General features: G+C 37.7%; 61 protein-coding genes and 1 riboswitch (1 of these 62 running past the window's edge). Of the genes, 17 read left to right on the forward strand and 44 right to left on the reverse strand.

Going from position 1 to position 57,671, the window contains the following annotated elements:
• From ACHUFV_RS03990 to ACHUFV_RS04015, 6 genes are all read right to left on the reverse strand, one after another.
• On the reverse strand, positions 1 to 553 hold a 553-nt coding region (locus ACHUFV_RS03990), incomplete at its 3' end, for a hypothetical protein (protein ID WP_394232310.1).
• Positions 554 to 682: 129 nt separating this feature from the next.
• Positions 683 to 1,153 (reverse strand): hypothetical protein, encoded by a 471-nt coding sequence (locus tag ACHUFV_RS03995; RefSeq protein ID WP_394232311.1) that lies wholly within the window; start codon positions 1,151 to 1,153, stop codon positions 683 to 685.
• Entirely contained in the window at positions 1,143 to 1,526 is a 384-nt protein-coding gene (locus ACHUFV_RS04000) for a hypothetical protein (RefSeq protein WP_394232312.1), read from the reverse strand. The genes ACHUFV_RS03995 and ACHUFV_RS04000 overlap by 11 nt, the downstream gene beginning before the upstream one ends.
• A 257-nt stretch (positions 1,527 to 1,783) precedes the next feature.
• Entirely contained in the window at positions 1,784 to 2,038 is a 255-nt protein-coding gene (locus ACHUFV_RS04005; RefSeq protein ID WP_394232313.1) for a sigma-G-dependent sporulation-specific acid-soluble spore protein CsgA, read from the reverse strand.
• A 44-nt stretch (positions 2,039 to 2,082) separates the two neighbouring features.
• Positions 2,083 to 2,853, reverse strand: coding sequence for a TraR/DksA C4-type zinc finger protein (locus ACHUFV_RS04010; protein ID WP_394232314.1), 771 nt, complete (start codon positions 2,851 to 2,853; stop codon positions 2,083 to 2,085).
• Between the two features lie 137 nt (positions 2,854 to 2,990).
• Positions 2,991 to 3,143 (reverse strand): hypothetical protein, encoded by a 153-nt coding sequence (locus ACHUFV_RS04015; RefSeq protein WP_394232315.1) that lies wholly within the window; start codon positions 3,141 to 3,143, stop codon positions 2,991 to 2,993.
• Positions 3,144 to 3,353: 210 nt separating this feature from the next.
• Here ACHUFV_RS04015 and ACHUFV_RS04020 point away from each other — a divergent pair, with 210 nt between their 5' ends.
• Positions 3,354 to 3,971 carry a YitT family protein gene (locus ACHUFV_RS04020; RefSeq protein WP_394232316.1) on the forward strand — a complete coding sequence of 206 codons (618 nt, stop codon included), beginning with the start codon at positions 3,354 to 3,356 and terminating at the stop codon, positions 3,969 to 3,971.
• 8 nt (positions 3,972 to 3,979) lie between these two features.
• Here the strand turns inward: ACHUFV_RS04020 and cysC are convergent, their stop codons facing one another.
• Together cysC and sat are read right to left on the reverse strand one after the other, a co-directional pair.
• Positions 3,980 to 4,579 carry an adenylyl-sulfate kinase gene (gene cysC / locus ACHUFV_RS04025; protein ID WP_394232317.1) on the reverse strand — a complete coding sequence of 200 codons (600 nt, stop codon included), beginning with the start codon at positions 4,577 to 4,579 and terminating at the stop codon, positions 3,980 to 3,982.
• A gap of 12 nt (positions 4,580 to 4,591) precedes the next feature.
• Positions 4,592 to 5,740 carry a sulfate adenylyltransferase gene (sat, locus tag ACHUFV_RS04030; protein WP_394232318.1) on the reverse strand — a complete coding sequence of 383 codons (1,149 nt, stop codon included), beginning with the start codon at positions 5,738 to 5,740 and terminating at the stop codon, positions 4,592 to 4,594.
• 237 nt (positions 5,741 to 5,977) lie between these two features.
• Between sat and ACHUFV_RS04035 the strand changes: the two genes are divergently transcribed.
• The 4 genes from ACHUFV_RS04035 to ACHUFV_RS04050 all read left to right on the forward strand — a co-directional run bounded on the left by ACHUFV_RS04035 (position 5,978) and on the right by ACHUFV_RS04050 (position 10,039).
• Positions 5,978 to 7,210, forward strand: a complete 1,233-nt coding sequence (locus ACHUFV_RS04035; RefSeq protein WP_394233372.1) for an MFS transporter — start codon at positions 5,978 to 5,980, stop codon at positions 7,208 to 7,210.
• A 15-nt stretch (positions 7,211 to 7,225) separates the two neighbouring features.
• Positions 7,226 to 7,513, forward strand: a complete 288-nt coding sequence (locus ACHUFV_RS04040) for a hypothetical protein (protein ID WP_394232319.1) — start codon at positions 7,226 to 7,228, stop codon at positions 7,511 to 7,513.
• 162 nt (positions 7,514 to 7,675) lie between these two features.
• Complete coding sequence (locus ACHUFV_RS04045; RefSeq protein WP_394232320.1) at positions 7,676 to 8,440, forward strand: sulfite exporter TauE/SafE family protein; 765 nt, start codon at positions 7,676 to 7,678, stop codon at positions 8,438 to 8,440.
• 132 nt (positions 8,441 to 8,572) lie between these two features.
• A complete protein-coding gene (locus tag ACHUFV_RS04050; protein ID WP_394232321.1) occupies positions 8,573 to 10,039 on the forward strand; it encodes a spore germination protein in 1,467 nt (488 codons plus the stop codon).
• Between the two features lie 53 nt (positions 10,040 to 10,092).
• On the opposite strand, the gene ACHUFV_RS04055 is transcribed toward ACHUFV_RS04050, so the two are convergent.
• On the reverse strand, positions 10,093 to 10,368 hold the full coding sequence (locus ACHUFV_RS04055) for a YqhV family protein (RefSeq protein WP_394232322.1): 276 nt from the start codon (positions 10,366 to 10,368) through the stop codon (positions 10,093 to 10,095).
• A 308-nt stretch (positions 10,369 to 10,676) separates the two neighbouring features.
• On the opposite strand from ACHUFV_RS04055, the gene ACHUFV_RS04060 reads away from it, so the two are divergent.
• Positions 10,677 to 12,347: a ribonuclease J gene (locus tag ACHUFV_RS04060; protein ID WP_394232323.1), complete on the forward strand. Its 1,671-nt coding sequence runs from the start codon at positions 10,677 to 10,679 to the stop codon at positions 12,345 to 12,347.
• A 46-nt stretch (positions 12,348 to 12,393) separates the two neighbouring features.
• Here ACHUFV_RS04060 and ACHUFV_RS04065 read toward each other — a convergent pair whose 3' ends face one another.
• The 4 genes from ACHUFV_RS04065 to ACHUFV_RS04080 all read right to left on the reverse strand — a co-directional run bounded on the left by ACHUFV_RS04065 (position 12,394) and on the right by ACHUFV_RS04080 (position 15,038).
• Positions 12,394 to 12,858, reverse strand: a complete 465-nt coding sequence (locus ACHUFV_RS04065) for a YndM family protein (RefSeq protein ID WP_394232324.1) — start codon at positions 12,856 to 12,858, stop codon at positions 12,394 to 12,396.
• A 148-nt stretch (positions 12,859 to 13,006) separates the two neighbouring features.
• Positions 13,007 to 13,720, reverse strand: coding sequence for a phosphoadenylyl-sulfate reductase (locus ACHUFV_RS04070; RefSeq protein ID WP_394232325.1), 714 nt, complete (start codon positions 13,718 to 13,720; stop codon positions 13,007 to 13,009).
• 35 nt (positions 13,721 to 13,755) lie between these two features.
• Positions 13,756 to 14,286, reverse strand: coding sequence for a histidine phosphatase family protein (locus tag ACHUFV_RS04075; protein WP_394232326.1), 531 nt, complete (start codon positions 14,284 to 14,286; stop codon positions 13,756 to 13,758).
• The gene (locus ACHUFV_RS04080) at positions 14,268 to 15,038 is read right to left on the reverse strand and encodes a phosphosulfolactate synthase (RefSeq protein WP_394232327.1); all 771 of its coding nucleotides are present in this window, start codon (positions 15,036 to 15,038) and stop codon (positions 14,268 to 14,270) included. The genes ACHUFV_RS04075 and ACHUFV_RS04080 overlap by 19 nt, the downstream gene beginning before the upstream one ends.
• 412 nt (positions 15,039 to 15,450) lie before the next feature.
• Here ACHUFV_RS04080 and ACHUFV_RS04085 point away from each other — a divergent pair, with 412 nt between their 5' ends.
• The gene (locus tag ACHUFV_RS04085; RefSeq protein ID WP_150439335.1) at positions 15,451 to 15,570 is read left to right on the forward strand and encodes a DUF4023 domain-containing protein; all 120 of its coding nucleotides are present in this window, start codon (positions 15,451 to 15,453) and stop codon (positions 15,568 to 15,570) included.
• Positions 15,571 to 15,635: 65 nt separating this feature from the next.
• On the opposite strand, the gene ACHUFV_RS04090 is transcribed toward ACHUFV_RS04085, so the two are convergent.
• The 6 genes from ACHUFV_RS04090 to zupT form a co-directional block, all read right to left on the reverse strand.
• Positions 15,636 to 15,833, reverse strand: a complete 198-nt coding sequence (locus ACHUFV_RS04090; RefSeq protein ID WP_394232328.1) for a hypothetical protein — start codon at positions 15,831 to 15,833, stop codon at positions 15,636 to 15,638.
• Entirely contained in the window at positions 15,814 to 16,326 is a 513-nt protein-coding gene (locus ACHUFV_RS04095; RefSeq protein ID WP_394232329.1) for a DUF3231 family protein, read from the reverse strand. Before ACHUFV_RS04095 ends, ACHUFV_RS04090 begins: the two co-directional genes overlap by 20 nt.
• Before the next feature lie 195 nt (positions 16,327 to 16,521).
• A complete protein-coding gene (locus ACHUFV_RS04100; protein ID WP_394232330.1) occupies positions 16,522 to 17,526 on the reverse strand; it encodes a polymer-forming cytoskeletal protein in 1,005 nt (334 codons plus the stop codon).
• 190 nt (positions 17,527 to 17,716) lie between these two features.
• Entirely contained in the window at positions 17,717 to 18,340 is a 624-nt protein-coding gene (locus ACHUFV_RS04105; RefSeq protein WP_394232331.1) for a polymer-forming cytoskeletal protein, read from the reverse strand.
• Positions 18,341 to 18,444: 104 nt separating this feature from the next.
• Entirely contained in the window at positions 18,445 to 18,594 is a 150-nt protein-coding gene (locus tag ACHUFV_RS04110) for a hypothetical protein (protein ID WP_394232332.1), read from the reverse strand.
• Between the two features lie 50 nt (positions 18,595 to 18,644).
• A complete protein-coding gene (gene zupT, locus ACHUFV_RS04115) occupies positions 18,645 to 19,454 on the reverse strand; it encodes a zinc transporter ZupT (RefSeq protein WP_394232333.1) in 810 nt (269 codons plus the stop codon).
• A 426-nt stretch (positions 19,455 to 19,880) separates the two neighbouring features.
• Between zupT and ACHUFV_RS04120 the strand changes: the two genes are divergently transcribed.
• Entirely contained in the window at positions 19,881 to 20,774 is an 894-nt protein-coding gene (locus tag ACHUFV_RS04120; RefSeq protein ID WP_394232334.1) for a LysR family transcriptional regulator, read from the forward strand.
• Between the two features lie 225 nt (positions 20,775 to 20,999).
• Entirely contained in the window at positions 21,000 to 21,272 is a 273-nt protein-coding gene (locus tag ACHUFV_RS04125) for a hypothetical protein (RefSeq protein ID WP_394232335.1), read from the forward strand.
• Positions 21,273 to 21,342: 70 nt separating this feature from the next.
• Here the strand turns inward: ACHUFV_RS04125 and ACHUFV_RS04130 are convergent, their stop codons facing one another.
• The 3 genes from ACHUFV_RS04130 to ACHUFV_RS04140 form a co-directional block, all read right to left on the reverse strand.
• Complete coding sequence (locus tag ACHUFV_RS04130) at positions 21,343 to 22,377, reverse strand: amidohydrolase family protein (RefSeq protein WP_394232336.1); 1,035 nt, start codon at positions 22,375 to 22,377, stop codon at positions 21,343 to 21,345.
• A gap of 55 nt (positions 22,378 to 22,432) precedes the next feature.
• Positions 22,433 to 23,347, reverse strand: a complete 915-nt coding sequence (locus ACHUFV_RS04135) for a VOC family protein (RefSeq protein WP_394232337.1) — start codon at positions 23,345 to 23,347, stop codon at positions 22,433 to 22,435.
• A gap of 195 nt (positions 23,348 to 23,542) precedes the next feature.
• Positions 23,543 to 24,493, reverse strand: coding sequence for an NAD-dependent epimerase/dehydratase family protein (locus tag ACHUFV_RS04140; RefSeq protein ID WP_394232338.1), 951 nt, complete (start codon positions 24,491 to 24,493; stop codon positions 23,543 to 23,545).
• 248 nt (positions 24,494 to 24,741) lie between these two features.
• Between ACHUFV_RS04140 and ACHUFV_RS04145 the strand changes: the two genes are divergently transcribed.
• Genes ACHUFV_RS04145 through ACHUFV_RS04155 form a run of 3 tightly spaced genes read left to right on the forward strand, consistent with a single transcriptional unit; the run spans position 24,742 to position 28,057 of the window.
• Complete coding sequence (locus ACHUFV_RS04145; protein ID WP_394232339.1) at positions 24,742 to 25,653, forward strand: putative selenate ABC transporter substrate-binding protein; 912 nt, start codon at positions 24,742 to 24,744, stop codon at positions 25,651 to 25,653.
• Between the two features lie 12 nt (positions 25,654 to 25,665).
• Positions 25,666 to 26,436, forward strand: coding sequence for a phosphonate ABC transporter ATP-binding protein (locus ACHUFV_RS04150; RefSeq protein ID WP_394232340.1), 771 nt, complete (start codon positions 25,666 to 25,668; stop codon positions 26,434 to 26,436).
• Complete coding sequence (locus tag ACHUFV_RS04155; protein WP_394232341.1) at positions 26,423 to 28,057, forward strand: PhnE/PtxC family ABC transporter permease; 1,635 nt, start codon at positions 26,423 to 26,425, stop codon at positions 28,055 to 28,057. Before ACHUFV_RS04150 ends, ACHUFV_RS04155 begins: the two co-directional genes overlap by 14 nt.
• Positions 28,058 to 28,318: 261 nt before the next feature.
• Here the strand turns inward: ACHUFV_RS04155 and helD are convergent, their stop codons facing one another.
• Both helD and ACHUFV_RS04165 read right to left on the reverse strand, forming a co-directional pair.
• Complete coding sequence (gene helD, locus ACHUFV_RS04160) at positions 28,319 to 30,679, reverse strand: RNA polymerase recycling motor HelD (RefSeq protein ID WP_394232342.1); 2,361 nt, start codon at positions 30,677 to 30,679, stop codon at positions 28,319 to 28,321.
• 118 nt (positions 30,680 to 30,797) lie between these two features.
• Positions 30,798 to 31,031, reverse strand: a complete 234-nt coding sequence (locus tag ACHUFV_RS04165; RefSeq protein WP_394232343.1) for a hypothetical protein — start codon at positions 31,029 to 31,031, stop codon at positions 30,798 to 30,800.
• Between the two features lie 208 nt (positions 31,032 to 31,239).
• On the opposite strand from ACHUFV_RS04165, the gene ACHUFV_RS04170 reads away from it, so the two are divergent.
• Positions 31,240 to 32,280 (forward strand): M42 family metallopeptidase, encoded by a 1,041-nt coding sequence (locus tag ACHUFV_RS04170; RefSeq protein WP_394233374.1) that lies wholly within the window; start codon positions 31,240 to 31,242, stop codon positions 32,278 to 32,280.
• A gap of 54 nt (positions 32,281 to 32,334) precedes the next feature.
• Here ACHUFV_RS04170 and selB read toward each other — a convergent pair whose 3' ends face one another.
• The 6 genes from selB to ACHUFV_RS04200 form a co-directional block, all read right to left on the reverse strand.
• Complete coding sequence (selB, locus tag ACHUFV_RS04175; RefSeq protein WP_394232344.1) at positions 32,335 to 34,215, reverse strand: selenocysteine-specific translation elongation factor; 1,881 nt, start codon at positions 34,213 to 34,215, stop codon at positions 32,335 to 32,337.
• A gap of 37 nt (positions 34,216 to 34,252) precedes the next feature.
• A complete protein-coding gene (locus tag ACHUFV_RS04180) occupies positions 34,253 to 37,393 on the reverse strand; it encodes an AAA family ATPase (RefSeq protein ID WP_394232345.1) in 3,141 nt (1,046 codons plus the stop codon).
• Entirely contained in the window at positions 37,390 to 38,535 is a 1,146-nt protein-coding gene (locus ACHUFV_RS04185) for an exonuclease SbcCD subunit D (RefSeq protein WP_394232346.1), read from the reverse strand. Before ACHUFV_RS04185 ends, ACHUFV_RS04180 begins: the two co-directional genes overlap by 4 nt.
• Positions 38,536 to 38,719: 184 nt before the next feature.
• On the reverse strand, positions 38,720 to 38,920 hold the full coding sequence (locus tag ACHUFV_RS04190) for a cold-shock protein (RefSeq protein WP_150439352.1): 201 nt from the start codon (positions 38,918 to 38,920) through the stop codon (positions 38,720 to 38,722).
• Positions 38,921 to 39,384: 464 nt separating this feature from the next.
• Positions 39,385 to 39,771 carry a hypothetical protein gene (locus ACHUFV_RS04195; RefSeq protein WP_394232347.1) on the reverse strand — a complete coding sequence of 129 codons (387 nt, stop codon included), beginning with the start codon at positions 39,769 to 39,771 and terminating at the stop codon, positions 39,385 to 39,387.
• 19 nt (positions 39,772 to 39,790) lie between these two features.
• Positions 39,791 to 40,981 (reverse strand): ParM/StbA family protein, encoded by a 1,191-nt coding sequence (locus ACHUFV_RS04200; RefSeq protein WP_394232348.1) that lies wholly within the window; start codon positions 40,979 to 40,981, stop codon positions 39,791 to 39,793.
• 183 nt (positions 40,982 to 41,164) lie between these two features.
• Between ACHUFV_RS04200 and ACHUFV_RS04205 the strand changes: the two genes are divergently transcribed.
• The 3 genes from ACHUFV_RS04205 to ACHUFV_RS04215 all read left to right on the forward strand — a co-directional run bounded on the left by ACHUFV_RS04205 (position 41,165) and on the right by ACHUFV_RS04215 (position 44,523).
• Entirely contained in the window at positions 41,165 to 41,968 is an 804-nt protein-coding gene (locus ACHUFV_RS04205) for a CsxC family protein (protein WP_394232349.1), read from the forward strand.
• 304 nt (positions 41,969 to 42,272) lie between these two features.
• On the forward strand, positions 42,273 to 43,073 hold the full coding sequence (locus ACHUFV_RS04210) for a CsxC family protein (RefSeq protein WP_394232350.1): 801 nt from the start codon (positions 42,273 to 42,275) through the stop codon (positions 43,071 to 43,073).
• A gap of 133 nt (positions 43,074 to 43,206) precedes the next feature.
• On the forward strand, positions 43,207 to 44,523 hold the full coding sequence (locus ACHUFV_RS04215) for a hypothetical protein (RefSeq protein WP_394232351.1): 1,317 nt from the start codon (positions 43,207 to 43,209) through the stop codon (positions 44,521 to 44,523).
• A 144-nt stretch (positions 44,524 to 44,667) separates the two neighbouring features.
• Here the strand turns inward: ACHUFV_RS04215 and ACHUFV_RS04220 are convergent, their stop codons facing one another.
• Both ACHUFV_RS04220 and megL read right to left on the reverse strand, forming a co-directional pair.
• The gene (locus ACHUFV_RS04220; protein WP_394232352.1) at positions 44,668 to 45,498 is read right to left on the reverse strand and encodes a CsxC family protein; all 831 of its coding nucleotides are present in this window, start codon (positions 45,496 to 45,498) and stop codon (positions 44,668 to 44,670) included.
• Positions 45,499 to 45,712: 214 nt separating this feature from the next.
• Positions 45,713 to 46,897, reverse strand: coding sequence for a methionine gamma-lyase (gene megL, locus ACHUFV_RS04225; protein ID WP_394232353.1), 1,185 nt, complete (start codon positions 46,895 to 46,897; stop codon positions 45,713 to 45,715).
• A 226-nt stretch (positions 46,898 to 47,123) separates the two neighbouring features.
• Between megL and ACHUFV_RS04230 the strand changes: the two genes are divergently transcribed.
• Complete coding sequence (locus ACHUFV_RS04230; RefSeq protein WP_394232354.1) at positions 47,124 to 47,495, forward strand: cytochrome-c oxidase; 372 nt, start codon at positions 47,124 to 47,126, stop codon at positions 47,493 to 47,495.
• Positions 47,496 to 47,562: 67 nt separating this feature from the next.
• On the opposite strand, the gene ACHUFV_RS04235 is transcribed toward ACHUFV_RS04230, so the two are convergent.
• The 12 genes from ACHUFV_RS04235 to ACHUFV_RS04290 all read right to left on the reverse strand — a co-directional run.
• The gene (locus tag ACHUFV_RS04235) at positions 47,563 to 47,889 is read right to left on the reverse strand and encodes an AzlD domain-containing protein (RefSeq protein ID WP_394232355.1); all 327 of its coding nucleotides are present in this window, start codon (positions 47,887 to 47,889) and stop codon (positions 47,563 to 47,565) included.
• Entirely contained in the window at positions 47,880 to 48,551 is a 672-nt protein-coding gene (locus ACHUFV_RS04240; protein WP_394233376.1) for an AzlC family ABC transporter permease, read from the reverse strand. The genes ACHUFV_RS04235 and ACHUFV_RS04240 overlap by 10 nt, the downstream gene beginning before the upstream one ends.
• Positions 48,552 to 48,807: 256 nt before the next feature.
• Positions 48,808 to 50,700: a XylR N-terminal domain-containing protein gene (locus ACHUFV_RS04245; RefSeq protein WP_394232356.1), complete on the reverse strand. Its 1,893-nt coding sequence runs from the start codon at positions 50,698 to 50,700 to the stop codon at positions 48,808 to 48,810.
• A 15-nt stretch (positions 50,701 to 50,715) separates the two neighbouring features.
• Positions 50,716 to 50,982 carry a 2Fe-2S iron-sulfur cluster-binding protein gene (locus tag ACHUFV_RS04250; RefSeq protein ID WP_394232357.1) on the reverse strand — a complete coding sequence of 89 codons (267 nt, stop codon included), beginning with the start codon at positions 50,980 to 50,982 and terminating at the stop codon, positions 50,716 to 50,718.
• Positions 50,983 to 51,276: 294 nt separating this feature from the next.
• Positions 51,277 to 51,936, reverse strand: coding sequence for a thiamine phosphate synthase (gene thiE / locus ACHUFV_RS04255; RefSeq protein WP_394232358.1), 660 nt, complete (start codon positions 51,934 to 51,936; stop codon positions 51,277 to 51,279).
• Positions 51,933 to 52,739, reverse strand: coding sequence for a bifunctional hydroxymethylpyrimidine kinase/phosphomethylpyrimidine kinase (gene thiD / locus ACHUFV_RS04260; RefSeq protein ID WP_394232359.1), 807 nt, complete (start codon positions 52,737 to 52,739; stop codon positions 51,933 to 51,935). The genes thiE and thiD overlap by 4 nt, the downstream gene beginning before the upstream one ends.
• 13 nt (positions 52,740 to 52,752) lie before the next feature.
• Positions 52,753 to 53,559 (reverse strand): hydroxyethylthiazole kinase, encoded by an 807-nt coding sequence (gene thiM, locus ACHUFV_RS04265; RefSeq protein WP_394232360.1) that lies wholly within the window; start codon positions 53,557 to 53,559, stop codon positions 52,753 to 52,755.
• Between the two features lie 83 nt (positions 53,560 to 53,642).
• A riboswitch (TPP riboswitch) is annotated at positions 53,643 to 53,753 on the reverse strand.
• A gap of 116 nt (positions 53,754 to 53,869) precedes the next feature.
• Complete coding sequence (locus tag ACHUFV_RS04270; protein ID WP_394232361.1) at positions 53,870 to 54,493, reverse strand: branched-chain amino acid aminotransferase; 624 nt, start codon at positions 54,491 to 54,493, stop codon at positions 53,870 to 53,872.
• A 214-nt stretch (positions 54,494 to 54,707) separates the two neighbouring features.
• The gene (locus ACHUFV_RS04275; RefSeq protein ID WP_338452224.1) at positions 54,708 to 54,899 is read right to left on the reverse strand and encodes a 4-oxalocrotonate tautomerase; all 192 of its coding nucleotides are present in this window, start codon (positions 54,897 to 54,899) and stop codon (positions 54,708 to 54,710) included.
• A 41-nt stretch (positions 54,900 to 54,940) separates the two neighbouring features.
• Entirely contained in the window at positions 54,941 to 55,723 is a 783-nt protein-coding gene (locus ACHUFV_RS04280; RefSeq protein WP_394232362.1) for a 2-keto-4-pentenoate hydratase, read from the reverse strand.
• A gap of 39 nt (positions 55,724 to 55,762) precedes the next feature.
• Positions 55,763 to 56,542, reverse strand: coding sequence for a 2-keto-4-pentenoate hydratase (locus ACHUFV_RS04285; protein WP_394232363.1), 780 nt, complete (start codon positions 56,540 to 56,542; stop codon positions 55,763 to 55,765).
• A gap of 120 nt (positions 56,543 to 56,662) precedes the next feature.
• Positions 56,663 to 57,671, reverse strand: the 3' portion of a protein-coding gene (locus tag ACHUFV_RS04290) for an aldehyde dehydrogenase (RefSeq protein ID WP_394232364.1). 479 nt of this gene lie beyond the right edge of the window; the window shows 1,009 of its 1,488 coding nt (coding positions 480-1,488); its start codon lies beyond the right edge, outside the window; it ends in the stop codon at positions 56,663 to 56,665.

Genomic DNA, 57,671 nt, shown 5'->3' on the forward strand with positions numbered 1-57,671 from the left:
CTGGTTCCACCTCAGCTACAGGTTCGGCTTCTACTTCTAGCTCCGCTGGTTCCTCTGGTTCCACCTCAGCTACAGGTTCGGCTTCTACTTCTAGCTCCGCTGGTTCCTCTGGTTCCACCTCAGCTACAGGTACTGCCCCCACTTCTGGTGCTTTATCAACTGTTAATTGTACATCAACTTTTGGTTGGACATCAACGTTTTGTTCACTATCTACTTTTAGTTGCACATCGACTTTTGGTTCACCTTCAACTTTTAGATCTATATTTATGTTAAGAAGAATATCTATTTTGGTTCCTGCGTCAACAATCGGTTCTGTGTCAACAATTGGTTTTGTTTTAACCATTGGTTCCGTATCAACAATTGGTTCTGTTTCAGCTTTAGGGCGCGCATCTACTTGGGGTCCTTTGTCAACTTTGAGGTGTACATCTATTTGAGAATCTGTATCAACGATTAGTTCTGTGTGTGCATGTTGTGGATAAAAATATTCGTAATCTTTTGAGCAAACATCTTTGTTGTTTTTTACAAAATAAAGGTTTGTACAAAATTCACACATTTTCTGCCTCCATCTTCATTTAAATATTATGAGATAGCATATTCGGACCTGTCCAAAAAGGATGTGTGTTGGCCTAGCAAATAAGCGGATATTTTGTACATAAAAAAAGCGAACTGCTACTACAGTCCGCTACTGATAAATAATTGCTATTATTTCATCCACCGTTTTTCCGCTTTCTATTTCATATAATCCCGGACGTAATTCATTCGAAAGACCGCGCTTTTCAATTTCTTGAGCGAACTCCCAGCCATTTGGTATAATTTTCGCCTGCTCTAAAGCATTTCCTACATCAATGCTTGTCATACCTGTTGAAACAGACAGCATTGTTCGATAGATAACCTTTGCTTCTGTTGCATCCTGCGCCTCTTTCGCTTGTTCCGGTTTAGACGTCTGTTGATTCCATTCCTCTTCCGTATGAATAACATAGCCTTCAGCAGCAAGCCTGCTTTTCATTTCATCTACTGATAATGCCGCTGTCTTTTCCGCTGAATCAAGCTTCTCACTATTCGCCTCACTCGGACCAAGATAATAGGCAGCAGCACAGACAACTACAGCAACAAGAAGACCCCCTGCGAAGCTGCGCAATGAATTAGATGTCATTGGCTACTTTCCCTCCCTCATCTTTCGACTTTATATATGGGGTAAGTAATTGAATAACCTCGTCAGTATTCATTTGCTTTTTCGTTGCAATACTATCAAAAGAATATCCTCGTCTGTGCATTTCAAGGATTTCCCGTAACAGTTGACGATAGGAAGACGTACCAACATGTATTCCTGCTTCCTGCACGGTAATTTCAGCATCAAGCTCCAGTTGACGAATTTGCTGCTGTAATTTATTAATTTCATCCATAAATGTAAAGGACGTTTCTTCTATTTGTTTTTCGAATGCTTTTGAAGTATCCTTGGATTTGCGAAACGACATAATTAATAAAACAATTGATACGACAAACAAAATGGCTATTGCCCATTCCATTTTTGTAATCCTCCCTAAATGCATTTCTATATCTACCATTACATATTATACATTGGTTTGTACCATATTTCGATAAAAAGCGACAAAATGCCACGATAGTCTTAGTTTTATACTATTCCAGATTTTGTATTTATATTAACATCAGGACTATCGACCGTTATATTTGGCTAGTACCTTCTAAAAAGAAAAGCCAAAAAGGTAAAACCTGCTTCGGTTTTCCTTTTTGGCCGTAGAACCATCTCCTGATACTTTCATCTTCAAACAAATAATAACTCATACACTTCATTTAAATGTCGAGCCCTAACATAATCCTTTTCTTGTTTAGAATAATCAATGGCTTCCGTTAAAATATGATTTAAGTAAACATTTTCTTCTTGAGTTAATGCCCTAACAAAATTACCCTCGGAAGCGTAATCATGTGAAGAAATTTTATGATACAGATTTTTACCAACATCATCATTTTCTGTATGGCCGGATAGAATTTCCCTTAAATATTCAAGTGATTGATCCATTCACTACACTCCTTTAGATAGTGGGAACATCCTCGATTGCTCCATTATTCCTCTTTAGAATTTTGATCTTCAACATATGGATCATGCTCAAATGCAGGCAGGTCGCCAAAGGTTGTCATGATTCCTTCCTCATCCAGAGCTTCCTCATATTTTTGATGTTTTTCTGTTGGATAGATGGTAATATTTTTCCCTTCAATATCGGTACCAACAAAATTTTCGTAATCCTCTACATAGCCAACGTTATCATCATAATCCATAAACGTATCGTGGTAGCTTTCTGACGGATATTCAAAATCTGAAGGAGTTTCAGAAGTCCCCCATTGAGCAACCTCCTGCCATGAATCTTCTGCATCAAAGGCTACTGTTTCATCTTGTTCATCCATAGCAAACTTGCCAAATGGCGGCATTAATACACCTTCTTCAATTGGACGATTGGTCGAAATGGTTTGATCGAGACTGTGCTCCTTACAATATAATGTACTAGGTAATGCCTCCAGCCTTTCAAATGGAATTTCCTTTTGACAGGTTAGACATTTTCCATATGTCCCATTTTCAATCGCCCTTAGTGCAGCCTCAATGCTCTCAAGTTCATAATCCTGATGCTGATGAAGTGCCACATCCTTTTCCCGCTCATACAAGTCAGTTCCTTCGTCTGCTGGATGATTATCATAGCTAGATAATTCTCCCATTGATTCATGATAATGACCTTTATTTAAACCAAACATATCATTACTTTCTTGTCTTTCATCAATATCCTGCTTCATATCTAATAACGTTGAACGAAATTTAGCCATTTGCTGTTGATTTAGCGGCATGATATCAACCCTTTTATATTATTTCATGTCTTTATTATTCGATTTTCCTACTGTTATTATTCGAATTGCAAAAAGAAGAAAAGGCTAGTCGGTTAATAATAACTAGCCCTTGACATTGATAGATAGCGTTCAGGTAATTAACTTGGATCATTTTCGTCTAATGATAAACTAAATACCTTTGTATATTCTCCATTGCTGATTTCCTGCTGATCAGCATCTTTTTCTAAAATATCTTCTGTATTAATTCCTTCTGCAAGTGTTGGTTCATTTGTCTTTTGTTGTTTTTTCATAAGCTCCAGACTCCTTTCATACCTATACTCTCCTTGTGTTCATCTTTCATTCATCATTAAGCTATCTATTAGCCAAGGCGAGCATGTAGTACTAAAAAGTTTTAAGGATGGGATAAGAACTTGTCCTTATTTATCCCTTTCCTTCATATGAATAAGTATAAGAAGGAGGGCTTTAAGGTGGTAAATTTGAGGGATTATTTCACATAATATATGAGAAGATTCTTGTTAATTTATACGTACTTGCTAGTTGGTGCTATTATTCAAGGCATGTCCATGTCCTTATTTTTATTTCCACACTCTATCCCTTCTGGTGGAGGAGCTGGGATTGCCATTCTGCTCAATCATTGGTTTGGCATATCCCTCGGCTTTTCTTTATGGCTGGCTAATATTTTCTTTTTAATTTTTGCATTAAATTATTTTGGCTTTACATGGACAGTTAGAACCATCATTGCAGTTGCTACAACATCTACAGTTGTCAGCATCCTTAGTGCCGACCTCTCCCTTCCGCATATCAATATACTGTTTGATATTTTCACAGGCAGTATTTTCTTTGGCATCGGTGTGGGCGTTCTGATTAGAGTGGGTGCTTCCAGCGGCGGCATGGCTATCCCTGCTGTCATGATTGCTTCGTATAAAAAATGGAGTCCTGGAAAAGTCATGATGGCTATCAACTTTTGCATTTTCGTCCTAACTTCACTTGTAATTGATTACAAAATTGTTATTTATGCAATCATATGCCAATTTATTTCAACTAACATGATTGATATAATTTATAACCTGCAAATTCAAAAAGTAAAAATATTATCGCCGTATTGGCGAAAAAAATAGCAGATCCATTATAAGATCTGCTTTTCTTTTAAATACTTAACTATTTTTTGAACAGATTCTTCAATTGTCATTCGGCTTGTATCAATTTGAATTTCAGGATTGTGCGGCTTTTCGTAAGGAGATGATATCCCTGTGAAATGAGGAATAGCCCCACTTCTTGCCCTTTTATATAAACCTTTTGGGTCACGGTTTTCACAAACCTGAATGGGACAATTGACAAAAATTTCAATAAATTCATCCACCTCGAACATATTCCGCACAAGCATACGGTCTTCTCTAAAAGGAGAAATAAAAGCGGATGACACGATCATGCCACTATCTACAAATAGCTTCGCCACTTCCCCAATTCGGCGGATATTTTCCTTTCTGTCTTCATCACCGAAACGCAAATCATTATTTAATCCATGACGGATGTTATCCCCGTCAAGAACATAACTTCGAAAGTTTTGCTGAAACAACTCATAATCGACCGCATTTGCCAAGGTTGATTTCCCTGACCCGGAAAGACCTGTAAACCAAAGCACGCAACTTTTATGACCATTGACTTTATGACGATCCTTCTTTGTCACTATCATATGATGCCAGGTGATATTATTACTTATTTTCATAACCTACATCCTTTATGCTTTTGTATATACTTCCTTCATACCTTCAATCAAAATGTCCACTACTTCTTTACGGCTGAATTCTTTTGGTGGATGCTGTCCGTTTTTCAACATCCCTCTTACTGCCGTACCAGATAGGATGATTCGATCCTGCTGTGTATGTGGACACGTTTTTTCTGATGCCATATTTTCGCACTTTTTGCAAAAAAAACTGTGCTCAAAAAATAACGGTTTAATCCCAAGCTCTTCCTCATTAAATTGACTAAAGATTTTTTGGGCATCATAGGTGCCATAATAATTTCCAACACCAGCATGATCCCGTCCGACAATAAAATGAGTACAGCCAAAGTTTTTTCGGACAAGAGCATGAAAAATGGCTTCTCTTGGACCGGCATACCGCATAGCAGCAGGAAAAACCGACATGAAGACGCGATCCTTTGGATAATAATTGTCAAGCAGTGCTTGATAGCTCTTCATTCTAATTTCACTTGGAATATCATCTGATTTCGTTTCACCTACAAGCGGATTTAAAAATAAACCGTCAACTATCTCCAATGCTGTCTTTTGAATGTACTCATGTGCGCGATGAATCGGGTTGCGGGTTTGAAACCCAACAATGGTATTCCATCCTAATTCTTTAAAATTCTCTCTCGTTTTAAGCGGATCTAAATAATATTCCTTAAATTGATCCTTTTCAGGTTTTCTCACAAGTGTTATAGGACCTGCCACATATGTTTTCGGGCGTTCAAACAGTTTTTTTACACCCGGATGGTTTAAATCAGTTGTTTTGTAAACCATTTCCGCTTCGGTCGTTTTATCGGGAATGTACGTTTCTATAACCTCCATCACACCAAATAAAGTCTCTTTCTGCACAAGTTTAATGGTATCACCAGGCTTTATTTTCATCGCACTCTTTGTATCAACCGCTAAAGTAATAGGAATTGACCAAGGCAAACCGTTAGACAATCTCATCCTATGAACGACTGATTCATAATCTTTTTGTTCCATAAAACCTTCAAGGGGGCTATAGGCTCCATTCGCAATTAATTCTAAATCACTTAGCTCCATATTACTCAGTTCAATACTTATAGTCGTATTATCGATTCTTGCTTCTGGGTCAATTCGATTCACCAATTTCCCGCCATGCGGCCTATTAATATTCACAGCCTTTTCCTCCCCTAAACCAATAATTTGAAAAAGCCAAATAGATATTGCGCTAATCTTCTCTTATTGTCTAAAGATAGATTATTCAAAAATTGGGTGATTGTGTAGATTATGGGCTATTTCCTATATAAATAGGCTCAGAAACCTGTATAAACGCTAGCATCCTATCTAATAATAGAAAGGCTGATTCTTATTGTTGGGGGTGTACTTTCATTGCCGAAGCAAAAACATAAAGGTATGACCATAGCTGCAATTGGATCCATTCCGCTTATTCTGGTCTTAGGTAATTCCATGTTAATTCCGATACTTCCAAAAATGAAATCGGAATTGGACTTATCTCAATTTCAGACTAGCTTAATTATTACCGTCTTTTCAATATCCGCGGCTATAATGATTCCAATTCTAGGATATTTTTCTGACCGATTTACACGAAAAGCAGTGATTATCCCCGCTCTTATTTTGTACGGATGCGGAGGAATTTTAGCAGGCGCTTCCGCTGCGTGGTTTTCTAACGCTTATACTTGGATACTTGCCGGGAGAATCATGCAGGGTATCGGTGCTGCCGGTACAACGTCCATGGCAATGGCTTTAACAGGTGATTTATTTAAGGGCGGAGAACAAAGTAAGGTTCTTGGATTAGTTGAAGCCTCAAATGGATTTGGAAAGGTCGTCAGTCCAATCATAGGTTCATTATTAGCTTTATTGTTTTGGTACGCGGCATTTTTCGCCTTTCCAATTTTCTGCCTTATTTCTATCTTGTTAACGATATTTTTTATTAAAGAAAAGAAAAAGAAAAAAGAGCCTCCTTCGTTTGGGGAATATGTCAAGAGTCTCGTTTCAGTGTTTAAAACAGAAGGACGCTGGCTTTTTGTTGCTTATCTTGCTGGAGCAACCTGTTTATTTACTTTATTCGGAATACTATTCTATATCTCCGACATCCTTGAAAAGGACTATAAAATCGATGGTGTATTAAAAGGAAGTATATTAGCTATTCCTTTGTTGTTTATGACAACAACCTCCTATTTTACTGGCAGCAAAATAGGGAAAAATATGAAGCTGATGAAGAAATTAATTGTTTTAGGATTGCTCCTTATGACTGTATCTTTTGGAGTACTTGTTTTCTTTACTAAGTTAGTTCCTTTTTTTGCGATACTTGTCATCAGCAGTGTTGGAACAGGACTTGCTTTACCATGTATCAACAGTTTTATCACAGGCTCTGTCTCGATGGAACAAAGAGGCTTTGTCACTTCTTTATATGGATCCGTTCGCTTTTTAGGCGTAGCTGTTGGACCCCCTATTTATGGAGCATTAATGGAGTGGTCGCGCTCGGGAATGTTTTTATCTACAGCTGGTTTAACACTCCTTGTCGGTTTATTATGTTTGGCGTTTATTCATGTAGGGAAGAAGGAATCATCAAAAGATACGGAAAAAGAAAAAGATACACTGTTTGAAAAATTACAGTTTACGTAAGGAGATGGAAAAAAGTTGCAAATTTATTTTTCACCCGAGGTCATTACACCAGAATTTCAAGTACTTAACGTACTAGACTCAGCTGATAAAGCAGTCGGAAATGTTGCTTTTTTATTTGATGAAAAAAAGTTGTATGTTTATGGCATTTTAGAAGAAGAAGCCGTTGGAGCTGACTTTAAAGATTTAGTTACACCCTATATTAAAGGATTGGCCAAAGCCAAGCCTGACCTTGATATCCTCTCCTGCCTATATGTTGGATGTAAACAAATCAAATTGAACGAGGAAAAGGAAAAAGAAAAATAGCTCTTTTCACAACGTGCAGCATGAAAGTCCGGCCCCTAACAGGCTGGGCATTTTTTTTTGTTTATTTCTGTACCCAAGGTGTAACAAGGCAAATCCCCAGAACATAAATTGAGTATATATTTTTTAATAAAGCTAATAAGGTATGTTTGGAGAGTGCACCTCATGAGTTTAGCAATTATGTTAATGGGCCTGCTGGTAGGTTTCCTGGTTGGTCTAACCGGTGTAGGAGGAGCTGCCCTGTTAACACCAATTTTAATATTATTAGGAATTAATCCTACCATAGCGGTAGGAACAGATTTGGTCTATAATTCCGTAACTAAATTGTTTGGCTCTGTTCAGCATTGGAGGCAAAAAACGATCAATCTAAGGATAGTGAAATACCTCGCCATTGGAAGCATTCCCAGCGCTTCCTTAGCAGTTGGACTTCTTCACCTTTTTGATTCTTTTTTCCATAACCAGGAGGATGTCATCAAACATGCACTTGGATATGTACTCATATTAGTTGCTATTACCACACTAATAAAAACATTTATGAAGGATATATATGAATTTAATTCGATCCAAAAGAAATCTTTACTGGAGAAGCGAGCCTTAACCATTACCATTGGGGTTGTATTAGGATTTATCGTTGGCTTAACCTCCATTGGGTCTGGATCTTTATTTGCATTAGTGATGATTTTTTTGTATAAGCTGACCCCTGCCGAACTGGTCGGGACAGATATTGCCCATGCATTTCTGTTAGTAACCGTAGCTGGGATTTTACATGCAGGGATTGGGAATGTCGATTACGTATTAGCATTAAATCTTTTAATCGGTTCAATTCCTGGTGTCATAATGGGCAGCACTCTGTCATCCAAACTACCAGCTAAACCACTGCGTGCGATATTAGCCATAATCATTCTCTTTAGCGGAATTAAGCTTATTTAGCGTCTTAAACCTTGTGAAAATAATAACTTTTTCAAATAAAAGAAGATAGTATTATTTTTCTTTCTAATGTCTATCATGGGAATAGCCTAGTAGTATTAGGAAAAAAAGAAGAGGTTGTTTTTGAGGTGAATTATGGAAGATAAAGATATGAAGAAAAAACTTGTCTCAACCAATATTAAAGACAACGTAGACTATTTGAGGCAAGAGCTTGGGGTTGGAAAAAGTTTCGATATTATTCATCTGGATGTCGAATATGCAGAAGTAAAAATGGCGCTTTTTCTTGTTGATGGCCTAATCAAAGACGATCTTCTTCATTTATTAATGAAGTTTTTGGCTAAAGTCAAAAAAGAGGAGCTGGAAAAGGATCGATTAAAAAAGCTCCTTAAAACATATATCCCTTATGTTGAAATTGATACGTCAGATGATTTAAATAAGGTTGTCGATACTGTTCTAATGGGTCCAACTGCTTTTGTAGTTGACGGTATCGATGAAGTTATAGTAATTGATGCAAGGACTTATCCGGTCAGAGGACCGGAAGAGCCTGATACAGAGCGGGTTGTCAGAGGTTCTAGAGACGGCTTTGTCGAAACGATTGTCTTTAATACTGCCTTAACAAGAAGAAGAGTTAGGGACCGAACATTACGAATGGAATTTATGCAGGTTGGCCGCCGTTCTAAAACAGATATTGTGATCTGTTATATTGAAGACATTGCAGATCCGAAAATGATTAAAAACCTAAAAGATACAATAGGTAATATAGACACAGACGGACTTCCTATGGCTGACAAAACAATTGAAGAATATATTTCAGGCAGCTATTGGAACCCCTTCCCAGTTGTCCGTTATACTGAACGTCCCGATACGGCTGCAGTTCATTTATTTGAAGGACATGTCATTATTTTTACGGATGGGTCGCCATCCGCTATGATTACACCTGTTACCTATTGGCATCATGTACAGCATGCGGAAGAATATCGAAACAATCCAATAGCCGGTGCCTATCTGCGTTTTGTCCGCTATTTAGCAATTTTTGGTTCTATTTTTTTAATGCCCCTCTGGTATTTACTTAATGTTGAACCAGGGCTTGTACCAGGAGAAATCGACTTTATCGGACCTAATGACCCTGGTCAAATCCCATTACTTCTGCAATTTTTATTAATTGAAGTCGGAATGGACATGCTGCGAATGGCCGCCATACATACCCCCACTTCACTGGCAACTGCACTTGGACTCGTTGCAGCATTAATGATCGGCCAGATTGCTGTCGAGGTAGGGCTGTTCACAAATGAAGTAATACTGTATTTTTCCGTAGCAGCAATTGGAACCTTTGCCACACCTAGTTATGAACTTAGTTTAGCAAATAGACTGGTACGCATTGGTCTTTTACTTTCAACGGCATTATTCCATACATATGGATATGTAATCGGAATCGTTGTATTTATTTTCATGCTTACCCGCATGAAATCCTTTGGCGTTCCATACCTATGGCCCTTCATCCCATTTAACCTTCGTGCGTTTCGGGATGTCTTATTGAGATCACCTATGCCATTAAAAAATCGGCGTCCGCGTATTCTAAAGCCAAAGGACCCCGATCGATAACAAAAAGCGCTCATAAGCGCTTTTTTGTTTATTAACGATTCCTTCTCTTTCAATTAACTGCTTCTAACCCCATAAAGGATGCAGGCTACTCCCGCAAATATCCAAATCAGCTTCATAAATGAAATTTTGTCCGCAATACCAACTAAGCCAATGGTTGTTGTTATGATTAGAATAAGCGGGCCTATTAAGGCAAGTGAACTGTTTATCATCAGGGCCTTTTCAATATCATTAAATTTAATAAACAAAAAAGCAACGAAAATTTCAATGCTGCCAGAAAGCAGTCGTAATAAAGCCATCCCAATGATTGCCTTTTCCAGAAATTGAAACATAGTTTTCCCCCTAAACACTTTGCTTGCTCTACTATATGCAGCGAAATGGATAAGAAGGACAGGTTCTCTACATTTTTGTAAAAAAGGTAGAGACTCAAACCTAATTTCTTATATTCTGCACTATAAGAATTCTCACCTGCATGTACAGAAAGGAGTCTATCGGCATAACCAACAATTTTTCGGCAGTGCGATTACTTTACCCGGTAAAAATTGACCTTATCAGCTTCCAGCTTTTACTTTTCATACATTTTTTTAAACTTAGAATGGGAATACTAAGAATACTGATTTTAATGGAGGGGCGATCTAAAATGAATAATAATACACTATCCTTTTTTGCCTTAGGCGGCATTAATGAAATTGGAAAAAACATGTATGTTGTTCAGTATGGAAATGATATTATTATCATCGACTGTGGTGGTAAATTCCCTGACGAAAGTTTATTAGGGATTGATTTAATCATTCCTGATATCACTTACTTAGAGGAAAACAAAGAAAATATTCGTGCCTTAATTGTGACACATGGACATGAAGACCATATTGGAGGAATTCCCTACTTTTTAAAGAAGTTAAACGTTCCAATTTATGGCTCTCGTTTTACCCTGGGGTTAATTGAATTGAAATTAGATGAACATAAGCTTTTGCGTGATACAAAGCTAATCCCAATTGATTCTGAGTCAAAGCTTGAATTTGGACAAATCAGTACCAGTTTTTTCAGAATCAGCCATAGTATCCCGGATTGCTTAGGCGTGGTTTTTCATACACCAGAGGGAAATATTGTTCATACAGGAGATTTCAAATTTGATTTAACCCCTGTGAATAATCAATACTCAGATATCCATCGAATGGCTGAAATTGGTAACCAAGGAGTCCTGGCACTTATTTCTGAAAGCACAAATGCAGAACGTCCTGGCTTAACCCCTTCTGAAATGCTTGTCGGCGGGCAAATTGAAGAGGCATTTATGAAGGCCGAACAAAAAATTATCATTTCCACATTTGCCTCCAACATCAATCGGGTTCAACAAATTGTAGAAGCTTCCATCAAAACGAACCGAAAGCTTGCATTGCTTGGACGTAGTATGGTGAATGTGGTATCTGTTGCAATGGAACGCGGGTATATCAATATTCCAGATGGGATGATAATTGAACCACACGAAGTGGATCAGCTTCCTCCGGAGAAGGTCGTAATTTTATGCACGGGCAGCCAGGGTGAACCCTTAGCAGCACTTTCACGATTATCTACTTCAAGTTATCGCGATGTTTCTATCTTACCAAACGATACCGTGATTCTAGCTGCATCACCAATTCCAGGGAATGAAAAAGGTGTTTCACGAATCGTTGATAACTTATTTATACTAGGAGCGAACGTGATCTACGGTGGCTCTGCTAAAACAGGTATGCATGTATCAGGACATGGCTATCAGGAAGATTTAAAATTAATGATAACATTAATGAAACCCGAGTATTTTATCCCCATTCATGGTGAATACAGAATGCTCCATCATCATCGGTTATTAGCAGAATCAGTCGGAGTAGAAAAGAACCATACATTTATCATAAATAATGGTGATGTTGTTGATATACAAAATGGATTGGCACGGCAGACTAGAAAAGTAGCGTCAGGAGATACTTATATCGACGGCTGGGGTGTTGGCGATGTCGGTGACATTATCTTAAGGGACCGCAAGCAGCTTTCTGAAGACGGCATGTTAGTGATCGTGATTACAATCAGTAGAAATGAAGGAAAAATGATTTCCGGACCTGACACCATTTCTCGCGGATTTGTTTTCGTTAAGGATTCTGAATACCTCATTAAAGAAGTAAATCATCTTTCGAAAAAAGCGATTGAAGAATTACAGAAGGAAAGTAGACATCTCCAATGGAAAGTTGCAAAACAAACGATCAAAAAAACAGTTGGTCAATATGTGTATGCTGAAACAAAAAGAAAGCCTATGATCCTCCCCATCATCATTGAAATTTGATCGATGACAAAAATAAAAAACAGCTTTACAGCTGTTTTTTATTTTTTTAATATAGGTCATCTTTTTCTATGTCGTTAGTAAGGTCTTTTCTTTGAGGAGACAGCTCCTCTGAGGCCTCCGTCTGAAAACGTAAGCTTGTAGATGGATTAATCTTTTCTTGACTATCTTCTTTCGTAGCATTATTAGAAACATACTTATGAAAGAAGTATTCAAACAACGTAACAGCTAGAGCTGCAAGTAAAGACACGGTAAATATATTGTCACCTCGAGTAAAACTTTCACTCATAGACCAAATGACCAATAACGCAAGTCCAAAATCTGCAAGCGTTGCCATAGTATTATTCGTTTTTGGTAATATCAGCCTATCCCCAATCAAATAAGAAACGATTCCTAATACTAATGAAATTAAGAATACATTTCCAAATTCCATTCCATAGAATAATCCTAGAATAACATACAAAAGAACTAGATTTGAAATAAATTTGATTGTAAAATCTTTTACATGTTTCAATTTTTTCAGCTCCTTTTAAATGTTATTATGGTTATTTAATTGACTCCTATTCGTTCATCCAACACTTTTTCTTTCCCTTTATTCCTACAAACGAAAAGAAGATCCCCAATTGGAACCTTCTCCACTCATTTTATGAAAGCTAACTTTCTCATTTACCTTGGTGTAAACCGCACTCTGATTTTGAAAACCCTGCCCATCGTCCAGCGCGTTGATCCTCATTGCCCAAAACTGGCTGTGTACAAGGGGCACAGCCTATACTTGAATAACCTTTATCGTGTAATGGATTAAAAGGAAGTTTGTTTAATTGGATATAGGTTTGGATATCCTCCCATGTCCAATGGATAATAGGACAGATCTTTATTTTCTGGAATTTATCATCTTTATTAATAAATTGTGTCTTGCTTCTTGATGGAGACTGGTCTCGTCGTAAACCTGATATCCATGCCTTGGCATCCTTTAAGGCCTCTTTTAGTGGAACCACCTTCCGCATATGGCAGCAAAGATTTGGGTTATGTTTCCATAACTCGTCTCCATACCATTTTGCCTGTTCATCTAAAGAGCTTACAGGTTTCACTTTTGTAATTTGTAACGAAGGATACCGTTCTTTTACTTTTTCAATTAATTCATAGGTTTCTTTAAAATGCAGCCCGGTGTCCAGAAAAATAATTTTAGCTTGTTTATTCACCTTTGAAATTAAATCTATTAGTACGATTCCCTCTGCACCGAAACTACAGGCATATACAATTTCATCGCCATATTCGTTAAATGCCCATTTTAACACATCGAAATAATCCTTGAGATTACCCAGCATGCCTTCAACCTTTTTATTATCCCAATTTTCATACGATAATATTTCTGACAATAGTAAGCCCTCCCTTTCCGATGCCATCGTGACAATCAGTCAAATGTCAATGTAATACATTCGTTATTTCGAACGATTATTTTATTCATATAATTTATATGCCCATATTGGGCATATGAAACAATCGCTCTGATCCACGAGCCGTGACCAAATAGGAGGATATTTTCTTGCTGTTTATATTTATCGAGAAAGTCCCTAATCCGCTTTTCCAGGTTTAATACACTCTCACCCAGGACTATTTCCTGAGGATTATCCTCCCAACCCCTTCCATAGGCTTTAAAAAGCTCTTCCTTTGGACGCCCTTCAAATGGTCCAAAATCCAACTCATCCAACAGCCCCTCGGTTTCAGCACGATAACCATATAATTGAGCCGTTTGATGTGTCCTCTTCAAGGTACTGGCCAAAACTAAATTAAATGGAGCTAATGTAGAAAGAAGCTTTTGATTTTCATGAATTTCTACCTGAAGCCTTTCGGTTATAGGAGAAATATCAATATCCCTTTTTCCTTGAAGCAAGGTCTTCTTATTCCATTCTGTTGGTAAGTGTCTTATGAACGTAGCTCGCATTCAGTTTCCTCCAAATAAAACGTATCACTTCTAAGCCCGCATCTTTGTGTTTCTAAAAGTAATACGTCATTGATATTTACATTTCCTAAATTCACATTTGCCCCTAATTGATTAATAAAATAGCTTTGATGTTTTGTAGTTGGTGCCTCAAAAATGACTTTATTGCTATCGATTCCTTTTACCAGTTCCTGAATTAAATCTGCTTTTAGTCTTCCATTTCTATCATAAATACCAGCTGTACCTGAATCTCTGCCCTCTGTAATGACATATTTGCAGCCTGCTGCTAATAATATATTTATTTCCTCCTGCCATTCTTCAATCGTCATTTCCTGTGCAGAATCCTTTGAACCAACCTCTGCAATCACGAGGAATTCCTTTTTTATTTCATTAATGATGTCTAGTCGTTCCTCTAGTTTAATATCGATTGTACCATTTGATACCTCTACCCACTCTATACCCAATTCCCTTAAGCAATTTAAAAAATCAGGAAGCTTTTGTTGTAAATAGCACTTTTCAAATAAAGTTCCCCCAAAATAGGGCTTAATTTGATATTCTTTATAAAGCTCAATTTTTTCCTTTATATTTCGAGTAACATAGGCAGTTCCCATTCCAAATTTAGCAATATCTATAATGTGATGAAAATCCTTAAGTATATTCTCTAATTCTCCTATTGGAGTGCCTTTATCAATGATCGATGTTAGTCCAAACTTCCGGTTTCCTGAGGTCCTTTTTGGTAATTTTAAAAATTCCATCGGGAATGCGCCTCCTCTATATATCTAGGATAGATTATTCATTCATTGGGTAAGTGTGTAGATATTGGGCTTTTACCATTGGAAATAGGCCATTTTGCTTACATGATTCTCTAGTAAAAATCGAGTGAAATCAAAAACAAACGTTGCTGGATAACGGACGAAAGTAATCAGTTAAGTTGTGTAATTAGCACATACTGTATTTTTCATTAAATTAGTTTACCATAATATGATTATGTAGTTTTATATTCGGCAAACTCGAGGCCTTTTTGTGTAATTAGCACATAATGCTGCAAGAAAATTATCATTATAATTCTTTTTCCATAAGGGATTTATTATCGTGTTCATCTAATACATTTTTTTCAAGGAAATGGAGAAAGTAACAACTAGCGCCTAGAATAAAGGAGGGATTGAAATGGAGAATACAAATCAGTTTGTTGAGAAATTACATGAAAAACAACAAAAAGATGAACAAAATCGAAAACGCCAAGGCAGAGGGAATCCAAGTGGTAAGCTGCCAAACAAACAACATTAATTCATATACAAAAAGAACGCTTGATTTATATCAAGCGTTCTTTTTGTATAGAGAAGTACTGGGACCTAACTTTCTAGGTCTGATCTTTTACCAGGCTCTTCCTTCCGATTCGTTTCATTTCCGGTTGTCGATGTGTAGCCAACCCGGTAATGAAAATCCTTTTGTTGCTTTAATGCGTTAGGCATCCTATATTGTTCTTTATCTTGAAACTCGCCTGCTTTTGACATCGCTTTGCACCATCCCTTAACATTCTGCTTTGTCAAAATGGAGCGGCGGCGGTACAAGCCAGCCTTTTTCTTTCAGCAACTTAAGTGTTTTTGCTGCATATTGCGCTTTTTTCATATGGAATTGACCATACATCATAGCAATATCCTCACGTATGCACTGTCCGATAACAGTACTGCAGCTTACAAGACCAGCAGCAAGATCAACACCAAGCTGATTGGCAATTTCCGGATCCATAAAACGTGCACCTGGAGGAATCTGCTCCAAACAAGCCTTTGGACGTTCTGGTGGTGTAGGTGGCAGCCCGACACCATTTTCTTTTAAAATGATTTCGACCTCTTCAATTTCAGCCTTTGTTCCATTTTCTACTACGTCCTCAACCAGTTTTTTCAAATCCTCATCACCAATATGATTTAAAAGCGTTTCATATCCGGCCACAAAGGCTTTTGATGCAGTTAAATGTGTCCACAATGCAAAAACCTCTCCATAATGCATTGGCTCCTCTTTCGGATTTCCGCTAAGTATACCCATAATCATCCCCCTCAATTTGTACATAGCATTGCCCCTTTTTCTAGAGTGGCAGCATTAGTAGGTTGCCACTCATCTAACTTGAAAATGAGAGGAATATTTAACCAATTTTCTTTCTTCTATATATATAGACAGAAAAAGATGCAGGATAAATAAAAAACAGCGATCCGTAGAACGCTGCTTTTAGTCATTTTCGACTTATTTTTTTACTTCAGTCGCTCCAGTCACTTTACCTTCGATTACTGCAGCAGCTTTAAGATCTTCGCTTGCGAAGTATACATTACCATCGATTGTAGCATCAGCTGTTAATGTGAAGCCTTTTGCTTGTACATAAACATCACCTTTTACAATACCAGCTTGTACTTTGAAGTTCTCAGACTTCACTGTCATTTTTGGCACAGTTAATGTAAATCTTTCAAGCACATTGTGGTTCTCATCTTGTGTATATGGAGCAAATTTACGATAAATGTTTTTGCTTGGATCATTTTTATCGTGGAACTCACCTGCAACAACTAGTTCATCTTTAATTGTAACATCATTTAGAATCGCAAAAATCCATGTTCCCTTTTCACTAGCTGCTTTCTTTAATGCTTCTCCATCTTTTACGATTGATGCTGTAGTCACAACATCAGCATCTGCTGCTGCAACTTCTTGAGCCCCAGTTACTTTACCTTCGATAACTGCAGTAGCTTTTAAATCCTCACTTGCATAGTAGATGTTTCCATCGATTGTAGCATCAGCAGTTAATGTAAAGCCATTAGCTTCAACGTAAACATCACCCTTAACTGTACCAGCTTGTACTTTGAAGTTTTCAGACTGTACAGTCATTTTTGGTACAGTAAGTGTAAATCTTTCAAGAACGTTGTGCTGTTCATCTTGAGTATATGGTGCAAATTTACGATAGATATCTTGTGCTGCATCACCTTTGTTGTGGAATTCACCAGTGACAACAAGCTCTTCATCCATTTTAATGTCATTAAGAATCGCAAAAATCCATGTTCCATCCGCACTCGCTGCTTTCTTTAATGCCTCTGCATCACTTACGATTGATGCTGTAGTAACAGCATCTGTTGTTTCTTCCACTGCTTTCTCTTCTGTTGGTTCATTTGCTGCTGCTTCATCAGCTGGCTTTTCTTCATCAGCTCCACACGCCGCTAAAGTCCCTACTAATAATGTTGACGCTAACAATGCTTTGAATTTCATGTGCTTTTCCTCCTAGGATGATAATAATACTTCCTGAAATCAATTTATCATATTTTGTTTATCGATAGACGTATTGCATATGTACATTTTGTGAATTTATGATCATAATAAATTCACATTTTATATGGTAAAAAACTGTTGTTTAACCGAAAAAAAGACGCATGCAAATGCACACGTCTTTTTTCATTATTTATTGATTTGTTTCAGTAGATCCAGTCACTTTTCCGTCAATGACAGCTGAGTTTTTTAAATCTTCATTGGCATAGATAAGATTACCATCAATTGTTGCTGTTTTATCTAGTGTAAAACCTTGTGCTTCTACTACTACATCACCTTTAACAGTACCGCCTTGGATTTTAAAATTCGGGCTTTGTACGGTTAGCTTTGGTACAGTTAACGTATACGAAGCAGTTATATTATGATTTTCATCTTGTGAGTATAACGCAAGCTTTCGATAAATATCCTTCGTTGCATCATTTTTATCATGGAACTCTCCGGCAACGACTACTTCATCATCAACAGTTAGATCTTCAAGGATGGCAACAATCCATGTCCCTTCTTTACTCACTGCCTTTTTGAATGCATCCGGTTCATTTACAATCGATGCAGTTGTTAATGCATCGGTTGTTTGCTCCTTGTCTGCATCTTCTTTTTCAGTTTCTTCAGTAGCCGCATTATCCTCTGTTTCCTCTGCAGCTTTATCCTCATTTTCTGTTGTTGCGTTGTCATCTGCAGCTTTGTCATCATCACCGCCGCCACAGGCAGTTAATAGTCCTACTAAAAAGATTGATGTTAATAATGCTTTCCACTTCATACTTTTTCCTCCTTAACGTTTTTAATATTAAACTTTTTCATATTTTGCCTATAAAAAAACTTAATATACGTTATTGCTGATTATGTTATGGAAATGCTTCTGCTTTACACGTAAGTAATTGTTATTGCTGCAACAAATGGTTGATCAACCTTTGTTCTTAGCCCTTCACAGGTCTGCAAATGAGAGATTTGAGCGATGAGTAGGAATCTTTTTGCTCTACATGTATCTTTTCCTGCAAGCGTAAAAACATGCATGTTACGATTTAAGCAAAAAAAATCCCATTCGGGACTTTTAATGGTTTTCATTAGAGAAATAACAATAAGCTTAAAGCCATAACAGCCATCCCACCGATTAATCCATAAATCGAAGTATGCGCTTCATCATATTTTTTTGCAGCAGGTAGCAATTCGTCTAGGGAAATAAAAACCATGATACCAGCTACAGCGGCAAAAATAATACCAAACATAATATCATTTAAAAATGGCATCAGCACTAAATATGCGAGAAAGGCACCTATGGGCTCTGACAGACCTGATAAAAATGAAAGCTTAAATGCCTTTTTCTTACTTCCCGTAGCAAAATAAACAGGTACCGAAACAGCAATGCCTTCAGGAATATTATGAATCGCAATCGCTGCTGCAATAGCCATCCCTAATGCAGGATCCTGGATTGCTGATGTAAACGTTGCTATGCCTTCAGGAAAGTTATGAATTCCAATCGCAAGCGCTGTGAATGTTCCCATTTTTAAGAGCGCCGGATCATTTGCTGCTGATACGGGCTGTTTCATTTCCTCCACTCTTTTTAACTCATGGGGATTGCTCTGCTTCGGGATAAATTTATCAATCAACGCAATCATTAGCATCCCAGCAAAGAAGCCGCCGACAGTTGCCCAATTTCCCGGCACCTTCCCCATTGCACTAATGAGGGCATCCTTTGCTTTAACGAAAATTTCAATCATCGAGACATAAATCATTACACCAGCGGAAAATCCAAGTGCTAATGACAAAAATTTCGTATTTGTCCTTGACGTAAAAAAGGCCAATATACTGCCAATTCCAGTGGCTAAACCTGCTAATAGCGTAAGGCCTAATGCAAATATTACATTTTCCGGCATCTATTTCCTCTCCTTTATATTTCCTCTCCTCTATAAATCTTTTAGACAAGCTAAAATATGTTGCGCAAAGGCAATTTTTATTACAAAAAAATATCTGCTTTACCATATGCATATTCTCTAAAAAAGTTTCCTGTGCACAACATTTTAATCTAAAGTAAAAACACTTTCAATTAATACGCTTATAAAAACACTAAAAAACGTGAAAATATTATTCTCGACTAATTAATCCGATTTATTTTGACGCTCTTAATAAATATTTGAATAAATAAATTGAAAGATTAAAAATTACATACTATTATTAGAAGATAATATACTTTTTTCTTTTCTTTTTAAATCCCCCCAAAACCATGATTCCAAGACACCAATAGTTGTTGCAGCTTTCTTAAGGACATGCCTTTTATAATAATAATTGAAGGAGGGACAGAATTGGATAATGAACAACTTTTAACATTTATTACCGTTTATGAATTTAATAATTATTCACGGGCAGCAGAGTATTTAAATCTAACTCAGCCAGCCGTAACAGCCAGAATTCAAAAGCTTGAATTAGAACTTGATTGTAAATTGTTTTATCGAGATGGGAAAAAAATACTTTTAACAGAGGAAGGAAAAGCGTTACTTCCACTTGCCCGAAACATATTAAATTATATGAATGAAGCCAAACACACGATAGACCTTTTAAAATCTCCAACGTTAACAATAGGATTATCTCCTGCCTTCTCTGTATTCATTATTTTAGAAATATTATCATTATTAAGAGAGGAAAATAAAAAATCTTTTGATTTAATTGAGGCAATGGATTCAATTGAAATCTCAAATATGATTACAAAGGGTATAATTGATATTGGTTTGGTAAGGGATGTTATTCCATTTAATGATCTTGAGTATCAGTTCCTTTTTCATGAAAAGCTCGTATTCGTTGTAGGAAAAGATCATCCTCTAGCGCAAAAATCCGAAATAACAAAAGCAGATTTAATCGGACAAACGATGATTTGCTATCGTAGGGAAACACCTATCTGGATTAAAATTGATGAAAAATTAGTAGGTGTAGAGGATCTACAGAGAATTGAGGTAGGAAGCTTTGAAATGGTTAATTTAATGGTGAAAAATAACTGGGGATTTAGTATAATTCCTGAGTTATCTCTCGGTAACGATCCGGGTGTTATCAATAATGATTATTGCATCATACCGTTTCCGGAATTTGAAAATCTCACCTTTAATATTGCAGGTATTTATAAAAAGAACTCTCCAAAATTAGACAGTATCCATTTATTTTTACAATTTTTTGAAGCTACCTTAAAGAATAGAAATACAAATTAATATAACAAACAAGCAAATCAAAAGGGCATTTCTTATGAGGAATTGGAAGGATGAAATCTTTCCAATTCTTTTGAGGAATGCCTATTATTGTAATATAGGTTATTTTTGACAAGTTTTGTCGTTTGTATTGATTTTTTGCCTAAATGCTTTAAAATAATGACATACATTGTAAAGTTAATGTAAAGATTATATTAAACTTATTGACAGCAAGGAGGTTTTATAGCTATGAAAATCGCTGAATATTGCGGTAATTTTGAACTATCCATCATCCAGTTCATCTACTCCCTGACGGATGAAGTAAATGAAAAAATTAAAAAAAGGAAGTTATTTTACAAAGAGCAAATCATTCGTTATATTCAAAAATGCATTGATTCATTCTTTATACAGCACAATTTGAAAGCTGCTCTCCTACAAGCGTACAAAAACGATGTGTTTAACACGATTATGTTTAAATTAAAGAACATATTAAAGGAGAATCATATTTTCCAATGTATATAAATTCCAAAAGTCAATAAAAAGAGAACTTTTCCTTACAAGCAGTAAAGGTAAAGTTCTCTTTTCATTAATATTACTTAACTGGTTCTTTTACATAGTTTTCTTTATTTAAACCAAGGAAATTAACAGCATTTTCGCCAAGCATCTTTTTCTTATCCTCTTCAGCAAGCTCCATCACGTCAATTACTTTACCAGATGGAATTTCACGTAATACGAACGGATAATCAGAACCTGCCATTAATTTATCTGTTCCAAATTTATCAATCATAAATTGAAGATTCTTTGGATCGTATACTAGCGTATCGAAATAAAGCTTCTGCGCATAATAGCTTGGTTTTTCTTCTGTTGTACGAATATTCGGCCATGATTCCCAAGCCTGATCAATTCGAGCCAGCACATACGGGAATGAACCTCCACCATGTGAGAAGCAAATTTTTAAATTAGGATATTTTTCTAATATACCGCTAAAAATTAAGCTTGCTGCAGCCAAAGCTGTTTCAGATGGCATACCGATTGAATACATGAAATTATGTCTAGGCATTCTTTCCACACCAACAGTTGCCCATGGATGAACAAAAATAGGAACATCCATTTTAGCTGCCGCTTCAATGAATTTTAAAATTTCAGGATCATCAAGTGTCTTCCCATTTGCATTACTGCCGATTTCAATTCCTTTTAAACCTAATTCATTAATTGCTCTTTCCATTTCAGCAATGGCTAAATCAGCATCCTGTAAAGGAACTGTTCCCAAACCGACAAAACGATTAGGATATTCTGCAACAACAGAAGCAATGAAATCATTTTGTGCTTTTGAAAGCTCTAAGCATTTTTCCGCATCTGCCCAGTACGCGAATGTAACCGGAATAGGAGAAAGAACTTGTACATCGATACCTTCTTCATCCATTTGAGCAATACGTTTTTTCGGATCCCAAGCATTATCATCAATTTTACGGAATGACTTGCCATCCTTATAAATTTCAGCTCCACACTCACAAGTATGTCTTAATGTTGGGAAACGATTGTCACCGTATTTCTCTTCGAAATCAGGGAAATTATCAGGAATAATATGTGCATGAAAATCCACACGAAAATGTTTTTCTTTAGACAAGATGTCCCCTCCTCATTATTTTCTCTTTTTTATATGAAATTACTAGTTTTTATGATTAGTTATGAACCTTTGCAAGATCCTCTTCAATGATTTTACCGTATTTTGCAAAGTTAGGTTTTGGAGATCCGCCCCACTCATCAATTGTTTCCTTACTTGGTTCTAAGCGGCGTGGCTCTCTTGCACCTTCTTCAGGAAATTCTTCCATACCTTGGCTGTACTCCAATGTTAAACCGTCTGGATCAGCGAAGTATAAGAAAATACTTCCAGATGGATGGTGTCTACCAGGTCCAAAAAGAATAGGAACATTTTGATCATTTAAGCGGTTAACTTGTTTACCGATATCATCAATTGTTTCTGCTTGGTATGCAAGATGATTCAATTTATTTTCAGGACCTTTTGTGATGGCAAGATTGTGGTGGTATGGTGTTGGGAATGCACGTAACCATGCCCAAGCTGTTTCTCTGCCTGAAGTGTCAGAAATTCGGAAGTTTAATGTATTAGTATAGAAATCTAATAGTTCGTCGAAGCGGTTTGTATCATATACTACATGCAAGAATCTTGTGATTTTTGCATCCTTTGGAACAAATGGCAATCCCATTTGCATCATTTCTACATAGAATTCATACGTAACGCCGATAATAGGATCTTTGAAACGCAGGGTTCTGCCTTGTGCTAGACTTTGTGTTTCTTTTACACTTAATTCAACTGGGTTTAAGCCTTGCTCTGTCAAGTAGTCGAACACACCTTGGAATTGAGAAGCTTTTTCAAGTTCGAACGCAACTCTTTTTAATCCAGCTTCAGGACCTTGTTCAAGAATTAAATTATGATGATCACGACTGCTTCTTAGGTATACGGTTTCATTTTCCCGCTCAACAAACTGCATACCTACAACATTTTCATAAAAATCTGTTGATTTATTTAAATCTGTTACACTTAATACAACATAGCCTAATTTTTTATAGCGAATCATTAGTCATCCTCCTGTTGCCGTTTTAATTATTTGAATATAATACAAATTTACATGAAATTCGACTTCTTGTCTAATTATATATTTTTGGGAAACACTTTATATATTGAAAATTATTTTTTTATTATCAACGAAATTATTACTCTTATAAAAATGTCAACTAATATGCTTGTTTATAAAAGTAAATAAAATTGGTTCCTATGGTAATAGTTTATAAGAGAGCTTCTCTATCATATCCTTCGTCATAGTTGTTAGATTATATTGGACTGAAAAACCCCACTCCTTCTTCGCAGCAGCAGCATCAATATGATTCGGCCAACTATCAGCAATGGCCTGCCTAACAGGCTCAATCTGATAATCCATCGTAAATGCGGGTAGATATTTTTTAATTTCTGCGGCAAGTTCTTCTGGCGAAAAGCTCATGCTTGTCACATTATAGGCATTTCGATGCTTGAGTCGTAATGGATCTGCTTCCATTACATCTACTATCGCTTGCAGTGCATCCGGCATATACATCATATCCATATACGTTCCTGGTTCCAGATAGGAAGTGTACCTGCCATTTTTAATTGCTTCATAAAATATTTCAACTGCATAATCTGTCGTCCCGCCTCCGGGTAATGCCGTATGAGAAATCAAGCCTGGAAACCGTAATCCCCTTGTATCAACATTATATTTATGAAAATAGTAATCATTTAAAAGTTCTCCAGCTACCTTATTTACTCCATACATTGTAACTGGGCGCAGTCCTGTTTCCTGAGGAGTCATAGCTTTTGGTGCTGTAGGTCCAAATACAGCAATTGAACTAGGAGTAAATAGTTTAGCTTGAAGTTCCCTTGCCGTTTCAAGTGCGTTTACTAACCCCTCCATATTAAGATGCCAGGCTGCAAGTGGATTCCCTTCTGCAGCAACAGATAAAAGGGCCGCTAAATGAATAATTGTATCTGCTTGAAATTGATTTGCTCGATCATAGAACCCTTTCCTATTCATTACATCCAAGAGTTCAAATGGCCCTGTTTGAACTACTTCAGAGTCATTTCTCCTGATATCTGTTGCCAAAACCTGGTCACTTCCATAAAGCTTTCGCAAAAATAGCGTTAATTCCGAACCAATCTGACCTAGGGCACCAGTGATCATGATACGTTTCATGTTATCCCCTCTCCATTCTATACATTTAAGGACGTCTTTCTTCTATTGTATGAACAAGAAAATGAACTGAACCTAGTAACGGAAAATTGATTCTACTCGTAAAAAGCGGGATTCATTAATGAAAAAATCGATAGCTAATTCATTTTCTCATCGATTAAATGAATATAAATTAATTGATATTTCCTATCGGTTAATTAACTATTCAAGTATAATAACAGAGGTATATTAAATTATTTGGAGGCTGTATAATGAAAAAGCTTTATACAGCAGGCATTGCCCTGCTATTGTTATTACTACTTTCTGCCTGCTCTGGTTCTAAAGAAGAAGATAAAAGCACTACTTCAACAGAAGGCGGAACAGAAAAAACAGAAGAAGTGTTTAAAATTGGTGCCATACCGGATCAAAACGCTGCAGATATGAATAGAAGCTTAAGCAAATTAGCTGATTATTTAAGTGAAAAAACAGATCTTAAAGTCGAATATGTTCCATCGGTAGATTACGCCGCACTTGTAACTGCTTTTGAACGCGGTGAAATTCAATTAGCTTGGTTTGGCGGACTTACAGGGGTGCAGGCAAGAAATGTGGTGCCTGAAGCTGAAGCGATTGCACAAAGACCAATGGACGAGGAATTTCAATCAGTTTTTATTTCTGGAGTTAACACAAATATTAAAAGTCTTGAGGACTTAAAGGGTCAAAGTTTTACGTTCGGAAGTGAAAGCTCTACATCTGGTCACTTAATGCCGCGTTATTTTCTAAAAGAAGCAGGTATTAACCCTGAAAAGGATTTTGATGGACAGCCGAATTATTCCGGCTCACATGACAAAACCTATAAATTAGTCGAATCTGGATCAATGAAGGCTGGTGTGTTAAACATCTCGGTATGGGAAGCAGCCGTTGCAGAAAAGAAAGTGGATACAAGTAAAGTAAATGTTTTCTACACAACGCCAAGCTATTATGATTATCATTGGACAATCAATGCGGTTGATGAAACATTCGGTGAAGGTACGAAACAAAAAGTGACTGATGCCATCCTTGCCATTAACAGCAAGGACCAGCCAGAAATCATGGAGCTGTTCCAATCAGATAACTTTATTCCGACCAAAAATGAAAACTATAAGGCAATTGAACAGGTTGCTAAGGAAGTTGGCATTATAAAATAGAAGGTGAAGATGTTGACATCATCAACAAACATAATTGAAGTGAAAAATTTAACGAAAAACTACGAGCGGAAGATAGCCTTATCTTCCCTTTCTTTTTCTATTAAAAAAGGAGAATTAGTGGCGATAATCGGACCAAGCGGCGCCGGCAAAACCACCCTGCTGAATACATTTGCGACCATTATCAAGCCTGATGATGGATTCTTGACCATTGCCGGGACTCCATCCGAAAAACTTACGAATCGCAAAGCTTTAGCCAAAAAAATAGGCCTTATCAGACAGCAGTTCGACCTTGTCGGGCAGCTGCCAGTGATTCATAATGTACTAGCAGGCCGCCTGGCAGATTGGGGATTATTCAAATCTCTTTTATCCCTTATTTTCCCGCAGGAAAAACAGGCTGCACAAAAAGCCTTAGAAAGAGTGGGACTTGCTGATAAGATAAAGGATCAAACCGCAAAATTATCCGGTGGAGAACAACAACGGGTGGCATTAGCCCGCCTTCTTTTACAAAAACCGGAAATTATCTTGGCAGATGAACCGGTTGCTTCATTAGACCCTGCCCGCGCAGAGGACATTCTTTCCATGTTAACAAAGCTTGTAAAAGAGGAGAATCAAACCTTAATTACCAGCTTGCATTCAGTTGATTATGCAAGGAAATATTTTACAAGAATCATGGCCATCAAAGACGGTCAGATTTTTTTTGATTTGCCTGTAGATGAAGTAAGTGATGAATTATTGTCTGATCTTTATCTGCTAAAGGAGCGGTCAGATAATGCTGAATCTTAAACACACGTTCCAGCTGCAGCGAAAAAACATTTTAACGATTTTTCTTGCCGCAGCGTTTATTTGGAGCTTGTTTGCCGTTACTTGGAGTGAAGATTTGGTTCATTCCGGAGGCTTAGCTACCATCAAACAAGTCTTAGTTGCGCTCATACATCCTAATTTATCACAAGAAATTATTCAATTAGCCATCGAATCCACATGGATTACATTAGCTTATGCAGTTTGTGGTATGACCTTGGCAATCGTTATTGCCTTTTTCTTGGGTATTTTTGCCTCGGGGATTCTGCATGAACATAAGGGATCAAAACTCATTTCCAAGGGAATCTTTCGGGGGATTCTTGGATTTTTGCGAGCCATCCATGAGCTGGTTTGGGCGTTAATTTTTGTTGCCATTTTTGGCCTTTCTCCCCTCTCCGCTATTTTAGCGTTAGGCATCCCATACGGAGGGATATTAGGCCGTATATTTGCTGATATGCTAAACGATGTTCCGAAAGAACCCATTCAGGCACTCCGTTCATCTGGTGCATCTAAACTGCAATGCCTTCTCTATGGCTATTTCCCTCTTGTTCGTGCAAATATCATCAGCTATACAATGTATCGCTTTGAATGCGCCATCCGCTCATCAGCAATTATGAGCTTTGTTGGCCTAGGGGGACTTGGTTTTCAAATCCAATTATCCTTAAATGACTTAAAGTATGACGAGGTCTGGACCTTTCTCTTCTTTTTAATTGGAATTGTCGTACTCGTTGACAGCTGTAGTGTTCATATCAGAAAAGGAATGCATGAGGCAAAAAAAGGCTTTACCTTTGTTACATTTTTCTCTCTCTTAACCATCGTTTTGATGGTACTGTCGTGGGGATTTATTTTTATTTTTGAGCAGGCGAGCTTAAAGGATTTACTCTCAGAAAAAAATGCCTATTATGCACAGAAGTTTTTTGCAGGATTATTCGGAATAGGTGGAGTGGAGCAGCCTGCTTTTTTAAGCAGTGAGTCCTGGAAAGAAGCGCTCAAGCTTACATATGAAACATTAAGAATGAGCGTCATGGCAATAGGCTTTTCAACGATAGCCATGTTTTTAACCGTCATACCTGCTGCAAGAAATATTGCAGATGGGTCCCTTACCTTAATTAGAAAATGGTATAACTGGCTCTTGTTTGGCTTCGTACGAATGTCGTATATTTTCAGCCGTGCTATCCCGGAGCTAGTTTGGGCGATGATTATCGTTTTTATTTTAAAGCCTGGGATTTTGCCTGGTGCCATTGCATTGGCACTGCATAACTTTGGTATCCTTGGAAAGCTTTGTGCCGAAGTGATTGAAGATTTGGATGAACGACCTGTCCGTAATCTTGCCTCAAGCGGCGCTTCTAAAAGCCAAATTCTTTTGTATGCTGTCCTGCCGGCTGTGATGCCTCAGTTTCTAATGTATATTTTATACCGCTGGGAGGTCATCATGCGGACAACAATTGTTGTTGGCTTTGTCGGCGCCGGAGGTTTAGGTCAGCAGTTTAAAATGAGTCTCAGCTTCTTTCATTATACAGATGTTACGCTACTGCTCCTTTGTTACTGTATCCTCGTTTTTATTGCTGATTTTATATCGGAAGCAGCCCGTAAAGCTGCAAAATAGTATGCTTGCTTAGTTTTAGGTCCTGTTAGACATAGTTGTTGATTTCCGTTCCAGACACTTCGCGCACCTTAGGGCGACCGCCGAGCCTCCTCGACACTTCGTGTCTGCGGGGTCTTGACTGTCTCGCTTCTCCCGCAGGAGTCTTCGTGCCTTCCACTACAATCAACATGTTAATTAAAATCAGCATATTATTTAATAAAGCATAGTAATAAAAAAAATGGAACGCCGCACTAATTAGGTGCGGCGTTCCGTTTTTTTCTGTTAAAGCTTTCTTTCCTGCAGTTTTATCTGTTCTTGATTCTCTACTACATCATAGGCGGCTTCAGGCTGTCTTGAAATAAACATGCTCTCTTTACCGAGCGAAAATAAATGTAACTCATGCATAGCCCTTGTACAGGAGGTATAAAATAATTCACGTTCCATTTCCCTGCCAAATTTTTGCTGTGATGCGTCATACATGATAACAGCATCAAACTCGATTCCTTTCGCTAAATACGCTGGAATAAATACGAGCCCTTTTTCATAATGGATTGATCCCTTTTCCATTAAATGGCCATCGATTTCACCCGACAATACTTGATAGGCACGCTTTGTCTCATTTGCATTTTTCCCAATCACGGCAATCGTTTGATAACCACTAGCACGCAATGCCTGAATACACGCAAGTACCTTTTTCTGTAATTCCTGTTCCTCTGACACGATTGTTAGTGTTGGTTTCCTTCCTTCTCGGTTAAACGGTTCAATCTTTTCACCGTCAATGACCAAGCCCCTTGTAAATTCTACAATTTGTTTTGTAGACCGATAACTTTTCGTCAGGGTAATCGTTTCTTTCTCTGAATCAGGATCAACCTGAAAAATATTCACCATATCCTTTGAATGCAGAAAAATAGCTTGATTCATATCACCTAGCAAGGTCATTCTACTATATGGAAATAACTCCTTCAAATAAGCAAATTGAAAAGGAGAATAATCCTGTGCTTCGTCAATAAAGACATGACGTATACTTAAATTCACCTTTCTTCCTTCAATTCGTTCTTTTAAATACAAAAACGGGGTCGCATCCTCATACGTAAGAACATTTTTCTGCAAGGCAGTAATTGATATTTGACAAATTTGCTCCCATTCAAGGGGTAAATCCTTTGCTAAATGGTGCTGATCAGTAAATAATTGCTGGTAAATCTTTTTCATATCAATGAACCTAAGCCGTTTCACACTGTGAATCAGCGGCTTCATTTCACGGTTTACAACTTGTTTAACAAGAAATTTCTTTTCCTCTTCAAAATCATTAAACGTATCATCATGATGTCCATGTTTTTTCTTATAGGCATTGTAGGCTGCTAAATAATCTTCCTTCTCTAAAAATTGGATTTCTTCTTCCACCCATCTCTTTTTCTGTTCCTTTTTAGCCTGAACCTTCAGTTGTTTTATGATCCAATCCTTTACAATTTGAATACGATTAGCGATCGACATGCTCGTATCAAGCCTATAAAATTGATCGAGTATATCCATTTTAGATACAATCACCTTACCACGAAAAAAAATATCCTTAAAATAAAGTCCCCCAAGATGAATGGAATCAAGAAAAGAATCAATAAAGGCTTTAAATTGGAGACTGCCTTTAAAACGAATACTTACCATTCTTGTTTGATAATACGCTGATTCTTCTTCATTAAGTAAAAATTCCAGCTGTGTAAACGGATCCTCCAGCTTATAATGGGATCCTAATTGACTATCTAAATATTCTTGAAAGGTCGTCTGTTTCATATTTTCTTCACCTAATTCCGGGAGTACGGTAGAAACATAGCTGTTAAACAAGGGATTAGGCGAAAATAACATGATGTTTTCAGAAGTTAGAGTTTCTCTGTAGCGGTACAGTAAATAGGCAACTCGCTGCAGGGCTGCAGATGTTTTCCCGCTGCCGGCAACACCCTGCACAACAAGCAATTTACTTTTTTCATTACGAATGATACGATTTTGCTCTCTTTGAATCGTTGCAACAATGCTCTTCATTTGTGTACTTGCATTTGCACCAAGCACTTCCTGGAGCATCTCATCCCCGATTGTAATTCCGGTATCAAACATGGAAATCATTCGACCGTTTCGGATAATAAACTGCCTCTTCAAGGACATTTCACCGGATATCGTTCCCTCAGGTGTTACATAGGAAGCGGGTCCTGGAGGATAATCATAGTATAGGCTTGAGATAGGTGCGCGCCAATCATAAATCAGAAATTGTTCCTCATTTCGGTCCATAAAAGAGGCGATCCCTAAATAAATGGACTCAATCTCTTCTCCCTCTTCTTTAAAATCGATTCTTCCAAAGTATGGAGAGTCCTTTAACCGAGCTAATGTTTTTAATCGTTTGTGAATTTGTCCATGACTGCGTTCCCTCTCAGACAATAATTCGGCCTGCTGCTTTATACTCGTAAAGGTTTCGATAACATCATCAGGTTCATCAAGGTTTACCGTGACATCCTGCCAAAATGTTTTTCTGAGTTCAAGAGTATCTGTTTTGACATCACTGCTGCGATTCTGTAATTTATCCATTGCGTGCTTTATCTCAACAATGATTTGATCAATTCGCTCTTGTTCCTGAGACAGTTCCTTCTCTTCTTTACTCATAAGACCAACTCCTACAAAACAATCGTTATTTATATCCATATCAAATCATGCTGCGCTAATTTCAGAATATTCACTGCCGTTTCGGGTGTAACAACGATTGTGTTTTGTTTTCCACTTACTAATCCTTGTTTAACAGCAGCAGCATTTGTTTATTTCGCTCTTCCTTCTCCGTAGCAGACGATAAATCATATTTTTTTAGTAAATGGAACATGTCATTTAATTCTGCCTGGGTGTGTACCACTGATAAGTACCCAGCAAGCTTTGTCTTTATTTCATCCGGTAAAAAAGGACGTTGCGCTTCAAATTTATTCATAACGTCTTCTTGGCTGTGATCCAATTTACAAGTTCCCATTCCTTCATTCCCCTTTATAATCAAATACAAGCATGTATGCTACATTTTACTAACATAAATCAAATTATATCTGTCTTTGCATATTGTATCAAATGAAAACGGTCTTGTTATTCATCAAACCCACGGTTGTTCTTACTTAACTTTTGCATTTAGAGGTATACTTATTACAGAAGGCTTTTTATATAGAAAGGAGAGGCTGCTTTTGTCAATCAATCATGCTGAAACAGTTAAACTTTTACAAGACCTCTTACAAGTCCCAAGTCCATCCGGAAATACATACGAGATCATTTCTTTTGTTGAAGCTTTTCTATCTGAACTGCAGATTGAAACAAAACGAAACCGAAAGGGCGGACTAATTGCCACTTTGCCAGGTCAGGATTCACTTCATCATCGTATGCTGACAGCTCATGTTGATACACTTGGTGCTATGGTTAAAGAAATAAAAACGAATGGACGCTTAAAGCTTGATTTGATCGGCGGCTTTAAATATAACTCGATTGAAGGGGAATATTGTACAATCGAAACGTCCAGCGGTAAAAAATATTCGGGAACCATTCTCATGCATCAGACATCTGTACATGTCTATAAAGATGCAGACAAAGCGGAACGAAATCAAGACAACATGGAGGTCAGAATCGATGAAAAGGTGCACAGTGCAGATGATGTTCGTGCACTTGGCATTGAGGTCGGCGATTTTATTTCCTTCGATCCGCGTGTTGAAATAACCCCCTCCGGATTTATTAAGTCAAGACATTTAGATGATAAAGCAAGTGTGGCAATTCTTTTGCAGCTAATCAAAAGAATCAAAACGGACAACATCACACTGCCTTACACAACCCATATCCTTATATCAAATAATGAAGAAATCGGTTATGGAGGAAACTCAAATATTACTCCGGAAACGGTAGAATTTTTAGCCGTTGATATGGGTGCTATTGGTGACGGACAATCCACAGATGAATATACTGTATCCATTTGTACTAAGGATGCGAGTGGACCCTATCATTATGAACTCAGAAAACGGCTTGTAAAGCTTGCACAGGAAAATGGAATTCAATATAAACTCGATCTCTATCCATTTTATGGATCCGACGCTTCAGCAGCACTTCGCGCAGGTCATGATATTATCCACGGCTTGATAGGACCAGGAATTGATGCGTCACATGCATTTGAGCGAACACATCAACAGGCACTCGAACAAACAGCTGAACTGTTATTCCATTATATACAATCTGACATGCTCCTTTAATATGCATGAAAAAAGCCGGAATTCACATCATTCCCGGCTTTTTCGTGCACACTATTATTTCCAAACTCTTTTATTCTCAACCCTTTTTGTATACTGTAGCTGATCAAGCCTCTCAAGGAACGGAATCATTAGCTTTCTTGACAAGGAAAGAATTTGTTTAGCTTCTCCGATATCGAATTCTGAACTTGTTCCCAATTTCAGCCTGTCCACTGCCTGATTAAAAATATCCTTGTGCCAGTAATACTGCTCATCAAGTGAAACAATCATTTCCTCTTCCTCAAGGAAATGTTTGATATCATTGATTAAATGATCCGGAATTCCGTCATTTTTAAAATAATCAGTTAGATACTGTACTTGAAACCCATCCTGCTTCATTTTATTCAGCATATTTTCCGTTCGCCTTTGCCAGTTTTTCGGAACATGAGGAATAAAAATAAATAAAGCAATATACTGCTCTTTTTTTCGCAGCAGCTGTTTTTCTACACCATGGTCAAGGACATATTCTAATAATGCTTTTGGATATTCCTTTTGTAAATGATGAAAAAGCTCTGCTTTATTCATTCCAGCTTTCATGGAGTGCTGCGAATGATAATAGGAAATCCGATCAGAAAATTCATCTAATAGTGTCTCGATAATCGATTTTAGCGTATATACCTTTTGATCAATAAAGACAAATTCGACACTGTTTAACTCTGATAGGATGGATTCCTCTGGGAGAGAAGTTCGTTTTATTAGTTCAGGTAATGGCAGACATTTCCCTTCCACAAGTGCTGCTGTGATTCTTTCTCTAGGTGTACCGATTTTTTTCTGCTCTATTTGCTCGATGGTTCGGTAACCAAATTTATATTTTTCACCGCGTGGTTCAATGACCCAGCCGCCGCCAATCGTTTCCTGCGGTGTCGGTCTTCTTAAAATAAAGCGGTCACCACGTTTTGTAACAATTTCTTCATCAAGCCTTAATTGGCATAGGATTTCATCGTTTTCCGTTTCAATTGCATTCCGGTCAAAAAAGACAATCCGCCCCATTACTTCAGCCGTACCAATATGACATTTGATTGGCATTCGCTGCTTCACCATATGGTCTAGATCACTAACAACCTGCATAGCGACATCAATTGTTTTCGTAACAATAAAATGCTCCGAGGATACGAGGACATCCCCGCGTTCCAGCTCTTCCTTCGCCACTCCTGAAAGATTAATCGCAGCCCTTTGTCCAGCAAACACTTGACGAGCATTGTGGTGATGGACTTGAATTTGCCTAGCACGTACGTGTAACCCTTTTGGCAGCACGGTTAGAACCTGTCCTTCTTCTACTGAACCCTCGTATACCGTTCCCCTTACAACCGTTCCTTGTCCCTTGACAGTAAAAACCTGATCAATTGGAAGCCGGAAAGCACCACGTATATCGCGCATTTCCTGTCCTTTTAAAGTTGAAATAATGTTAGATTTTAGCTCTTCAATACCCTTGTACGAAACACTATCAACGAGCATATATGGACTACTTTCAAAGACCGTATCCTTTAATTCGTCATAAATATCTTCCTTGACTACTTCAATTAGTTCTTCGTCAACCTTGTCCATTTTCGTAATCGCCACAATACCATTCTTTACACCAAGAAATTTCAAAATTTCGAGATGCTCCCTTGTCTGGGGCATGACACCCTCATCAGCAGCTACAACCATAATGACCAAATCAATTCCTGCGACACCTGCAATCATTTGTCTAATAAAGCGTTCATGTCCAGGTACATCAACAACTGAGATTTGAATTTCATCATCCTCATATAACGGTGCAAAGCCAAGCTCAATCGAAATATTCCGTTCCTTTTCTTCCTTTAACCGATCCGTATCTACATTGGTTAATGCCTTCGTAAGCGTTGTTTTCCCATGATCGATATGACCTGCCATCCCAATTGTAAAATAACGTTTATTCATTAATGCCACCTGCTCTATGTCCTAATTTACTCCAAGCTTATCCATTTAAAAAGTGGAATTCTGTTCGGCTTCCGCTTTTTGTTGCCATCACTTCAAGTCTTGCATCAATTCGTTCCTTTAATTCAGGAACATGAGAGATAATCCCAACAAGCCGGCCACTTGATTGAATATCAATGAGGGCTTCGATCGATTGGTCTAATGATTCTGGGTCGAGCGTTCCAAAGCCTTCATCAATAAACATCGTTTCAAGTGATACACCGCCAGCATACTGCTGGACAATATCAGCAAGTCCTAAAGCCAATGAAAGGGAAGCTTTAAAGCTTTCACCACCAGATAAAGTTTTCACATGACGCTCTTGTCCGGTATATTGGTCAAAAACAAGTAATTCCAAGCCACTTTGAACATTTCCTTTCGAGCGATCCGTTTTACGATTCAGCTCATAGCGCCCTCCAGTCATTTTCTTTAACCGCTCATTTGCTTCGCGCAAAATATCGTCAAGAAATGCAGCTAATACATATCGTTCAAATGTAATCCTGTGATTGTTTTGACCCTTTGCCATTTCATACAAATGACCAATTAATTCGTACTTTTCCTCGAGCGATTTTATACCATCGTTAATCAGTTCAATTTTTTCTACAATTTGTTCAGACTCCACTTTTCTAACAAAATGCTGATTATAACGATTTTGTAAAGCTAGAATGTCGCTCTTAATCATTTCAAATGCGGCGTTCAACCCGGCAAGGTCAGGTTCTTTTATATCAGTGAGTACTTTGTCCAGCTCCTCATACCGATCCTTGACAGATCGGGATTCCTCATGGTAGTTCCGTACCTCCTGCTGCAGCTGCATGATTTCTTGCTCGGTTTTTTTTGCATTCTCATAAGCAGTGTACCCTTTAAATCCTTGTTCCTCCAATTTTGACTTAAACGTTTCACGTTCAATTTTCAGCTTTTGCTCTGCTTGGGCTGCTTGTTTTTCTGCTTCCTCAAACCGGGCTGTTTCGGAAAGAAGCATTTCATTTGTCTTCTGGTACTGTAGCTGCACCTGTTCAAATTGCTTCACTAGCTCTTCATACTGCTTTATAGCATTTTGTAATTCAGTCTCAAAAGCAGGAATTGTTTGTAATTGCTCCGGAATTTTATCCTTCATTTGTGAAAGAACTGTATTTTTTTCTGTAAATTGGATCGTTAAACGATTCAGATTTTCCGTCATACGTGCCAACTGATCATTTGTTTGTTTGAATTCATGTGCATATTTTTCCAGCTGATCCCCGATTATTTCCAATCTTTTCTTTTGCTTCTGTAAATGCTCCTGATTTAAACGAAGCTGTTGTTTCTCATCCCCTACGGTGTTCTTGACCAAATCCAATTCGTCAACCGAGAAGGCACCACGCTCATTTGTAATACGCTTTACTAGTTCTGCAATACTTTCTTCCAATGCCTTTTCAGCTGACTGTGCTTTAATAAGAGATAATTCAGCATGGCGCGTTTCAGCCTCCAGGTCAGCCCGCTGTTGTTTAGCAGCTTTTAAATCCTCTTCAGATGGAATATCCCCACTATTATTCACTGCTGGGTTTGGATGATGCGTTGAGCCGCATACAGGGCATTCCTCACCATTCTGCAATTTATTAGCAATAATAGCCGCTTGGCCATGGAGCCATTTTTGCTCGAGCTCCTGTACAAGGACCGACACATCCTGATAATGGGAGTGTGCACGCTCAAATAGACCTTTCTTATACTCACAATCCTTTTGAGCCTGAAGATAACTGTTATATTGCTGCTCACATCGAACGATTTGTTCGTAAACAAGTTCCAGCTTGTCCATTTTTCGTTCATTTTCAAAGTACGTCATTTGCTGTTCATCCAGCTCTTTCTTTTCTGCCTGTAATGCCTGAACGGCCAATTCAATTGTTTTGATTCGGCCTTCACTGTTCTTCTTAGCCAGTGAAGCCTCCTGCAGATTTTTATCAAGGCGATTTACTTCCTGACTAAACATAGAAAGTGATCGAACTTCTGCTTCTATTTGTTTTAATTGATTAACAATGTCTAATTGAGCTTGTCGTTCAGACTCTTTTTCTTTTTCCTTTTTCAGCCTCTTTTCCCATTCTGTAAGTGAACTTGTTAGCGTATTTTTTTTGGCCGAAATGGTTTCTTGATTTGCTTTGGCGGCATCTAACTCACGCTTTAAACGATGGCATAATTCTTCCTGGTTTGTCAGTACTGCTGCTTTTTGGGCAAGGATAATACGCTTTTCTATTTCCTCAACCGCCTGCTTTTGACCTTCTAGCTCGAGTTTCCTTCTCTTTAGTTCTTCACGTGCCTGCAGCTGCTTCATGATCGCTTCGCCTTCAAACAGCTGCTGCTGGATCTTATCCTTTTCAGCTTCCTTTCCTTGCTTATCGTTTGTCAGCTTTGTCAGTTCAGTCTTTAATAGCTCAATTTCTTCCTTCAATAATGGAAGAATTCTCACGTCATTATATCGATCCTCCTGAAGAGCATTTATAAGGCCTTCGTGTAAAAGAGCTTGAATACGACCAAGGGTTTGATTTCTTTCGTTTTTCTGCCGATCAACAGAGTTTTTCAGCTGGGAGGCTTCCTCTTTAAGCTTATCTTCCACTTTTTTATAAATTTCAGTATGAAATAAACGCTGAAGGATTGTTTCTTTTTCCTTACTGTCAGAGGTCAGCAGCTTACGGAATTCGCCTTGGGGAATCATGAGAATTTGCCGGAATTGATTACTGTCTATGAGCATAATTTCTTTTATTTTCACATCAACATCACGAACATTTGAAGCAAGAATCTGGAACTTACCCGTTTCGTCTGCTATATAGAGCTCTGCCTTTGCTCCTATCGTTGTATAGCCTTCCCCGCGATCTTTCTTTTTTTCCTGCTGCGGTGACCTGCTGATTCGATACGTCTTATTTCGCAAGCTAAACTCTAGTTGTACCTCCGTTAAAAGATCCGAACTTGCAAATTGACTGCGAAGATCTGATCCATTTCGATCCTCCCCGCTTGCTTTTCCATAAATTGCATAGCTGATTCCATCAAAAATCGTTGTTTTGCCAGCACCTGTTTTCCCAGAGATGACAAACATCGTCCGTGACCCGAGCTTTGTAAAATCAATTTCCTCTTTGGCAGCGTATGGGCCAAACGCCTGCATCGTTAATTTTAACGGTCTCATTTTGCCACCTCTTCCTTTAACACCTTTCCAATGATTTCACTCATAGCCTTGCGCTTGTCATCAGTAAACTCAAGAGTCGTCATTTCTGTATAAAATGTTTCAAATAACTCAAGCTCAGACTTTTTGTGTTCCTTTAATATTTCCATCTGCTGCTTTTTCTTCATATCAGTTAAGTGAATTTTCTTCTCAAGATGCAGTACATTCGGATAGACCTGGCGCAGCTTTCCAATCGGATCAAGTAATGCACCTTCATCAAGCAAGGTCACCTTTAAATAATCATCAACCTTTTCATCTTGGTAAAAATGCGGGTCAAGAAGCTGCTCAAGACTTCCCTCTAGTTCACGCATATCATATTTAGGTAATAAAGAACGATAGCGTATGTCAAACTGACCCTTCTCATCCATTTCAATGATTGAGACAGATTTTTTTTGCTTTGCTTCTGAGAAGGAATATTTCATTAACGACCCGGAATATTTAACAGTTTGATGATATATTGCGTCAGGGCTATGCAAATGCCCAAGTGCTGTATAAGAAAATGGTTCAAAAAGATCGGCGGCAACACAGCCAGACCCGCCGACTGACAAGCTCCGTTCAGAATCACTTGTCGCTCCGCCCAGTACAAAGGCATGACCGACAAATACATTCGGTTCATTTACATTCATATTTTTTTCGATTTGATAGATTATTGCTTTCATTGCATCCTGATGAGAATGAATGGTATCATCATCAAGTAATTGCCGGACAATCCCCGGTTCTGCATATGGTACTAAGTAAAAATTAACTCCATTTATTGAAACCGGGCGAAACTGCTTTTCAAGCTTTCCAGCTAGGTAAAACTGATTGCTGCGATACCATGAACTACCGAATGAAAGACGCTCTGCACTGTCATGATTTCCTGATATCGCGACAACTGGAATTTTTAAATCTACATTTATTTTAAATAATATCTCATCTAATAACTCAACTGCGTCAGTCGGAGGTACTGAACGATCATACAGGTCTCCTGCAATAACAACAGCATCTGGTTTTTCTTCTTCTACAAGACTTATGAATTGATTTAATAGAAACCTCTGGTCTTCTGTCATATAAACTCCGTGTACTAATTTCCCTAAATGCCAATCGGCTGTATGGATAAATTTCAAACCGCTTCACCTCAATTTTTCTCATCTCACATTCTCTTATTATAACAAAATTAAAATTGCGGAAGCGAACCTAATTATGGCAGCTCTTGAAGGCGCTTATGAAGAAAGAGTATTAGTTATTTTTCACGAAAACGTTAAAAAACAGCTCAACCATTGGCTGAGCTGTCTATATGAATATAGCAGATTATAATTTTGTTACGTTAGCAGCTTGTGGTCCGCGAGCACCTTCAACAACTTCGAAAGAAACCTCTTGACCTTCTTCTAATGTTTTAAAACCTTCAGATTGGATTGCAGAGTAATGTACAAATACATCATTTCCATCTTCAGCTTCGATAAATCCGAAACCTTTTTCTGAGTTAAACCATTTTACTTTACCGTTTTTCATGAAAAAAAATCCTCCTATTGGCTGTTAAACCATGTAAAATTTACCATTTACAACGTTGATAGCGTTACTTTCATTACTCATCCAAACTTAGGTCAAACCTGTGAATAAGCAGCATGCAATAATCTAACACGGTGCATAACGGTTAAATAAAATTTATCATTATTAGTAAAGAATGTCAAGAATTTGAAAGGCTGAAAACCCTATTATATTAAGGATGTAAGCCTTCTCAAAACGAATGATCATATTTATAAAATTCAATTGCTCGGTACTCAATCCTGAAGAAAAAAACTCAAACGTTTATCGTAAACATCTGAAAATGATGGCAAAAAAAGCTGAATCATAATGAGGAAGACTTAACCATTATCCAGCTCCAGCAAAACATCCTTTCTTACTAGATTTTTCTAATGGTTTTGTTCATACCTGTATATGAATCAGCTATTATTTCTATTTATAAAACTCCTACCCTATCCACCAAAGGCCTCAAGAATTTCCTCTAATTCTTTTAAATCCATATCAATTTCTGCCTTTACTTGTTTCTGCTGCTGCGGGGCTTTTTGCCTATTTTTGTTCATAGGCCGAGCTGGTATATCTTTTAGCAATTTTTTTATTTCTGATAATTCAACTAGAATATCATCATGGCTCGTGCTTCCACCACTCATCTTTTTTGGATGTAGATAACTAGTGAGTGCTGACATAACAAGATGAATGAGAGTACTGTTTTCTGCATGATATTCAATCTGCTCTTGGACCTTTTGCGATATTGAAAAAGATTCACCTGATTTAACATCAATGAATTTCTCTGGAATCGTAATCGCCACTTTGTTGACGTAATCTGTGTATATTTTAGACATTTCCGTCACCTTCTACCTTCTACACCTTAACGGTTTCATAATCAGCTGTATTCACTTGGTCTTTCTTTAATTGATTCATTTTAGCCAAAATCATTAGACCAAGAACATTCAGCTTCTCCATATCTTCAGGGAAAAACAATTGAATTGGGCGACCTCTTTCCGCCCATTTAACGGATGCCTGCAGAATTTGTTTTTTAGCTAATTTTGCAGCACCTCCGACTGCTATATATCGGGCAGCACCTTTAATTTCATTCGAATTACTTCTAACGCGGTCAAAATACTCAAGATACTTGATAGCCATCGCCCTTAACTGAGGAATGATGTATTTACTTATATCCTTCTTCACGCCTGCAAACGGCTCTACATACCATTCTGACTGACCACTTGCTAGTTTTTCCTCTAATTCGGAACGAGAATCGAAGCGATAAAGTTCATTTTTACTAACCTTTTGAATAATTAAATCTAGAAACTGATTGATTCCAAATGGTTCACCTTCGACAGAGGCTACCGGTTTATTGTTTTTTATTCCAACAAAATCGACTGTATCTCCACCCAAATCACCGATAATTACGCCTTTAAGGGAATCCTTTACAATCGAGTCATCTTTAACTCCCAGCGTATCCTGATCCCTTGTAAGCCCAAGGTAAGCACATGCTCCTTCAGCACCAATCACAACATCATGGACATGAAGCTTAACCGTCACTTCCTTCGGTTCCGGCAAACCAGGAACTTTATGAAAGATGACCGTATGAGTACCAATTAATCGCTGTTTAAATACATCTTTTTTCTCTTTGTACTGCGTTGTTGGCAGGGAAGCCGCTAATTGATCAATATGGTAATTGATTTCTGTTTCCTCTTGATTTACTAATACAGCATGATATGCTGCCAAACCGAATAACAGGATATAAGTACGATCTTCTTCTACCTTTTGGTTATTAATAGCTGTTAAACTTACATCTCGCTGTTTTGCTGCACTTTTACCAATATAGTAAATTTCCCGCTTATCAACAATGGCATGACTTTTGATCTCAATAATTAAATTCTCTTCTAGTTTAATATCTTCATCATCATATGGCTTTTCATAATATTCTTCATCAAAAAGGGCTAATGCATTTGGGATTTGATATTCATTTACCATTCCAGAATCAGAAGCTATTGCTTTGTACCAGCTGTTTCCAATATCAACGGCTAGAAAGTGTTGGTTATTCATCGGTATCAACCTCCTTCTGAATCTTATGCAGGATGGGCATTTCGTTGTGCAAGTACCTATTTTCAAAATACCAATACGGTTTTATGTCTAAATTCCACGTTTATACTGATTCATATATCTAAGCGGAGAAAGTATACATGCATAGGATAAATGGAAGATAGAAATCAAGGAGGAAAAATAAAAATGAGCGAAGAACAACATAAAAAAGAGTGCATAGATTTGAATATTTCTTCAACATTAGATGAAGTTGCAAGTGAGGAAAGTGCTCCAACGGTAGTCCCAGCACCTGGTCCTGTTCTTATGCATGTACCTGTTACACTTGCACAAAGAACTGTCAGTACGACATTAAGTGCGAATATTCATTTTGACGACCCTGTACTAGAAATCAAGGATGTGAAGAAAAGAGTCAAAATTGTTCAATGTAGTCTAATGCTTCGTCCTACTGATGATCCAACCGAAGTTTTTGTTCCTGAAGATGCACATTTATTTATCAGAGGATTTGTAAGAAAGAATTTCCAATTTGCATCACCGACCTATCGTGCTTCAGACAATTGTGTTTCTTCAGAGATGAGATCACATACCATTGATTTACCGTTTGAACTATCAACAATCATCCCTGCAGCAGATTTTATTTCACCGCCGCAGCGTCCGTTATTAAATACTCGTTCTGAATTTGACTTCTTTCGCTCACAAAAATTAGGAAAAGGGTTCCCGGAAAAAGACCGCTTCCTTTCAAGCGACCTTTCCCAATTTCATCAAATTAGTACACAGCATTACAATCAATTTCCATTCTGTGAGCTTATTTCAAGTGAAATAACTGAATGGGATGAAGCAATCGACCGCAAACCACTTCATGGAGAGGCACCGTTTGAGGAAGGATATTTCCATGATATGGTGGAGAAAATGTTCTTAACATTCACCATTAAAGTATTACAAAACCAACAGGCATTTGTAACTGTTGCGATGACACCGCCTACAACTTTATAAAATAGAAAGCTTCGATACGGATATCAGAAGTAACCAGAATTATCATGAATACTTTAACGAGTAACATGATAATTTTGGTTTTTGCCTAAATTATTTATTCATTTATATTCCATTTCCAATGATAGGTTCCTCTATTCCAGCTTTTCTTATCATAAATAATTTTTCAATATGGAAAAACATAGTGAAATCGTCGTTCAAGGCGTTTTCACTTGTTTTTGTGTGGTTGTCTCTGGGCGAATACCCATACATAGTCATTTGTACGGCATAGAATACACTATTCTGAAGCCCTGAGGAGGAAGATAATATGTCAGATTATAAAAAACACAACCATGATTGTGATGAACACTGCGATTGTGAAAAAAACAAACATCATTATCCGCATGTATCCATTGGAAAAATAGTTACAAAAGTTCCTGTCGTATTGGCTGAACTTGATTTACAAGTTGATAAAACACACGTTACGATCTTTCAAGAACCAGTATTAGAAATTAAAGATATTAAGAAGAGATTGGTCATTACGCAATGCCGCCTTTTACTACCAACAAATAAACTATTTATTAAAGGTTATATTCGTAAAAATATCCAATATGCAACGCCAATTAGTGGAGCTGGAACTGGTCCCGTGGTGACTAATACGGGGGTTCCGCAACAGGAGAATCCTAGCATCCAATCAAGCATACTATCCCAAACTGAACAAATACCATTTGAAGTGATCACTGAAGTAAAGGATTTTATTTCATCACCTGTTATGCCAGAAAAAAATAAACGTCAGGAATTTGATTTCTTTGTATCACAGCCACTACCAATGGGCTACCCTGAGAAAGATGAAATGTTATCAAGTGATCTATCTCAATTTCATCAAGAAAGCAGCCAGCATTATAATGAACTTCCGTACTGCGAGCTGCTATCAAGTAAAATCATTGAATGGGATGAAGCAATCGATAGGGAGGGTGACCTATTTTCTAATGAATTATTAGACGAAGGTACCTTCACTCGATCCGAATCTAAAATGGTTATTTATTTCAAGGTGAAAATTCTCCAAAACCAACAGATTCGTGTTTCCTCTACAACCAACGACCATGACTGGGATCATGATTGTGATTGAGGGGAGCTCATAACATAAAGAAGGGATTATACAAGCATGAACTGTATAATTCCCTTTCAATCTGTTGTAAAAACCTTTTGCGAGAAGGAGGTGTGTGGAAAGGAGGCTACTATAGCAGTCCTTCCTATAGGAAATGAAAAAAGGGAGAAGAAACGTACCCTATCCTCCATACCATTATCAGCCATTTTCATCCCCCTTTACCTACCCAATGGCGGATTTTAGGAGTTACAGTAATGCTGGTGATTATGCTATTACCAATAGGCACACTGATCATAAATCTGTAAAAAAGACTGAGGAATCACATTATACGTCTACTAAACAGGAACGTTCAAACGAAAAGCCAGTGACAAAGGCTTCAGGCCCGATGCTCTTTACACCTCCAGTCGTTCATGACAATGAAATAAAAGCTGAAAAATCAGGGCAAAAAGAGCAGCAGCATAATAAAATGAAAAATCTTTATGAGCAAAAAAAACCCAATCTAATCAGCGAATCCTTAAGCTCACATAAAACCGGCCAGGAGCAGGGTAAGTCAGATTTGCCTGAGGATGAGTCTTCCGTTGATGAGGAGTCAGTCGACCTTTTTATCGCAATGCTTGAAGAATCGTCTTCCATTGATCATTCTTCAAAACCAGCTAAAAATGGTCCTTTTCAAGCGAGGAAGTTTATGTTCAATTTTGATGAATCCTCTTCGTTTGAAGAATCCAGTTCAATTGAAAAAGTGGTTACGAAATTTGAGGAATCCTCATCCATACACGATGAGTCTTCTTCACTATTTATTGAATCCTCCTGTTTTGAAGAGTCTTCTTCACTATTTATTGAATCCTCCTGTTTTGAAGAGTCTTCTTCAATAACAATGGCTTCAATAGACGAAGAGTCATCCTTCTTTGACTGTGAATCATCTTCTATGGATAAACTCGAAACACCCGTTTCTGTGCAGAACGAGCTACCGATCGTTAAAATGCCGGTCGTGCTTAGCATGGTTGAAATTGACTTGGATATATTTGACTCATTTCTTCTTCATTTGCCTGTAAAAGAAATTACAAAGGTTGACTGGAGCGTATACTCATTAGAATGCCATGTACCATTACCAGCACGAAGTCTTTTCGTAAAAGGCGTTCTCGTTGCAGATATTGAATATGTAGAGGATAATGGATGCAGCTCACTTCAGAAAGTTAAAATGCAGGTTCCATTCAATACGACAACAAATGTCGATTGGCTTACTGGGCCTGAAATACCTAGAAGTTATCATGCGGAGTATACGTACAGGGATGTTGAATTTCATCAAGAACTTTCGCAGCAGTATGCACATCCAATTAAATCAGAATTAAAAAATATTCATATCGTATGGCATAATGAATTTATGTCAGAAAATGGTCTACTAAATGTTCAAGGAAGAGTTCAAATGTTCATTCATTTATTGCAAAACCAGTATATAAAACTGGCAGACTAATTTGTTTCACTAGCTGCCAGTAAACAACCATCCTGATTCATATCTGGATGGTTTTCTATTTGATAAACCCCCTTATAATAAACAGCCTGCTAAAGCTGTCTATTAAAAGGGGATTTACGATATAATAAGGTTTAAGGGTAGGATTTATTTGTTGTTGTTCTCATTTTTGTAGTTGTCATTTTTGTCGTTATTTTTGTCATCATCATTATCATTTTTATCGGAATTCTTATAGTATTTTGAGTATTTAGAATCCTTATCATCGACAAATACTTTTTGCATTTGAGATAAGCGAAGGAACAATCTGATTTCTGCCTTTTCAACAATCCTCGAAAATCTTCCGAATCTGTCAACATCTTGGAATAGATCAATCTCTCTGACTTTTGTACCTAAAAGTGTACATTCAATCGGCTCGTTGAAAGTCTCAAAGGTTTCAGAACCTGATACAAATGGATTTGCACCATGTCCTTTCTTACCCATTTCACGATACTCATACAGAGATGACTTTTGACTAAATTCAATATCCTCCTGGCCAAATGGGCTCATAATTGGATTATCAAGCTCTACCGTTTTGACAGTTGAAAATTCAACATCTACTCTTAAATCTCTAACATTTGATGACGCACCCGTAATGTATTGAATATTTTTATGGAGAATTCCTGTAATGAATAATTTTACGGTATTCGGGCAATAAGAGGAAGGAACTGCTTTGCATTGAGTTAATGTAACGTTTTTACGAATTGATTTAATTTCAAGTACTCGCTCTGGCAGTGGAATATCAGCCTCTACATCAATTTCTAAGTCGATGTCTGCCAACGGTACAGATGCATTTAGAAAAGGAAAATCAAGCTTCACTCCAGTCCTCCAAGGTGGGATTGGCATTAAATCAGAACCTACTGTCTTTCCCTCAACGAAAAATGCACTTGTTCCTCCTCCATGATTTTTTCGACTTCTATAATAGCTGCTACTTTTTCTCATAAAAAAATCACTCCTTAACAGAATTATCAAAAGAACTTAGAAAGGTTCGTTTAGTAAACCAATCACACTCTTTTCTTTCGACTTACTATTGTATATGCGTAAAAACTAAATCTGTATGGACAAAGGTTTATAGACTTTTACCTATTTTTTAAATAAAAAAGGGACAGCCACACATTCTGGTAACCGTGAGCTGTCCATTTTGCTTGTTTTTTAACTAGATTTTAGCAAGTGCCTGTTCAAGGTCCTCTATTAGATCCTCCCAAGCTTCAAGACCTACGCTTAACCGAAGTAAATTATCTTCAATTTCCATTCTTTTTCGCTCAGCAGCTGGAACTGCAGCATGAGTCATCGTGGCCGGATGCTGAATGAGTGTCTCAGCATCACCAAGGCTGACAGCAATTTTTATTAACTGCAGTTGATTTATAAACCTTTGTGCTGTTTCCTTTGTTCCTTTTACCGTAAACGAAATCAATCCGCCAGACTTTTTCATTTGTTTATTTTTAATCTGATAATCTGCATGCTTGCGGTCTCCTGGATAATAAATGGCTTCTACCTTCGGGTGGTCCTTAAGAAAATCAAACAGCTTCTCTGCATTTTCACAGTGGCGATCCATTCTGACTGGCAGGGTTTTTAGACCCCTTAATAATAACCAGGCATCAAATGAAGAAAGAACCCCACCTACATCCTTTTGCGTTGTACGAGCAATTTGCTCCATAAGGTCCTTACTTCCAGCAGCTAATCCGGCAATCACATCACCATGTCCACATATATACTTTGTAGCACTATGAATGACAACCTGACACCCTAATGTAAGTGGTGTTTGTAGATATGGCGAACAAAAGGTATTATCGACCACAACGGGAATCCCTTTAGCCTTTGCTATTTCTGCCACCATTTGTAAATCAACAAGCTTCATCGTGGGATTAATAGGGGTTTCAATATAGATGCATGCCGTATTGGCTTGAATGCTCCGCTCAAGCTCTTCCTTCGAATCCATAAGCGAAAAATCATGACTGATTTGATATTTTCGCTTTAATATCTGAAGCAGTCCGTAGGTACAGCCATAAACACCTTTTGAGCATAGAATATGATCTCCAGATTGCGTTAACGCCATTAAAACAGCTGATACGGCTGCCATGCCGGAAGCAAAGGCTAAAGCAGCCTCTCCTTTTTCCAATGCTGCGATACGCTCATCAAGTATCTTTACAGTCGGATTGCCTAACCTTGAATAGATGAAACCCTCTTCGTTCCCAGCAAACCGCTGTTCACCCTGCTCTGCAGTAGCAAACGTAAACGTTGATGTTTGATAGATGGGAGGAACTAAGCTGTCGTAATGTTCATTTGGTTGATAACCGGAATGTATAACCTCTGTTTCAAACCGTCGTTTATTATCCTTCATACTATGCCCTCCTGCTGTTTTCATGCTGATTAAACTATTTACCTATATGATATGATGATGGCCCCTATTTTGAATGTCATTCAAGGTTATTTCCATACAATAAAAACACCTTAAAGTCTGATGCTTTAACGTGTTTTCATCATTGTCCCAAGATTAAGAATGTCTTTTTTAGAAATGTCATGCATATAGTTTAATGTAATCTTGATCATCAAAGGGGGCTTTCATGATGGGAATCCGTTTAATCCAGATTTCGGCTGTCTATTTTGTTATCGGGGTTGGTTTTGGACTGTATATGTCAATGGCTGATGCTCACGAATTTGTCGGTGTCCATGCCCATGTTAATTTATTAGGCTGGCTGTCCTTAGCAGTCATAGGTACAATCTACAGCGTTTACCCTGAACTTGCGGCCACAAAACTGGCAAAAACTCATTTTTGGCTTCATAATATTGCGCTTCCCGTTATGATGATTGGACTTTATTTCCTTATTCTTGGCCAGGAAGCACTTGTTCCAGTCGTTGCAGCAGGTGGAACTGTCATGGTGCTTGCCATTGTATTGTTTGCATTAAATGTGTTGATAAATGGTAAACAAAGGGCATAATCCTATCATATTCTAATAAAAAAACCACTTTGTAACGTTACAAAGTGGTTTTTACAATGTAATGAACTTAAAAAATATATCGAAGTACCATCATAAAAATAACTCCAGCCATGACCGTCCCTAACAGGCTTTTGGTCAGCAGTGCAACAGCAAAAGCGGGAAGTGCTGCAGCTAATTTTAAGATATTAGCAGATATTGAAAATTGATTATCAGATAATAATAGCTCTTGTGCTAATAGTGCTGCCATTACAGCGACAGGAACATTTTTTAGCCAGCGGATTGCCCATTTGGGTAATTCCATTTGGCTGAGTAACATTAATGGAAGTACCCGCGGAATGAAAGTCACTAACGCGCAGCCAAGAATTAGCACCAGTATGGTCCACCTTATCTCCACTTTTCAATCACCATCCCAACTGTCGAAGCTAAAATAGCTGCAACCATCACACCTGTACTTCCGGAAGAAAAAAAGCTGACAATAATGACAATAATAACAGCACTAATGGCTACCATAATATCCACAAAATATTTTTTTTGACTTAGTATTTGCAGCACTAAAAGGCCAATGAACATTCCAGGTAATGCAAAATCAAGTCCAAAGCTTTCTGGATTTGGAATCCACTTTCCAAAGTATCCACCAGCAATATTTGCAATAATCCAGTTTAAATAAGCCGTAATATTTAAGCCCAGCATCCATTTATAGCTTGCTTGTCTTTTGTTTTGCATATGTGTGATCGAAACCCCGAAGGTCTCGTCTGTTAATAACGCACCAACGGACATATTTTTCCATGGATTCAAATGGCGAAAATAAGGAGCAATCGCTGCACTTAATAATAAATGCCGTAGGTTAATAAAAAAAACCGTAAAAATAATAGCCGAAATAGGATTGCTGGCAGCAATCATCCCAGCTGCAATAAACTGTCCGGAACCAGCATATAGCAGCAGACTCATGAGAGCAATTTCAGCTATACTCATCCCAGCTGTTTTTTCAACTACTCCTGCCGCAAAGCCGATACTTAAGTATCCAAGCAGGGTGGGGACGCAATCCTTAACGCCCATCCAAAAACTCTCTTCGTTGACCGTAACGGCAAGCGGATTCAACTCGAGACCTTTTTCACTCAAATCCATCACTCCTGTTCAATCATAGGATGTCTATTTTTTCATTCAAAGAGATGAATAAACTATGTATTTTTCAGTTTTACATAGTATTCTGACTCTACTATCATATCATAAAGCAAAATATGTTCTCAAAAAGAAAAGCAGTACATTTCTACTGTGAAATCTACTGCCTTTCTTTTTCTATCTAGGTTCAACCCTACACCCATGGTGTTTTAATATCTAAATCCCCTAAAATAATGAGTGCCTGTATGGCCATTAACAGCTGACAGCTAATTAACGGACTGCGAATATCCTGCTGTAGTAATTCTTCTATCTTCCCTACCCGATAGCGCAAACCGCTAATTGATAAGGATAGCTCATCTGCCGTTTTTTCTAGGTTTCCTCCATTTAACAAAAATAAATAGAGGGTTTTAATCAAGTCTACATTTTTTGGACAATCCATTTCAATAGTACCTAATAATGAGCGGGCCATTATTCTTACATTCGCTTCATTATTTTCATTGATTAACGTTCCAACCATCCCAAGCGAGTCGAAATAGGTTAATTGATTGTTTTTGGTAACCATTCTTTGTGCTCCAAGGGCTTCTTTATAAGCCTTAGGAGCTAGTAGTATGGAGCTTGTTTTTTTACTAATCCCCATATGAAAATAGGAACCTGGAAACCTAGAATGTAGAAAATCAATAAACTCACGAAAGAAAGAATATTTTACTTCTTTGTTTGTAAAATAATCACTAACAAATAAATTTATATGATGATCATTTTCATTTATTAATAACTGTAGCTTTTGTTTAGCAAAATAATGGGAAATGGAGGCCATGACTTCCCGGCAAAATCCATGTTCATCATGAAAATCCTTGATATTGAATGTATATCCGAGAATACAGAGATAATAAGGCTTAGCTAAATCATATTGAAACAGACTTGCTTTTGTGACCAGTTCATCCTCTGATGTATACTGACCGCTCAATATTTCTTTTAAAAAATACCCCTTCATTTGTTCAAATGAAGCCAATTTTGTTTTTTCATATAAAAAGCAAAGCGAACAAATAGAAGCAGCCTTTTCAATAATCAGTTTAGATAAATCTTTTAAATTCTGCTGATGATCCCTGAAAATAAAGGAACAATACCCCATTCTTTTCGCTTGTAAAAAAATCGGATGTGTCAACATTATGAAATGCTCATGCTGACTGTTCATGGGCTGAAAGGATTGAGTAATAGGATTTTTAGACATATTTATATTAATATATTGAAAGAGTCCATTCGGGGTAAACCCTTTAGGCAGCTTGTGAAATCCGGCATAGGCAATCGGATGACCATGAACATTATGAATAATCACTGGTATTTTACATAATTGAAAGACTGTTTCAATGATTGTTTCTAGATTGCTTCCGTTTACAACCTCTTCCATTAATTGTTTATGGATATGATTTACGAGGGTTAATTGATCACGTTCTACTAATATCTTTTCATAGGTCAGTTCCAGCTCTTTTACTATCGGTGTCTCTTCAAGAAAATACAGCTCGTCTTGGATTTCATCCCCCCAAAGGGTGTGGCTTTTTCCGACTGCAATACATTCAGTGCCTCCAGAGGCTCGGCAGCAAATTTCTTTAAAGATTACCTTTTCCCCAAAGACTTCTGTAACAAATCCACTTGCATATCCTGAAAGCGTGTAGCAAACTGGAGAGCTACTAGTCCCTACCTGACTCAGATGTTCATCTGCTTCGAAGGAATGCTCCCAAGCGCTGTTCATTTGCAGTGTCATGATACCGTCTTCATTTTTTATTTCTAAATTTAAGGTTTTTGACTCGACATACCCCTTGATTGAGTGCATAACCGGACCAAATTCAATTAGTTCATTCAATGTTTGATAGGATTCTTTTTCTTTACATTCTTTAGCATCGCGGACGCCCATATTCCAGCCATACCGAAACAAAAAACCCTTTGTCCGTTCAATTCCAATATTGCGGATCAGATCTTTTCTTAAAGTTCCAAATGCATGTGCATCAACAATAATAGATCGATTTTGAATATGGAGACTTCGTGTTCTTTCAGAATCTGCTTGATCGATAAAATGTATTGTTGTATGCATTCAATTCCCCTCTTTCTATAAATTCATTTCAATTTGAAGGTCACTTAAAGGGCGGGTCTTACATAATAAAACATATCCTATGCGAGCTTCTTCATCTGATAATGCGCTTTTTGCATATGTGTCCATTTCATACTGACCTGAAATGACTTTAACTTTACAAATTCCACAGCCCCCGCCAAGACAGGCGCAGGGTATTTTCACCATTTGTGCACGTGCTGCTTGTACGAGGTTATGTTCCTTTGAACAAAGAAAAGATTGATTATCAATATTTATTCTAAACATATTCCTTCACTTCCTTTTATATAGTTAAAATAATTAATATTTTTCATCTTTTGTTAACATTTTGTGTCAATGTTCTCACTATTTTGAAATAGCTGCATTTTTTCATTTCAACTTAATGGTAACGCTTTCATATTTCCTTAACAATAACACGAACTGTTTGAAAATTTATCTATATCAAACACAGAGTGTCGGTTAATTATCATGTAGCAAAACAAATAATCCTGTTAGAAGGCTGTTCATTGAATGAATTGATCAAACGAACAGCTTCCTAACAGGGCATTTAGTTCATATGGTTTAGTAAAATTTTGTCACACTCATTTTTAATTTGGCTGCTGCCGACTCCGGATAATCATCAAAACTGATTGCACTAATAACGGAAACACCATCTGCCCCTGCTCTTATCACTTCCCCAGCATTATCTGCTGTTATTCCGCCAATTCCGACAATTGGAATGGTAAAGCCTTGTGCACGTAAGTCCTGAATAATTTTTACACCTTGAACAGCCTTGGCATCATCTTTTGATTTTGTCGGATAGATTGGGCCCACCCCAAAGTAGTCCGCACCCTGTTCAATAGCCAAGTTCGCTTCGCGTATAGTATGAACAGAAACACCAAGAATTTTATCGCCTATTTTCTCCCTTACCAAACTGACCGGTTCATCTTCCTGTCCAATGTGAATACCGTCAGCATTAATGGCCAAGGCTAAATCAATGTCATCATTTACAATAAACGGCACCCTTGCTTGTTGACAGATATGCAGCAGTTCTTCTGCCAAAGCATATTTTTCCGTGCCAACTAATGCCCCCATTCCCTTTTCCCGAAATTGAAAGCAAGTAACACCGCCACGTAGTGCCTCATCTAATACAACGCCAGGTCTTTTCTTCGTATTATTTGATCCCATAATAAAATATAACGAAAGTATATCCTTAAGCCTATCCTGACTTATTCTCTTCATAACCTAATCCCTGCTTTTCTTTTGTATGCCCAATGATTTGTCGGTCCATGTCCGCTTCCAAGCTCCAAATCCTCTTCTATCGCTGCCGTAATAAAGCTTTTTGCAATCGAGACTGCATCATAAACCGATAGACCTTTTGCAAGTGAGGCTGTGATGGCTGCTGAGAACGTACAGCCTGTCCCATGTGTATTTTTTGTCGGAAAACGATGACTCGTAAAAGTATAAGAATCCTTCCCATCAAATAATAGATCAATAGACTTATTTGTATCTTGATCATGTCCGCCCTTAATGATGACATTTTTCACACCAAAACGAATCAATTCTTTAGCAGCTTCTATTTTATCTGCTTCTGTTTGAATGGTGATACCCGTTAATTCCTCGGCTTCCGGGATGTTGGGCGTAATGATGTAGGCATATGGAAGTAAAAACTCCTTCACGGCTATGATGGCTTCCTGCTGCAGCAGCGGAGCACCGCCCTTTGCAATCATGACAGGATCCACAACTACTTTCTTCCAGCCATATTGACGAATCTTTTCCGCGACCGTTTCTATGATTTCTGCTGAAAAAAGCATACCGGTTTTTAAGGCATCAACACCGAGATCCAGAGCAACAGAGTCTATCTGTGACGCTATCATTTCTTTCGGGATGGCCTGGACCCCGTGTACACCTAATGTATTTTGCGCTGTTACTGCTGTGATGGCAGTCATTCCAAATACTTCTAATTCCTGAAACGTCTTTAAATCTGCTTGAATTCCTGCTCCGCCGCCGCTGTCAGAGCCGGCAATCGTTAATGCTTTAAACATGATGGAAACCCCCTTATCGTGAATGAACCACGCCATATAAATCAATTTCAGATGAAGAAACTAGTGAAAGCTGATTTAAGAACTCTATTTGAAAACTACCCGGGCCTTGTTCATCGGTTTTATTTGCGGCAATCTCAGCTGCAACTCCATAAAAAACAAGCGCTGCAGTCGCAGCATCCAGATAATTTGTTTCAACTGCAGCAAAGGCCCCGACAACAGCCGATAACAAACAACCCGTTCCGGTAACTTTCGTTAATATAGGATGACCGTTATGTACGATATATGTCAGATCACCATCGCTGATAATGTCTTCCTTCCCCGTCACTACGACTACTGTACGTAGCCTTTTAGCAGCCTGAGCACAGAGAGAGTAGACATTCCCTTCTCCTATTCCCGCATCAACACCTTTTATTTCCCATTTTTCTCCTATGAGATTCGCAATTTCGGCTGCGTTTCCCCGTACAATGGAAACTTTTACTTCTTTTACTAGCTTTTTAGCAGCCTCGGTCCGATACGCTGTCGCACCAACTCCTACAGGATCTAGGATTACAGGAATACCGCACTCGTTTGCTGATTTTCCAGCAGCAATCATGGCTTCAACGGTTTCTCGGTTCAATGTTCCCATATTTAAGACGACAGCTGCTGCAGCTTTTGCCATTTCTGCTGCCTCTTCAACAGCATCAGCCATCACAGGAGAAGCCCCAAGTGCCAGCAGTCCGTTCGCAGAAAAATTAGCAACAACAATATTTGTAATATTATGGATCAGTGGATTTGTTTCTCTAACTTTCTTTAATAAAGCATGTACTTTTACCTTTTCCATATTTCTCTCCTCCTCTTATTCTTATGTTTGAACATAAAAAAGTCAGACCCATTAATGGACCTGACTTGTTATTGAAAAAGAAAGTAATTGACTTGCTACTTTCCTACGCCGGTATAATCCGGATCAGGTCCAAAGGGTTGAAAAACGATAGGTCTTTCTCTCAGCCAATAACGATGGCACCCCTAGTAGATGTACTAATATTCTAATTAATCATAATACTATATTGAAAAAATGTAAAGAAAGAAAATCAAATTCCCATTTACAGCATGTTAATTAATTGACATAATATTATTATGTTAACTTTAAAAATCTATTCTCTGCTTCCTTCCTCCACTTCCTCTGCAAGCTTAAACAATAGTTCATAGATGGCTTGATAGGCATCCCGAATTGTCCAGTCTTCTCTAAAGCTGCTGTGATCATTTAAAGAGAAATTCAGATCCCAAAGACCATCAGCTGCGCTAAACATTAAGTCAAACGTTACATCTTCTTTCTCGAGGCTGCTTATTAAGTAGGATTTTATTAGTTTTTCTGTTTTCTTCGGTAATTTCAACCCTAACATCACATCATAATTTCCAAAAACACTGTCTGCTTCAAATGAAATAGCATCAACTCCTATTAAGTCAAACCACGGTGATTCCAGGTACATAAATTCTTCTAAATTTTTTTTAAAATAGCTTATCGGGTGGTTTAAAAATGCCGGTGATTCTTCCGCTATTAATTCTTCTGTTTCTTTATTTCCTCTTTCAATATAAACATCATGTTGAAAACGAGAAAAGGTCACCTGCTCAATAAGTGATAGTGATGAATTTATGCCTTCTGGAAGCAATTGATGTCTTTCAATATAATCCTTCTCTTCTTTAAAAACCTCAAGAGCTATACCTTCACCATTGGTCGGCTTACCTTCTTCTATCAGTTTTTCTAAAAATTGCTTCATTTGTTTCCTTAACATAATTATAACCATCCTTTTTATATGTATTGACTAGGTTTTTGTCTCTGTTTATGTCATTCTACCGCTAATAATATTGAAGGTTTTGAATGGAAATTGCAAATACTTTCAAGTGGATAAGCCCAATCTTACAAAAGGAACACACAAAAAAATCGAACTGAAGTAAGTTCAGTTCGATTTTCCACCTATTTGTGATAGTAAATTATCTACCTAAATCGGAAGCAGGAACCCCTGCAATTCCCCAATGAGTCTTAGGCATTTCTGTAACTAAAACACGGATATTTTGTTTCGGAGCACCAAGAGTTTCTGATACAGTATCCGTTACATTACTGATTAATTCAGTAATTTTTTCAGGTGGTCTACCTTCCATGATATTGATTTGAATAAATGGCATAATAATACCCCTTTCCCGAATAAAAAGTTTTTATCGAAAAATTATTCACCCATAGTGAAAGAAACTTCACCAAGGCCGTCAAATTTACCTGAAACAAAATCACCAACATTTAATAATACTGCTCCAGTTAATGCACCAGAAAGGATCAAATCACCCTTTTTGATCTTTTGGCCTTTTCTAGCAAGCATGTTTGCAAGGACAGCAATCGCATTTGCAGGATGTCCTAATACAGCCGCACCTGCGCCCAAGTCTTTAATTTGACCATTAATAGAAAGTGTAGCTCCTACTAAATCAAGGTCTAATTCACTAGGTTTTTTCAATGTATTACCGAAAACTACTCTTGAAGTAGATGCATTATCTGCAATAACATCAGTATGTGTAAAGTTAAAGTTTTCATAACGGCTGTCGATAATTTCAAGTGCAGGCAAAACATATTCTGTTTTCGCTAATACTTGAGCACCAGTGATTCCAGGTCCTTCAATATCTTCACCGATTAGGAAAGCAATCTCAGCTTCAACTTTTGGATGGATTTGGAAAGGAACTACTCCACCGTTATCAACTAACATATAATCAAACACATATCCGTAAATTGGCTCTGAAACGCCCATTTGATCCCACTTTGCTTTACTTGTAAGACCCATTTTAGGTCCGACAATTCTGTGGCCTTGATCTAATTTTGTTTGCACAAGCAATTCCTGAGCTTGGTATGCCTCTTCAACAGTTAAATCAGGCTTAATATTAGCCGTTACTTTAACCACTTCACGTTTTTCAACTTCTGCTGCTACTAAATACTCTGTAATCTGTTTAATGATTTCACTTGCCATAATCTTTTCCTCCCTGTACTATTATCTATTTCGTTCGAATTATTTAAAATTAACGCTAACTTGTCCTAAGTGAGCAAATCTTGCCGTGAATGAATCTCCTGCGTTTGCAACAACCATCCCTGAAAGGGCGCCTGAAAGGATCACTTCACCAGCTTTCAATGAAATATCATAATCAGCTAAGCGATTCGCTAACCACGCTACACATGTTGCAGGATTTCCTAGTGCTGCAGCACCTACACCTGTATTTACCATTTCACCGTTTTGATATAGAACCATACCAAGTAACTCTAGGTCAATATCCTCAAGCTTTGTTGGTTTACCACCTAATACATATAAACCACTTGATGCATTATCAGCTACTGTATCCTGCAATTTAATTTTCCAATCCTGTACACGGCTGTCAACAATCTCCAGCGCAGGAAGTACATAATCAGTTGCTTGAATAACATCAACAGCTGTCACATTTGGCCCTTTTAAATCTTTTTTCAAGACAAACGCAATTTCGCCTTCAATTTTTGGTTGTAGCATGCCTTTTGTATCAACCGTTCCACCATTTTCTACTACCATGCTGTCTAAAAGATGACCATAATCAGGCTCATCAACACCTAACATTTTTTGTACTGCTACAGAAGTTAAGCCAATTTTCTTCCCGACAATTTTTTGGCCTTCGCTTAATTTCTTCTTAATATTTTCTAATTGAATGTAATAAGCCTCGTCTACAGTAATCTCCGGATCTACTACTGTAAGCGGATCAATTCCAACTTTTGTTGCTTCAGCTTGTGCAAGAGAAGCAGCAAATTTTTCAATTTTACTAGTCATTACTTTCATCCTCTCTTATGTAAATTTTTTAAATAACCTAATTAATTGAATGTCTATGAAAATTACGAAAATATTGCACGGTCTTACCTAAATAACCGTGCAATATTTATCTTATATAAATTAAAGTTTTATACAAATATTAGTTAGTTCTGTGTAGAATTCCCAGCTGTGGACACCGCCGACACGGCCAAGTCCACTGTCTTTTGTACCACCGAATGGAGTTCTGAAGTCGCGAACGAACCAGCAGTTGATATAAGATAATCCAGATTCGATTGATTGTGCAACACGGTGTGCACGACGGATATCGTTTGTCCAGATTGTGTTACTTAATCCCACACGGCTATCATTTGCCATTGCAATTACTTCTTCTTCTGTATCGAAAGGAATAACAGTAACAACTGGTCCAAAGATTTCTTCACGAGTACAACGAGCACCATATTCTAATCCAGTAATAATCGTTGGCTCAACGAAATATCCTTTATCTAATCCTTCAGGACGCTTGCCTCCTGTAACGAATGTACCGCCTTCTTCTTCAGCAAGTTTTAAGTAGCTCATTACTTTATCGTAATGTACTTTTGCAACTAATGCACCTTGGTCATATGCCATATCGAATGGGTTACCAACTTTTAATTGTCTTGTTCTTGCTGCTAATTTTTCAACGAATTCATCATAGATGGAACGTTCTACAAAGATATTTTCACCGCAGACACATACTTCCCCTTGGTTTGTAAAGCTTGATCTAATCGTTGTTTCAACAACTTCATCAATATTAACATCAGCGAAAATGACGTTAGGGTTTTTACCGCCTAATTCGAAAGAAAGCTTTTTCAATGTTTTAGAAGCTTCTTCCATGATCTTAGCACCTGTTGAAACTTGTCCGATAAAACCAATACCTGCGATATCAGGGTGTTTGTTGATTGCACTTCCAGCACCTTGTCCAAAACCATGAACCATGTTTACAACTCCGTCTGGAACACCTGCTTCTTTAAGAATTTCCATTAATTTTGTTGCAGTCATTGGCGTTAATTCAGAAGGCTTAATAACAACTGTACATCCTGCTGCTAATGCTGGAGCCAATTTCCAAGTTAATAAGAACAATGGAAGATTCCATGGCTGGATTAATCCAACT

The organism is Niallia oryzisoli (assembly GCF_043641075.1).
Classification (GTDB): domain Bacteria; phylum Bacillota; class Bacilli; order Bacillales; family Cytobacillaceae; genus Bacillus_BD; species Bacillus_BD oryzisoli_A.

Excerpts from the sequence above, each read along its gene's own strand:
- ACHUFV_RS03995 (WP_394232311.1), bottom strand. The coding sequence starts at position 1,153 with ATGACATCTAATTCATTGCGCAGCTTCGCAGGGGGTCTTCTTGTTGCT.
- ACHUFV_RS04000 (WP_394232312.1), bottom strand. The coding sequence starts at position 1,526 with ATGGAATGGGCAATAGCCATTTTGTTTGTCGTATCAATTGTTTTATTA.
- ACHUFV_RS04005 (WP_394232313.1), bottom strand. The coding sequence starts at position 2,038 with ATGGATCAATCACTTGAATATTTAAGGGAAATTCTATCCGGCCATACA.
- ACHUFV_RS04010 (WP_394232314.1), bottom strand. The coding sequence starts at position 2,853 with ATGCCGCTAAATCAACAGCAAATGGCTAAATTTCGTTCAACGTTATTA.
- ACHUFV_RS04015 (WP_394232315.1), bottom strand. The coding sequence starts at position 3,143 with ATGAAAAAACAACAAAAGACAAATGAACCAACACTTGCAGAAGGAATT.
- ACHUFV_RS04020 (WP_394232316.1), top strand. The coding sequence starts at position 3,354 with ATGAGAAGATTCTTGTTAATTTATACGTACTTGCTAGTTGGTGCTATT.
- cysC (WP_394232317.1), bottom strand. The coding sequence starts at position 4,579 with ATGAAAATAAGTAATAATATCACCTGGCATCATATGATAGTGACAAAG.
- ACHUFV_RS04035 (WP_394233372.1), top strand. The coding sequence starts at position 5,978 with ATGACCATAGCTGCAATTGGATCCATTCCGCTTATTCTGGTCTTAGGT.
- ACHUFV_RS04045 (WP_394232320.1), top strand. The coding sequence starts at position 7,676 with ATGAGTTTAGCAATTATGTTAATGGGCCTGCTGGTAGGTTTCCTGGTT.
- ACHUFV_RS04050 (WP_394232321.1), top strand. The coding sequence starts at position 8,573 with ATGGAAGATAAAGATATGAAGAAAAAACTTGTCTCAACCAATATTAAA.
- ACHUFV_RS04055 (WP_394232322.1), bottom strand. The coding sequence starts at position 10,368 with ATGTTTCAATTTCTGGAAAAGGCAATCATTGGGATGGCTTTATTACGA.
- ACHUFV_RS04060 (WP_394232323.1), top strand. The coding sequence starts at position 10,677 with ATGAATAATAATACACTATCCTTTTTTGCCTTAGGCGGCATTAATGAA.
- ACHUFV_RS04075 (WP_394232326.1), bottom strand. The coding sequence starts at position 14,286 with ATGCGAGCTACGTTCATAAGACACTTACCAACAGAATGGAATAAGAAG.
- ACHUFV_RS04080 (WP_394232327.1), bottom strand. The coding sequence starts at position 15,038 with ATGGAATTTTTAAAATTACCAAAAAGGACCTCAGGAAACCGGAAGTTT.
- ACHUFV_RS04085 (WP_150439335.1), top strand. The coding sequence starts at position 15,451 with ATGGAGAATACAAATCAGTTTGTTGAGAAATTACATGAAAAACAACAA.
- ACHUFV_RS04095 (WP_394232329.1), bottom strand. The coding sequence starts at position 16,326 with ATGGGTATACTTAGCGGAAATCCGAAAGAGGAGCCAATGCATTATGGA.
- ACHUFV_RS04100 (WP_394232330.1), bottom strand. The coding sequence starts at position 17,526 with ATGAAATTCAAAGCATTGTTAGCGTCAACATTATTAGTAGGGACTTTA.
- ACHUFV_RS04105 (WP_394232331.1), bottom strand. The coding sequence starts at position 18,340 with ATGAAGTGGAAAGCATTATTAACATCAATCTTTTTAGTAGGACTATTA.
- ACHUFV_RS04110 (WP_394232332.1), bottom strand. The coding sequence starts at position 18,594 with ATGCATGTTTTTACGCTTGCAGGAAAAGATACATGTAGAGCAAAAAGA.
- zupT (WP_394232333.1), bottom strand. The coding sequence starts at position 19,454 with ATGCCGGAAAATGTAATATTTGCATTAGGCCTTACGCTATTAGCAGGT.
- ACHUFV_RS04125 (WP_394232335.1), top strand. The coding sequence starts at position 21,000 with ATGAAAATCGCTGAATATTGCGGTAATTTTGAACTATCCATCATCCAG.
- ACHUFV_RS04135 (WP_394232337.1), bottom strand. The coding sequence starts at position 23,347 with ATGATTCGCTATAAAAAATTAGGCTATGTTGTATTAAGTGTAACAGAT.
- ACHUFV_RS04140 (WP_394232338.1), bottom strand. The coding sequence starts at position 24,493 with ATGAAACGTATCATGATCACTGGTGCCCTAGGTCAGATTGGTTCGGAA.
- ACHUFV_RS04145 (WP_394232339.1), top strand. The coding sequence starts at position 24,742 with ATGAAAAAGCTTTATACAGCAGGCATTGCCCTGCTATTGTTATTACTA.
- ACHUFV_RS04155 (WP_394232341.1), top strand. The coding sequence starts at position 26,423 with ATGCTGAATCTTAAACACACGTTCCAGCTGCAGCGAAAAAACATTTTA.
- helD (WP_394232342.1), bottom strand. The coding sequence starts at position 30,679 with ATGAGTAAAGAAGAGAAGGAACTGTCTCAGGAACAAGAGCGAATTGAT.
- ACHUFV_RS04165 (WP_394232343.1), bottom strand. The coding sequence starts at position 31,031 with ATGGGAACTTGTAAATTGGATCACAGCCAAGAAGACGTTATGAATAAA.
- selB (WP_394232344.1), bottom strand. The coding sequence starts at position 34,215 with ATGAATAAACGTTATTTTACAATTGGGATGGCAGGTCATATCGATCAT.
- ACHUFV_RS04180 (WP_394232345.1), bottom strand. The coding sequence starts at position 37,393 with ATGAGACCGTTAAAATTAACGATGCAGGCGTTTGGCCCATACGCTGCC.
- ACHUFV_RS04190 (WP_150439352.1), bottom strand. The coding sequence starts at position 38,920 with ATGAAAAACGGTAAAGTAAAATGGTTTAACTCAGAAAAAGGTTTCGGA.
- ACHUFV_RS04195 (WP_394232347.1), bottom strand. The coding sequence starts at position 39,771 with ATGTCTAAAATATACACAGATTACGTCAACAAAGTGGCGATTACGATT.
- ACHUFV_RS04200 (WP_394232348.1), bottom strand. The coding sequence starts at position 40,981 with ATGAATAACCAACACTTTCTAGCCGTTGATATTGGAAACAGCTGGTAC.
- ACHUFV_RS04205 (WP_394232349.1), top strand. The coding sequence starts at position 41,165 with ATGAGCGAAGAACAACATAAAAAAGAGTGCATAGATTTGAATATTTCT.
- ACHUFV_RS04210 (WP_394232350.1), top strand. The coding sequence starts at position 42,273 with ATGTCAGATTATAAAAAACACAACCATGATTGTGATGAACACTGCGAT.
- ACHUFV_RS04215 (WP_394232351.1), top strand. The coding sequence starts at position 43,207 with ATGAAAAAAGGGAGAAGAAACGTACCCTATCCTCCATACCATTATCAG.
- ACHUFV_RS04220 (WP_394232352.1), bottom strand. The coding sequence starts at position 45,498 with ATGAGAAAAAGTAGCAGCTATTATAGAAGTCGAAAAAATCATGGAGGA.
- megL (WP_394232353.1), bottom strand. The coding sequence starts at position 46,897 with ATGAAGGATAATAAACGACGGTTTGAAACAGAGGTTATACATTCCGGT.
- ACHUFV_RS04230 (WP_394232354.1), top strand. The coding sequence starts at position 47,124 with ATGGGAATCCGTTTAATCCAGATTTCGGCTGTCTATTTTGTTATCGGG.
- ACHUFV_RS04240 (WP_394233376.1), bottom strand. The coding sequence starts at position 48,551 with ATGGGCGTTAAGGATTGCGTCCCCACCCTGCTTGGATACTTAAGTATC.
- ACHUFV_RS04245 (WP_394232356.1), bottom strand. The coding sequence starts at position 50,700 with ATGCATACAACAATACATTTTATCGATCAAGCAGATTCTGAAAGAACA.
- ACHUFV_RS04250 (WP_394232357.1), bottom strand. The coding sequence starts at position 50,982 with ATGTTTAGAATAAATATTGATAATCAATCTTTTCTTTGTTCAAAGGAA.
- thiE (WP_394232358.1), bottom strand. The coding sequence starts at position 51,936 with ATGAAGAGAATAAGTCAGGATAGGCTTAAGGATATACTTTCGTTATAT.
- thiD (WP_394232359.1), bottom strand. The coding sequence starts at position 52,739 with ATGTTTAAAGCATTAACGATTGCCGGCTCTGACAGCGGCGGCGGAGCA.
- thiM (WP_394232360.1), bottom strand. The coding sequence starts at position 53,559 with ATGGAAAAGGTAAAAGTACATGCTTTATTAAAGAAAGTTAGAGAAACA.
- ACHUFV_RS04270 (WP_394232361.1), bottom strand. The coding sequence starts at position 54,493 with ATGAAGCAATTTTTAGAAAAACTGATAGAAGAAGGTAAGCCGACCAAT.
- ACHUFV_RS04275 (WP_338452224.1), bottom strand. The coding sequence starts at position 54,899 with ATGCCATTTATTCAAATCAATATCATGGAAGGTAGACCACCTGAAAAA.
- ACHUFV_RS04280 (WP_394232362.1), bottom strand. The coding sequence starts at position 55,723 with ATGGCAAGTGAAATCATTAAACAGATTACAGAGTATTTAGTAGCAGCA.
- ACHUFV_RS04285 (WP_394232363.1), bottom strand. The coding sequence starts at position 56,542 with ATGACTAGTAAAATTGAAAAATTTGCTGCTTCTCTTGCACAAGCTGAA.